The 57,671-nt window shown below is 71.9% G+C and carries 38 protein-coding genes and 1 riboswitch (2 of these 39 running past the window's edge); of the genes, 22 read left to right on the top strand and 16 right to left on the bottom strand.

What is annotated here, in order from left to right:
* The 10 genes from OWR29_RS16420 to OWR29_RS16375 all read left to right on the top strand — a co-directional run.
* Positions 1 to 479, top strand: partial view of an SRPBCC family protein gene (locus OWR29_RS16420; RefSeq protein ID WP_267563706.1) — the 3' portion only. Its footprint begins 46 nt before the window's first position; only the last 479 of its 525 coding nucleotides appear in the window; its start codon lies off the left edge, out of view; its stop codon occupies positions 477 to 479.
* Between the two features lie 39 nt (positions 480 to 518).
* Positions 519 to 1,010, top strand: a complete 492-nt coding sequence (locus OWR29_RS16415; RefSeq protein WP_267563705.1) for a SigE family RNA polymerase sigma factor — start codon at positions 519 to 521, stop codon at positions 1,008 to 1,010.
* Positions 1,007 to 2,245: a hypothetical protein gene (locus OWR29_RS16410; RefSeq protein ID WP_267563704.1), complete on the top strand. Its 1,239-nt coding sequence runs from the start codon at positions 1,007 to 1,009 to the stop codon at positions 2,243 to 2,245. Before OWR29_RS16415 ends, OWR29_RS16410 begins: the two co-directional genes overlap by 4 nt.
* A gap of 33 nt (positions 2,246 to 2,278) precedes the next feature.
* The gene (locus OWR29_RS16405; protein WP_267563702.1) at positions 2,279 to 3,844 is read left to right on the top strand and encodes a gluconokinase; all 1,566 of its coding nucleotides are present in this window, start codon (positions 2,279 to 2,281) and stop codon (positions 3,842 to 3,844) included.
* A 231-nt stretch (positions 3,845 to 4,075) separates the two neighbouring features.
* Positions 4,076 to 4,201: riboswitch (cobalamin riboswitch) on the top strand.
* Between the two features lie 58 nt (positions 4,202 to 4,259).
* Positions 4,260 to 6,629 carry a VWA domain-containing protein gene (locus tag OWR29_RS16400; protein ID WP_267563701.1) on the top strand — a complete coding sequence of 790 codons (2,370 nt, stop codon included), beginning with the start codon at positions 4,260 to 4,262 and terminating at the stop codon, positions 6,627 to 6,629.
* Positions 6,629 to 7,228: a cob(I)yrinic acid a,c-diamide adenosyltransferase gene (gene cobO, locus OWR29_RS16395; protein WP_267563700.1), complete on the top strand. Its 600-nt coding sequence runs from the start codon at positions 6,629 to 6,631 to the stop codon at positions 7,226 to 7,228. The genes OWR29_RS16400 and cobO overlap by 1 nt, the downstream gene beginning before the upstream one ends.
* Positions 7,222 to 8,571, top strand: coding sequence for a cobyrinic acid a,c-diamide synthase CobB (locus tag OWR29_RS16390; RefSeq protein WP_267563698.1), 1,350 nt, complete (start codon positions 7,222 to 7,224; stop codon positions 8,569 to 8,571). Before cobO ends, OWR29_RS16390 begins: the two co-directional genes overlap by 7 nt.
* Positions 8,568 to 8,987 (top strand): cobalamin biosynthesis protein, encoded by a 420-nt coding sequence (locus OWR29_RS16385; protein ID WP_267563697.1) that lies wholly within the window; start codon positions 8,568 to 8,570, stop codon positions 8,985 to 8,987. The genes OWR29_RS16390 and OWR29_RS16385 overlap by 4 nt, the downstream gene beginning before the upstream one ends.
* A gap of 82 nt (positions 8,988 to 9,069) precedes the next feature.
* Positions 9,070 to 9,867, top strand: a complete 798-nt coding sequence (locus OWR29_RS16380) for an alpha/beta fold hydrolase (RefSeq protein ID WP_267563696.1) — start codon at positions 9,070 to 9,072, stop codon at positions 9,865 to 9,867.
* Positions 9,868 to 9,932: 65 nt separating this feature from the next.
* Positions 9,933 to 11,036, top strand: coding sequence for a DUF6236 family protein (locus OWR29_RS16375; RefSeq protein WP_267563695.1), 1,104 nt, complete (start codon positions 9,933 to 9,935; stop codon positions 11,034 to 11,036).
* 36 nt (positions 11,037 to 11,072) lie between these two features.
* Here the strand turns inward: OWR29_RS16375 and OWR29_RS16370 are convergent, their stop codons facing one another.
* Positions 11,073 to 13,412, bottom strand: a complete 2,340-nt coding sequence (locus OWR29_RS16370) for a GH92 family glycosyl hydrolase (RefSeq protein WP_267563694.1) — start codon at positions 13,410 to 13,412, stop codon at positions 11,073 to 11,075.
* Positions 13,413 to 13,858: 446 nt separating this feature from the next.
* On the opposite strand from OWR29_RS16370, the gene OWR29_RS16365 reads away from it, so the two are divergent.
* Entirely contained in the window at positions 13,859 to 24,385 is a 10,527-nt protein-coding gene (locus OWR29_RS16365) for a beta strand repeat-containing protein (RefSeq protein WP_267563693.1), read from the top strand.
* Here the strand turns inward: OWR29_RS16365 and OWR29_RS16360 are convergent.
* Positions 24,373 to 25,851 (bottom strand): glutamate-cysteine ligase family protein, encoded by a 1,479-nt coding sequence (locus OWR29_RS16360; protein ID WP_267563692.1) that lies wholly within the window; start codon positions 25,849 to 25,851, stop codon positions 24,373 to 24,375. The two genes, OWR29_RS16365 and OWR29_RS16360, sit on opposite strands and share 13 nt — an antisense overlap.
* Positions 25,852 to 26,035: 184 nt before the next feature.
* Here OWR29_RS16360 and OWR29_RS16355 point away from each other — a divergent pair, with 184 nt between their 5' ends.
* A complete protein-coding gene (locus OWR29_RS16355; RefSeq protein WP_267563691.1) occupies positions 26,036 to 27,355 on the top strand; it encodes an SGNH/GDSL hydrolase family protein in 1,320 nt (439 codons plus the stop codon).
* Here OWR29_RS16355 and OWR29_RS16350 read toward each other — a convergent pair.
* Positions 27,352 to 27,873 carry a hypothetical protein gene (locus tag OWR29_RS16350; protein ID WP_267563690.1) on the bottom strand — a complete coding sequence of 174 codons (522 nt, stop codon included), beginning with the start codon at positions 27,871 to 27,873 and terminating at the stop codon, positions 27,352 to 27,354. The two genes, OWR29_RS16355 and OWR29_RS16350, sit on opposite strands and share 4 nt — an antisense overlap.
* 3,533 nt (positions 27,874 to 31,406) lie before the next feature.
* Between OWR29_RS16350 and OWR29_RS16345 the strand changes: the two genes are divergently transcribed.
* Together OWR29_RS16345 and OWR29_RS16340 are read left to right on the top strand one after the other, a co-directional pair.
* Positions 31,407 to 31,841, top strand: coding sequence for a hypothetical protein (locus tag OWR29_RS16345; RefSeq protein WP_267563689.1), 435 nt, complete (start codon positions 31,407 to 31,409; stop codon positions 31,839 to 31,841).
* Between the two features lie 172 nt (positions 31,842 to 32,013).
* On the top strand, positions 32,014 to 33,192 hold the full coding sequence (locus OWR29_RS16340; protein WP_267563688.1) for a SigB/SigF/SigG family RNA polymerase sigma factor: 1,179 nt from the start codon (positions 32,014 to 32,016) through the stop codon (positions 33,190 to 33,192).
* Positions 33,193 to 33,198: 6 nt separating this feature from the next.
* Here the strand turns inward: OWR29_RS16340 and OWR29_RS16335 are convergent, their stop codons facing one another.
* From OWR29_RS16335 to OWR29_RS16325, 3 genes are all read right to left on the bottom strand, one after another.
* The gene (locus OWR29_RS16335) at positions 33,199 to 33,927 is read right to left on the bottom strand and encodes an ATP-binding protein (protein ID WP_267563687.1); all 729 of its coding nucleotides are present in this window, start codon (positions 33,925 to 33,927) and stop codon (positions 33,199 to 33,201) included.
* A 70-nt stretch (positions 33,928 to 33,997) separates the two neighbouring features.
* A complete protein-coding gene (locus OWR29_RS16330; RefSeq protein ID WP_267563686.1) occupies positions 33,998 to 35,848 on the bottom strand; it encodes a CheR family methyltransferase in 1,851 nt (616 codons plus the stop codon).
* A 53-nt stretch (positions 35,849 to 35,901) separates the two neighbouring features.
* Positions 35,902 to 36,642, bottom strand: a complete 741-nt coding sequence (locus OWR29_RS16325) for an ATP-binding protein (RefSeq protein ID WP_267563685.1) — start codon at positions 36,640 to 36,642, stop codon at positions 35,902 to 35,904.
* A 121-nt stretch (positions 36,643 to 36,763) separates the two neighbouring features.
* On the opposite strand from OWR29_RS16325, the gene secA2 reads away from it, so the two are divergent.
* From secA2 to OWR29_RS16300, 5 genes are all read left to right on the top strand, one after another.
* Entirely contained in the window at positions 36,764 to 39,058 is a 2,295-nt protein-coding gene (gene secA2 / locus OWR29_RS16320) for an accessory Sec system translocase SecA2 (RefSeq protein WP_267563683.1), read from the top strand.
* Positions 39,059 to 39,433: 375 nt separating this feature from the next.
* Positions 39,434 to 40,006, top strand: a complete 573-nt coding sequence (locus OWR29_RS16315; protein WP_267563681.1) for a winged helix-turn-helix domain-containing protein — start codon at positions 39,434 to 39,436, stop codon at positions 40,004 to 40,006.
* Between the two features lie 9 nt (positions 40,007 to 40,015).
* Positions 40,016 to 40,648, top strand: coding sequence for a nucleoside/nucleotide kinase family protein (locus OWR29_RS16310; protein ID WP_267563680.1), 633 nt, complete (start codon positions 40,016 to 40,018; stop codon positions 40,646 to 40,648).
* A gap of 164 nt (positions 40,649 to 40,812) precedes the next feature.
* Entirely contained in the window at positions 40,813 to 41,229 is a 417-nt protein-coding gene (locus tag OWR29_RS16305; protein ID WP_267563679.1) for a TraR/DksA family transcriptional regulator, read from the top strand.
* Positions 41,230 to 41,312: 83 nt separating this feature from the next.
* On the top strand, positions 41,313 to 42,194 hold the full coding sequence (locus OWR29_RS16300) for a DUF72 domain-containing protein (RefSeq protein WP_267563677.1): 882 nt from the start codon (positions 41,313 to 41,315) through the stop codon (positions 42,192 to 42,194).
* Here OWR29_RS16300 and OWR29_RS16295 read toward each other — a convergent pair.
* Together OWR29_RS16295 and OWR29_RS16290 are read right to left on the bottom strand one after the other, a co-directional pair.
* Positions 42,171 to 42,962, bottom strand: a complete 792-nt coding sequence (locus OWR29_RS16295) for an aminotransferase class IV (RefSeq protein ID WP_267563676.1) — start codon at positions 42,960 to 42,962, stop codon at positions 42,171 to 42,173. The two genes, OWR29_RS16300 and OWR29_RS16295, sit on opposite strands and share 24 nt — an antisense overlap.
* Positions 42,944 to 43,759, bottom strand: a complete 816-nt coding sequence (locus OWR29_RS16290; RefSeq protein ID WP_267563675.1) for a DUF72 domain-containing protein — start codon at positions 43,757 to 43,759, stop codon at positions 42,944 to 42,946. Before OWR29_RS16290 ends, OWR29_RS16295 begins: the two co-directional genes overlap by 19 nt.
* 71 nt (positions 43,760 to 43,830) lie before the next feature.
* Between OWR29_RS16290 and OWR29_RS16285 the strand changes: the two genes are divergently transcribed.
* Positions 43,831 to 44,154, top strand: a complete 324-nt coding sequence (locus OWR29_RS16285; protein ID WP_267563674.1) for a hypothetical protein — start codon at positions 43,831 to 43,833, stop codon at positions 44,152 to 44,154.
* 2 nt (positions 44,155 to 44,156) lie between these two features.
* Positions 44,157 to 45,407: a cupin domain-containing protein gene (locus OWR29_RS16280; protein ID WP_267563673.1), complete on the top strand. Its 1,251-nt coding sequence runs from the start codon at positions 44,157 to 44,159 to the stop codon at positions 45,405 to 45,407.
* A gap of 2,056 nt (positions 45,408 to 47,463) precedes the next feature.
* On the opposite strand, the gene OWR29_RS16275 is transcribed toward OWR29_RS16280, so the two are convergent.
* From OWR29_RS16275 to OWR29_RS16245, 7 genes are all read right to left on the bottom strand, one after another.
* Positions 47,464 to 48,168: a hypothetical protein gene (locus OWR29_RS16275; protein WP_267563671.1), complete on the bottom strand. Its 705-nt coding sequence runs from the start codon at positions 48,166 to 48,168 to the stop codon at positions 47,464 to 47,466.
* Positions 48,168 to 50,795 (bottom strand): FtsK/SpoIIIE domain-containing protein, encoded by a 2,628-nt coding sequence (locus OWR29_RS16270; RefSeq protein WP_267563669.1) that lies wholly within the window; start codon positions 50,793 to 50,795, stop codon positions 48,168 to 48,170. The genes OWR29_RS16275 and OWR29_RS16270 overlap by 1 nt, the downstream gene beginning before the upstream one ends.
* A 33-nt stretch (positions 50,796 to 50,828) precedes the next feature.
* Entirely contained in the window at positions 50,829 to 51,716 is an 888-nt protein-coding gene (locus tag OWR29_RS16265; protein ID WP_267563668.1) for a hypothetical protein, read from the bottom strand.
* Between the two features lie 4 nt (positions 51,717 to 51,720).
* The gene (locus OWR29_RS16260; RefSeq protein ID WP_267563667.1) at positions 51,721 to 51,981 is read right to left on the bottom strand and encodes a hypothetical protein; all 261 of its coding nucleotides are present in this window, start codon (positions 51,979 to 51,981) and stop codon (positions 51,721 to 51,723) included.
* A 249-nt stretch (positions 51,982 to 52,230) separates the two neighbouring features.
* On the bottom strand, positions 52,231 to 53,427 hold the full coding sequence (locus OWR29_RS16255; protein WP_267563666.1) for an MFS transporter: 1,197 nt from the start codon (positions 53,425 to 53,427) through the stop codon (positions 52,231 to 52,233).
* A 53-nt stretch (positions 53,428 to 53,480) separates the two neighbouring features.
* Complete coding sequence (locus tag OWR29_RS16250; protein WP_267563665.1) at positions 53,481 to 53,651, bottom strand: hypothetical protein; 171 nt, start codon at positions 53,649 to 53,651, stop codon at positions 53,481 to 53,483.
* Between the two features lie 9 nt (positions 53,652 to 53,660).
* The gene (locus OWR29_RS16245) at positions 53,661 to 54,041 is read right to left on the bottom strand and encodes a PIN domain-containing protein (protein WP_267563664.1); all 381 of its coding nucleotides are present in this window, start codon (positions 54,039 to 54,041) and stop codon (positions 53,661 to 53,663) included.
* A 138-nt stretch (positions 54,042 to 54,179) separates the two neighbouring features.
* On the opposite strand from OWR29_RS16245, the gene OWR29_RS16240 reads away from it, so the two are divergent.
* On the top strand, positions 54,180 to 56,711 hold the full coding sequence (locus tag OWR29_RS16240) for an ATP-dependent Clp protease ATP-binding subunit (protein ID WP_267563663.1): 2,532 nt from the start codon (positions 54,180 to 54,182) through the stop codon (positions 56,709 to 56,711).
* 44 nt (positions 56,712 to 56,755) lie between these two features.
* On the opposite strand, the gene OWR29_RS16235 is transcribed toward OWR29_RS16240, so the two are convergent.
* Positions 56,756 to 57,671, bottom strand: partial view of a LysR family transcriptional regulator gene (locus tag OWR29_RS16235; protein WP_267563662.1) — the 3' portion only. It continues 74 nt past the right edge of the window; only the last 916 of its 990 coding nucleotides appear in the window; its start codon lies beyond the right edge, outside the window — the gene reads right to left on this strand; it ends in the stop codon at positions 56,756 to 56,758.

Here is a 57,671-nt window from a genome sequence, read left to right as displayed (position 1 = left end):
GCGGGGAACCGTGGACGCTCGTCTTCATCCGGGAACTGCGGCAGCCGCCGGCCGTGGTGTGGGCGGCTTTGACCGATCCGGCCGAGCTCGACCAGTGGGCGCCGTTCAGCGCGGCCCGCAACCTGGCTGAACCGGGGCCCACCACGCTGACCATGGTGGACGGGGACCAGAAGCTCGACCTGCCGGCCGTGATCCGGGTGGCCGAGCCGCCCCGGGTGCTCGAGTACTCGTGGGGTCAGGACCTGCTCCGGTGGGAGCTGGAGCCGGCGGGCGACGGCACGAGGCTGACGCTGCGGCACACGCTGGTCGAGCCGTCCGACCACGCCTCGGTCGCCACCGGCTGGCACGTCTGCGTCGTGGTCCTGCAGCACCTGCTCGACGGGGATCCGCACGGCGTGATCCGGGGGCAGGCGGCCAAGGAGTACGGCTTCGACGAGTTGCGCGAGGAGTACGCGAAACTGCTCGTGCAACCTTCCTGACTCCTGCGTTGTCCTCATGGGTGACGGGGGGAGACGCCGATGGGGTTCGACGACTTCGTGCGAAGTCGATCGACGGGGCTGCTGCGGGTCGCGTACCTGCTGACCGGGGACCGGCACGCCGCCGAGGACCTGCTGCAGGAAGTGCTGGAGCAGATGTACGTGCGCTGGCGGCGCATCGACGGCGCTCCCGAGGCGTACGCGCGGAAAGCCCTGGTCAATCGGGCCACCAACCGCTGGCGCGCGCGGGCGCGGCGCCCCGAGACCCCGCTCGGCGACCAGCACGAGCAGCCGGAACCCGACCACGGCGAGGACGTGGCGATCCGCTCGGCCGTGCTCGCCGCGCTGCGTGACCTGCCGGCCCGGCAGCGGGCCGCCGTGGTGCTGCGTTATCTCGACGACCTGCCCGTGCACGAGGTCGCTGCCGCGCTCGGGTGCAGCGAGGGGACGGTCAAGAGCAACGCCGCGCGCGGCCTCGACCGGCTCCGGCGTGAGCTCGGGCCGTCCCTGATCCCGGAAGGGGTGGAGCTGTGACCGACACCGAGATCCGGGACGTGCTGAACCGGGCCGCGGGCGACGTGAATCCGGCACCCGACCTGCTCGACCGGGTGCGCGCCGGAGGTCACCGCCGGGTGGTGCGCCGGCGCGTGGCCCTCGGCGGGGCGCTGGCCGTTGTGGCCGCCGGTGGGCTGGCCCCGCTGGCCCGGCGCCGGTCCGCTCCGGCGATGTTCGACGGGCGCATCAGGGGTGACCTGGCCGGGGACACCGAACTTGCCGGGCGGGTCAAGAACGCGTACGGGCCGGGCAGCCAGGTCCGGTGGATCGGCGACACGCCGTACGGGCCGGTTGCTGCCGTCACCAAACCGTCCGGCACGCCCGGATACGACTTCCAGAGCTTCGTCGAGACCGTCGGCGGGGAGCTGCGACCGGCCGACGGCGCCACGATGGTGCCCGAGGGCTCGGTTCAGCCGGCCGCCATGCTGGCCGGGCCCGACCGCGACGTGCTCGTCGTGATCACCGGGCCGAGCGGCGTCACGTACTCGGAGAAGTTCTCGATCGACGCCGCCGGCCGGATCGCGCGGACGTTCGAGCCGCTGATCGAGACGGACGGGGCCGTCGTCCTTCGCATCCCCGCCCCGGACAGCTTCCTGCCCATCGCCCTGCGGTCGGGCGAGGTGCCGGACACGGTCTGGCTGGCCAATCTCGAGACAGTGGTGGATGCCAGCGGCCGCGCCGACAACCAGCTTCCGCCGCGGATCGACTGGTCGCTGCCGGGCCGTGAGAAGGCCTGGCGGGACGAGCCGACCGGCTCCGAGAAGGACTGGTGGGACGTCGGGACGCAGCCGGCCTACCTCGACCCGTTCGGCTATCACACCTGGACCGGGCCCACCGAGTGGCATCTGAGCGGGGCGACCGCCGACGGACGCCGGCTGGTGGTGCAGACCCTGCAGCTGGACGGCCGGGCCCGCGCCTTCTGGATGACCGGCCGCGCCGGCGAGAAGCCGCGGGTCAACTATCTGGGCCGGCTCGAGGACGGCCTGTCGACCGACGCCACCGACGGCTTCGGCGAGACCTTTCCCATCCTGCACGCGCGCCTGCCGCAGCAACTCGGCGTGGCGGTGGCCGCCCTCAACTGCCAACTGCGTTTCCGCGTACGCGGTGAAGCCTGGCTGCCGATAGCCGGGCACGCCGCCGTCGTCCCGGCCGCCGCGACCGAACTGGAGGCACAGCCCCGCCAGGGCCGAGCGATCCGCGTCTCCCTGCCTTAGGTTGGGAAGCAAGGCGACAAACGGAGGCCGCGCATGGACGTCGTGATCGGGATCGACACCGGAACCACCGCCACCAAGGGGGTGGCCGCCGGGCCCGATGGCTCGATCCGCGCGCTGGCCAGCGTCCACTATCCGCTGTCGGTGCCGGGGTCGGGGCGGGCCGAGCTCGATCCCGTCGCGTTGCGTGACGCTGCGGTCAAAGCGCTGCGTGACGTCGCCGAGATATGCCGCACCAACGGTGACCGGGTGATCGGGATCGGGCTGAGCGCCTTCCTGCACGCGGTGGTCCCCATGGACGCCGACGGCCTGCCCCTCGGGCCGCTGGTTACCTGGGCGGACGGGCGCGCCGGCGAACAGAGCGAGCGGATCGTGGCGGAAGGCCGCGGCAAGCGCCTGCAGGGGCGTACGGGAACGCCGGTCCACCCCATGTCGCCGCTGACCAAGCTGGCCTGGTGGCACGACAACGACCCCGAGACCCTGCGCAAGACGCCGCGCTGGGGCGGGGTGAAAGAGCTGGTGCTGGCCGCCCTGGCCGAGGCGCCGTTCGCGGTCGACCTCTCGATTGCCAGCGGTACGGGTCTCTACGACATCCACGAACGCCGGTGGGACCCGGAGGCGCTCGACATCGCGGGCGTCACCACCGGGCAGCTGGCCGAGGTGCTGCCGACCACCACGATCCTGCGGCTGCGGCCGGAAGTGGCCCGCGCGGCCGGGCTCGATCCGGCCACCCCGCTGGTCATCGGCGCGGCGGATGGGCCCCTGGCGAATCTGGGCGTCGGCGCCACGCCGGCCGGGGTGGCGGCGGTCTCGCTCGGCACCAGCGGCGCGCTGCGGACGGTGGTCGACCGGCCCACGGCCGACCAGGCCGGGCGGCTGTTCTGCTACGCGCTCACCGAGGACCGCTGGGTGATCGGCGGCGCGGTCAACAACGCCGGTTCGGTCGTGCGCTGGGCCGGGCAGAGCTTCGCGTCCGGCTTCGAACGGCCGGGCGCCGAGGGTGAGGACGCCGACGAGCGCGATGCCGCCCTGCTGATGGAGGCCCAGGGGGTGGCGCCCGGCAGCGACGGGCTGCTCTGCCTGCCGTACCTGCTGGGCGAACGCGCCCCCTGGTGGAAGCCCGGCCTGCGCGGCGCCTATCTGGGTCTGCGGCGCGAGCACGGCCGCGCCCATCTGGTGCGGTCGGCCGTCGAGGGCGTCTGCCAGCAGCTGGCGCTGGTGCTCGACTCGTTCACGGCCGAAGGTCACGCGATTTCCGAGGTACGGGCCACCGGTGGCGCGGTCGCGTCGGAGCTCTGGGTCGGCGTGCTCGCAGCCGCGCTGAACGTGCCCGTCGCCGTGGCCGACACCCCCGAGGGCACGGCGCTGGGGGCCTGCCTGCTGGCCCGGCACGCGCTCGGCGAGCTGCCCGACCTCGACCACGCGGCCACGCTGGTGCCGATCGGCGAGCCGGCCCGGCCTGACCCCGACAACGCCGAGCTCTACGCGCGGATGCGGCCCCTGATCGAGTCGTCGGCGCTGGCCGTGCTCGACGTGGTCAAGGAACTCGACCGCCTCGCGCCCCAGCCCCTGCCCACGACGGAGAAAGCGGTGCAGTCGTAGGGTTTGTTTCGTGGCAGGGGCGGGGCTGCGGCGAGGCCCAGATCCCGCCTGGCGGCGTCCCGTGAAAGCCCGGTTCCAACACCGGGAGCCGGGCTTCCACGGGCCACCACCAGACGAAATCTGGACCGCGCCTCGCTCCCACCCCTGCCACGAAACAAACCCTGCGGCTCACATCACCCCGCGTTGACGCGCCGGGCGGCCGTGAGAAAGCATGGCGGACGAGCGGTAGCGGAGGAACCCGGTGCGTAATCCGGGACGGTCCCGCCACTGTGACCGGGGAGCGACCCGCCATCAGAGGCCACGGCATCACCAGCCGGAAGGCGCGCGGCAAGCGACGATCCGGGAGTCAGGAGACTCCGGCCGCTCGTGACAACCGCCGCGCGGGCGTGGACACCCGCGCAGAAGGGGAACCCACGTGACGCCGTACCCGTTCTCGGCCGTGGTCGGCCTGGCCGACCTGCGCCTCGCCCTGCTGCTGACCGCCGTCTCGCCCGCCGTGGGCGGGGTGCTGGTGCGTGGCGAGAAGGGCACCGCGAAAAGCACTGTCGTACGAGCCTTGGCCGCGCTGCTGCCGCCGGTGTCCGTGGTGCGCGGCTGCCGCTTCGCCTGCGACCCCGCTCGCCCCGATCCGCTCTGCCCGGACGGGCCGCACGCTGCGGATTCCCCGGCCCTGAGCCGGCCCGCGACACTGGTGGAACTACCGGTCGGCGCGACCGAGGACCGGGTGGTGGGCACGCTGGACATCCAGCGGGCCCTGGCCGACGGGGTCAAGGCGTACGAGCCGGGCCTGCTCGCGGCGGCGCACCGCGGGGTGCTCTACGTCGACGAGGTCAACCTGCTGCCCGACCACCTGGTCGACCTGCTGCTCGACGCGGCGGCGATGGGCCGCGCCCACGTCGAGCGGGACGGGGTGTCGGTCAAGCACGCGGCCCGGTTCCTGCTGGTCGGCACCATGAACCCGGAGGAGGGCGAGCCGCGGCCGCAGCTGGTCGACCGGTTCGGGCTGGTGGTCAACGTGGCGGCGCCCCGCGACGCTCGCGACCGGGCCGAGGTGGTGCGGCGGCGGCTGGCCTACGAGCTGGACCCGGACGGTTTCGCGGCGCGCTTCGACGCCGACGAGCAAGAGCTGGCCGGTCGGATCGTGGCCGCGCGGGATCTGCTGCCGGCCGTGGTGCTGCCGGACCGCGAGCTCGACCGGATCGCGCTGGTCAGCCTCGCGTACGGGGTGGACGGGATGCGCGCCGACATCGTGGTGGCCCGATGCGCGGTCGCCCTGGCGGCCTGGCACGGCCGGTCGCGGGTAACTCCCGATGACGTACGCGATGCCGCTCGGCTGGCCCTGCCGCACCGCCGCCGGAAGGATCCGCTGGACCCGCCGGGAACGGACGAGCAGCGCCTCGAGGAGGCCCTGAACGAGGCGGACGCCAAGCTCGGCGACGACCCCGACGACACACCCCCCGGCGACGGCGGCCCTGATGGCAACGGCCCCGACGACGGAGCGGATGGCAACGGCCCGGACGACAGCGCGGATGGTGGCCCCGACAGCGGCGGCGCAGATGGCGGCCCGGACGGCGGCGGAGCGGGCGAGAGCGGCTCGAACGACGGCCGGGCGAAGGGCGCCCGCGCGGACGGGAGCTCGGCGGACGGATCGGCCGGTCCGGATACCGGCGAGCGGCCGTATACGGGACCGCCACCTACAGCATCCAACTCTTCCTCACCCGACATTTCGGAAATGTCCGAAGAGGAAGGGAGGCAGAGGGGCAGGGCCGAAGCAGCCCCGGTGGCTCCGGGCGCGGCCTTCCGCACCAAGAACTTGAGCATTGCGCGCCGGGGAGAGGGCGGCCACGCGGGCCGTCGCTCGCCCTCGTTGTCGCGGCGTGGGCGGGTCGTGGGCTCACGCATCCCGACCGGCCGCCTGGCCGGGGCGCCGCATCTGCCGGCCACCCTGCGCGCCGCTCTGCACCGCGCCGGCGTCGAGCGAGCCGAAACAGGCTCGAACTTACAACGCGGGGGCAGCGAGCAGACCGGCGTTGGTTCCGGATCGATCGATCGGAGGGCCGACCGGGACAACGTTTCGCCCGGCTTCGACCGGGCCGGCCGGAACGCCGCGTCGCCGGGCCTGGAGCTGGGTGGGCAGGGCGCCATGTCGCCAGGGCTGACCGTCGAGCGGGCTGAAGATGCGTCTGCGGCAGGCCGTGCTGGGCTGGGGCTGGTGCGCGAAGTGGGGGCGCGGGCGGTTGTGCTTCCGCGGGATCTGCGGGAAGCGGTTCATGTCGGGCGGGAGTCGAACCTCGTTCTGTTCGTGGTGGATGCGTCGGGGTCCATGGCTGCCCGTAAGCGGATGACCGTGGTAAAGACGGCGGTCTTGTCGTTGCTGCGGGACGCGTATCAGCGGCGGGATCGGATCGGGATGATTACTTTTCGGGGGCATGACGCCGAGCAGGTGCTGCCGCCCACGTCGAGTCACGAGGTGGGTGTGCTCCGGCTCGCCAGTTTGCGCACCGGGGGACGTACGCCATTGGCCGCAGGCCTTCGGACCGCGGCCGCGACCATCGCGACCGAGCGGCGCCGGGACCCGCGCCGGAGGCCGTTGCTGATCGTCGTCACCGACGGGCGGGCCACGAGCGGACCCGACCCGGCCACCGTCGCGCCGGCCCTCGCGGGAGTGTCCACAGTGGTGGTCGATTGTGAGTCGGGGCCGATCCGGTTGCGGTTGGCGGCCCGGCTCGCCACCGTGCTCGGCGCCGACCTCATGCCGCTGGAGAGTCTGGGACGTGTTGCCTGATGCCACAAGGAAAAGTCACCTCCGTGCCCGATGACGGCCTGACCACCCGCCAGCGCCGCCGCCAAGCCGTCCTGGCCGTCCACACCGGACACGGCAAGGGCAAGTCGACCGCTGCCTTCGGGATGGCGTTGCGGGCGTGGAGCGCGGGCTGGCCGATCGGCGTCTTCCAGTTCGTGAAGTCCGAGAAGTGGCGCGTGGGCGAGGAATCCGCGCTGAAGGCACTCGGCACCACCGGGGGCGCGCCGGTCACCTGGCACAAGATGGGCGAGGGCTGGTCGTGGATCCAGCGCGCCGGCACCGAACGGGACCATGCCGCCGAGGCCGCCGAGGGGTGGGCCCAGATCAAGCGGGACCTGGCCGCCGAGACCTACCGCTTCTATGTGCTCGACGAGTTCACGTACCCGATGAAGTGGGGTTGGGTCGACGTCGACGACGTGGTGGCCACGCTGGCCGGGCGGCCCGGCACGCAGCACGTCGTGATCACCGGCCGGGACGCGGCGCCGGCCCTGCTCGAGGCGGCCGATCTGGTCACCGAGATGACGAAGGTGAAGCACCCGATGGACGCGGGTCGCAAGGGGCAGCAGGGCATCGAATGGTGAGCATGCCGCGCGTCGTGATCGGCGCGCCCGCCTCGGGGCACGGCAAGACGACGGTGGCGACCGGGCTGCTGGCCGCGTTCGCGCGCCGCGGGCTGCCGGTGGCGCCGTTCAAGGTCGGGCCGGACTACATCGACCCCGGCTATCACGCGCTGGCCGCCGGCCGGCCGGGCCGCAACCTCGACCCGGTGCTGGTGGGGGAGGAGCTGATCGGCCCGCTGTTCGCGCACGGCTCGCAGGGCGCCTCGCTCGCGGTCATCGAGGGCGTGATGGGCCTGTACGACGGGCGTACCGGCGCCGGCGAGACCGGGTCGACGGCCCAGGTCGCCGGGTTGCTGGATGCGCCAGTGATCCTGGTCGTCGACGCGGCCGCGCAGGGCCGGTCGATCGCCGCTCTGGTGCACGGTTTCCGCAGCTTCGGCAGCGTGCGGATGGCGGGCGTGATCCTCAACCGGGTCGGCTCGGACCGGCACGAGGCGATCCTGCGCGAGGCCTGCGAAGAGGTCGGCACGCCCGTGCTGGGCGCGTTGCGGCGGGCTGACGCGGTAGCCGCTCCCTCGCGCCATCTCGGGCTGGTGCCGGCGGCCGAGCGCCGGGCCGAGGCCCAGGCATCGGTGGACGCGCTGGCCGCGCTGATCGAGTCGTCGGTCGACCTGGCCGAGGTGATGGCGATCGCCCGGTCCGCCCCGCCGCTCGACGCCGAGCCGTGGTCGCCGGTCGCCGCCGAGCCGGTCGAGGGCCGTCCGGTGGTTGCGCTGGCCGGTGGGCCCGCGTTTTCCTTCGCGTACGCCGAGACCGCCGAGTTGCTGGCCGGTGCTGGCGCCTCGGTCGTCACGGTCGATCCGTTACGTGACGAGGTCCTGCCCGAAGGCACGCGCGCGCTCGTGGTCGGCGGCGGTTTCCCCGAGGTGTACGCGTCGGAGCTGTCCGCCAACGAGCCGTTGCGCCGCTCGGTGGCGGCCCTGGCCGCCTCGGGCGGGCGGATCGCGGCCGAATGCGCCGGCCTGCTCTGGCTGTGCCGGACGCTCGACGGCGCCCCGATGTGCGGCGTGATCGACGCCGAGGCAGCGATGACACCCACGCTGACTCTCGGCTACCGCGATGCCGTCGCACTCACGGACAGTCCGCTCGCCCCGGCCGGCACCCGGGTCACCGGCCACGAATTCCACCGGACGACCGTGCACCCGCGCTCGGGCCTGCTGCTATCACCGGCCGGCGGCGCGGCGTGGGCCTGGCGGGGCGCCGATCCGGAGGGCTTCGCCACGGATGCGGTCCACGCGTCCTACGTGCATCTGCATTGGGCGGGCAATCCGGGCTTCGCCACGCGGCTGCTCACCGGTCTGTGACCTCGCGCGCCGGGACCGGTCCGGTGCCGGCCGGTGCGACGGTCGCGGTCGGAGTCGGCGCACGGCCGGGAGTGGCGGGGGCTGACCTTCATGCGGCGGTTCGGGCGGCCCTGACGGTGGCCGGTCTGGCTCCCGGCGACGTGACCGTGCTGGCCACCGTCGATCGCCGGGCCGGCGAACCCGCCGTACGGGAAACCGCTCTTGGCCTTGGTTGGCGGTTGCTTGCCCTGCCGGCCGCCGAGCTGGCACGCCAGAACGTGCCCAACCCGAGCCGAACCGTCGACGGGGCGGTCGGCACCCCGAGCGTCGCCGAGGCAGCTGCGTTGGTCGCGGCCGGCCCGGGCGGCACCCTGCTGCTGCCGAAGCAGGTGTGCGGCTATGTCACCGTGGCGATCGCCCGCTCGGCCGCGGCCTGACCCGCTCGCCGGCGACCGTACCGAGCCGCGATGCTCGGATTGGCCCGTTCCGCGGCGCGACCCCCTGACTAACGTCGATCACATGAGCACAGCGGAGGTCAACGGCGTCACGATCGACTACGACGACACGGGCGAGGGACGGCCGATCGTCCTGGTGCACGGGCACCCGTTCGACCGCTCGATGTGGCGCCCCCAGGTCGAGGCGCTGGCCGGCTCCGGGTGGCGGGTGATCACCGCCGACCTTCGCGGCTACGGCAAGACGACCGTGGTGCCGGGCAAGACGCCGCTGTCGACGTTCGCCCAGGACGTGGCCGCGCTGGCCGACCACCTGGAAATCGACGACTTCGTGCTGGGCGGCCTGTCGATGGGCGGCCAGATCGTCATGGAGTGCTACCGCCAGTTCCCGCACCGCATTCGCGGCCTGATCCTGGCCGACACGTTCCCGCGTACCGACACCCCCGAGGGACAGGCCGCCCGCCGCGCGGCAGCCGACCGCTTCGAGGCCGAGGGCAACGCCTGGTACGCCAAAGACAACTTGGCCAAGATGCTGGCCGCCTACAACGTAGAAGCCATGCCCGCGGTCGCCGACCACGTCACGACGATGATGACCGGCGCCCCGCCCGCAGGCGCGGCCGCCGCCCTACGAGGCCGAGCCGAACGCCCCGACTACCGCGACCTGCTCACAACAATTACGGTCCCCACCCTCATCGCAGTAGGCCGCGACGACGAGTTCACCCCGGTCCCCGACGCCGAAGAGATGCACGCCCTCATCCCCGCCTCAACCCTGGCGATCATCGAAGGGGCCGGCCACCTCCCCAACCTGGAGCAGCCGGTCCCCTTCAACGAAGCCCTGCGGGAGCTACTGGCCGGTCTGAGCTGATCGGTCACCTCCGTGGCCCGATCGGCCAGGGTGGGTGCTTCGTCGGATTCGCTAGTGTCGCCGAGATGCAGGCAGCGCTCTACTACCCGCTGATCAACGTTCCACAGACGGCTTGGTGGACCCGGACCCTCTTGTACTGGGACGAGGTCGGAACCATCGTGCCGGAGGCCTACCTGAGGCGGCCGGACTTCTACGACGACTACACCCGTGCCTTGGTCCGCGCCGAATTGGTGGTGCAGCGGCTTCCGTACGAGGTGCGCTCGACCGGTCGAGAATTCGGCCGGTTCATTGCCGGGATCCCGCCGATGGAGATCGACCGTCGGCGTCAAGCGTTCGCGCGTGGCGAGATGACACGCATTCACTATGACAAGACGCTCTATTACGGCCTGGGTTTGGAGGACCTGCCGAGCGGGCTGGCCGGCAGCGAAGGCCGCGGCCAGTTCGGACGCGAGTGGGTGCTGATCGAGAAGACCACCGCCGCGGAGTTCATGGCAGGACTGGCGCTTGCCCTCTGTGAGCCCGGAAGCCGGCCGTCCTCCTCCCGCTCGACCTGGGTGCCGACGACCGATGACCCGGGCGCCTTGCGGGCTCTGATGTCCGGCTTGACGCCCGTTCCGGAGGGCGAGGAGGGCGACCCGACCGAAACTCGAGCCGAATCGGAGATCAGGTACGCCCGCTTTCGCACCCACCTGCTCGAAGGTCTTCTGCCGGTGCCGGCCGAACCGCTGCCGGTCGAGAAGATCGTCAAGTTCCGCCGGCAGCGTGGGGATCTCCTCCCGCGGCTACGCCGGCACATCGAGGACCGGGTCGAGGAGATCTACGCGATCGAGGACCGGTTGCTCAAGTTCCGCAAGCTCGACCGGATCCGCGAGGAGCTCGAGGAGCAGGTTCAGCGGGCCGAACGCTACCTGGGGGAGATCGGGTGTGAGCGCGTCTCCCGCTCGCCCCTCATCAAGCTCTTGAAATTCATACCCGGCTTGAAGGATCCCATCGAGGTCGGCCAGGATGTCGCCGAGAGTTTGCGTAAGCACGGAGACGTCACTGCGCATACTCTCGCCTATCTGGCTTTCGCCCGTGTCGAGCTGCTTGGTGAGCAGCGTTTTACATCAGCGCACGAACGCGGACTCCCGTTGATCGACGCGATCGCGGCCGACTCTCGTCAGGTGTGACGGCCGGGACCACGGCGGTGGTCCCGGCCGGAACGGTCAGTGGTCCTTCGGGAGGTCGGCCGTGGCGGTCGCCCAGGTGGTGTTCGGGGTGGTGCCGAGGGTGAAGTCGAGCGTGCCGCCGGTCAGGGTGAAGGACTCGGGTAGCCAGGACCTGGTGAGGCGGGCGCCGTTCAGGCGGGCGCTCTGCACGTACTTGTCGGTGGTGTTGGCGTTGATGGTGAGGCGGACGTTGGTGCTGCGCTCCACGATCGCCCTGGGGAAGACGGGGCTGCCGAGCAGCAGTTCGGCCCGGCCGGGGGTCTGGGGGAACAGGCCGATCGCGGCGAAGACGTACCAGGCGCTCATCGTGCCGAGGTCGTCGTTGCCGGGGAGGCCGCCGGGGCCTACGCCGTACGCGGTGTCGACGATCTGCCGGACCGTCTCCTGCGTCTTCCACGGTTGGCCGAGGCCGTTGTACAGCCAGGGCGCGTGGATGCCGGGCTCGTTCGTGGGGTCGTAGCGCAGCGCGTTGCCGCCCAGCACGGCCCAGTTGCCGTTCTCGTCGTGGAACAGCGTGTCGAGCCGGTCGGCCGCCTTGGCCCGGCCGCCCATCAGCGTGGCCAGGCCGGACACGTCCTGCGGGACCATCCAGGTGTACGTGGCGCTGGACCCCTGAGCGAAGCCGACATCCGTGCTCGGGATGAAGCCGGGCTGCCAGGCGCCGTCGGCCCGCCGCGCGGCCTGGTAGCCGACGGCCGGGTTGTACGTGTTCTTCCAGTAGTCGCCGCGGGGCAGCAACTCACGGCTCCGGGCGGCGAGGCCGAGCTTCTGCGACCACATCGCCAGCGAGAAGTCGGCCAGCGAATTCTCCAGGGTCTCGGCCGCTCCACCCCAGCAGTGGCAGATGTCGTTGGCGGCGTATTTCAAAGCCAAGTACGTGTCGAGAGTCGCCCGCTGGCCGGTGCACTGCCCGGGGCAGCCGGCGTCCGACAGGGCCTCCGGATTCTGGATCGTGGCCTGCCGGTAGAGGGAGTCGAAGGCGGCCCGGGCATCGAAGTTCCTGACGCCCATGGCGTACCAGGTGGCCAGGGTCGGCGCGGCCGGGTCGCCGGTCATCACGTGGGTCGGGGCGCCCAGGTGCAGCCACCGGTCCCAGATGCCGTTGTTCTGCGCGGCGAAGTCGGCCATCGATGTCGCCATGTCCCCGGCGACGTCGGGCCGCAGCAGTCCGAGCAGCTGGATCTGGGCCCGGTACTGGTCCCAGCCGGAGAAGGTGCCATAGACCGCCTTCTGTCCCGGCCGCATCCGGTGCACCTTCATGTCGGCCCCCAGATACTGGCCGTCGACATCGTTCATCGTCTGTGGCTGCATGAGCGCGTGGTACACCGCCGTATAGAAGGCCGTGGTCCGTGCCTCGGTGCCGCCGCCGACCCGGATGCGCTTCAGTTCGGTGTTCCAGGCGGCCCGGGTGGCATCCCCGACCGTCGATGGCGTGGCGCCGGCCGGAATCTCCGCCTCTCGATTGGCCGCGGCGCCCTCGGCGCTGACGTACGAGATCCCGAGCCGCATGCGGACATCACTGTCGGTAGCCGTGTCGAAGCCGACCCAACCGCCCGAGCCCTTGCCGGCCCGGTCGGCTCCGGTCAAGTAACCCTCACCGCCTTCGATGGCGGTTCCTCCCGGATTCAGGGCCGAGTTCTGCCAGGTGCCCGTGCTGGCGAAGTCGCGGTCGAAGACGGCATCGAAGAACACCTTGTAATAGGAGCGCCGGTTCGGGTTGGTGGCGCCCCCGCCGTTGCCCCGCCGGCCGCAGAATCCGCCGGTCAGGACCCAGCCCTTCACCGTACGGGTTTCCGGGTCGATGGTGATTCCGGCGTTCTCGCTGCCGTTGAGCGAATTCGATGTCCGGAACAGCAGATTGGCGGGCTGCCCGGCCGGGAAGGTGAAATCACCGACGCCCGCCCGGGTGCTTACCGCGAGGTCGGTGCGGACCCCCGAGTCGAGGGTCACCGCATACCGCCCGGGGGTAGCCGTCTCGTTGGCGTGGCTGAACGTCGCGGCGTACTTGGCGTCCTTGGTGTCGGCCGTGGGGGAGGAGTCGACCGGGCCCGCGTACGGGAGGATCGGCACGTCGCCGGCGGCGCCCGGGGCGCACCCGGCGCCATTGACGTGCGTCAGGCTGAAGCCCCGCAGCTTGGTGACGTTGTAGTCGTACCCGTTGGAGGCCGGCGCCCCGGTCTGGTCGCCCGTGGTGGCGGTCGGGCTCCAGGCGATCATGCCGAACGGGCGGGTCGCGCCGGGCCAGGTGTTGCCGCCCCGGGTGGTGCCGATGAAGGGGTCGACGTAGGCCGCCGGATCGGCCACCAGGGCCGGCGGGGCGGCCTGAGCCGGGACCACCGCGCCCCATCCTACGGCCATTAGCGCCGCCATACCGGCGGTTAAGGTCAGACGAATCTTTGGCATCGACGTGCGCCTTCCTTTAGTAAACACCGGAAAACGTACGCGAAAAGGCCGTTCTCCGCTGCCTCGGGCCGGTGAACGTCGGGTGGACGCCACGCATCGGATATGGTCGATCGCCGACGCCGGAGAGCGGAAACCGTTGCAGCGTAACGCTCGGAGGCGTTTTCCCGGCGGCTCGCGGCGTGCTCGCGGGCGCCCGGCGGGTTCCACTGAGGAACCGGCGGCCCGGCGGCCGTAATTTGATATTCCGGGGTCTCGGGAGGGGCCGGTGGGACGGGTGTTATCAGAGTTGAAACGCCATTGGCTGGCAGTTGGCTGAAAGAAATGGCGAGACATTCGGCGAACGAAGGACTTATGGCGCGGGACGCCGTGAAAATCGACTCGTGCTCTTCCATTGGCGTATTCCGGTCAAGCAGCTGGCTCTCCTGGTGGTCGCCGTTCTGGCGCTCACGCTGTTCTGGGGCCCCGGCGCCGCGTACGCGGCCACGTCCGTCACCACCACGTCGAACGCCCTGCGGGTGGGGCTGACCGTGCTGGGCCTGCCGGTCAACGTGACGTTGCCGGCCACCGCCAACTGGAACGGGGGCACCGCTGTCAGCAGCACCCTCGTCAACGCCAACATCCCGAACGTGGCCACCACCGGCACTGTCGCGGCGACCGGCGGGCCGTCGGGCGACGGTGGCACGGCGGAGGGCAAGGTCACCGGGCTCAACCTGCTCGGCGGCACGCTGACCGCGGACGCGGTCGGCGCAACCTGCCTGATGAACAGCACCGCGATCAGCCACACGGTGAACACCGCCAACTTGCGGCTGTCCGGCCTGCCGGTGTCGATCCAGGCCGACGGGACGATCTCGCTGCCCGGGGTCCTCACCGCCGCGATCGATTCCGAGGCCGCGACCTGGAACACCACCTCCGGCCAGTTTGTCTACACGGCCAAGGCCATCGATCTCAAGCTGCTGGCCGCGCTGGGCAGCGTCGCCGGCGGCACCGTCGTGATCGGCGAGGCGATCTGCCGCGGCAACGTCAAGCTGGGCACGGTCACGAGCACCGGCACCACGGTGGCGCCGGGTCAGTCCGGAACGCCGACCGTCACGGTGAGTAACACCGGGGACGTCGCCGCCCCGAACACGACGATTCGGATCCCGAAGCCGAGCGCGACCTACTACCCGCTCGGCACCCCGACCGTGACCGGCGGCGGCACATGCGACAAGGACGGCAACGCGACCTATATCGTATGTACGGGCGTGACTGTCCCCGGCGGTGGCACGGCCAAGGTCTCGATGCCGGTGACATTGAAGGCGACGGCTACCGGCACCGCCCCCGCGTGGTCGCCCGCAGCGAACTCCATCACTGCGACGAGCACCCCGGTCGCGGCGGCCACCGACGCCACCATGACCATCAACGGTGGCGGCTCGGCCCTCGCCACGGCACTGCCCCGCACCACCACCGGCGGCACGATCACAGTGACGCCGGCCGCTCTGGCCGCCGGCAAGACCGCGCCGGCCACAGTCAAGATCACCAATGCCGGGCCGTCGGACGCGGACAGCGCGACAGTCACCATCCCGATCGGGAACGCCCCCTCCGGCGTACGCGTCACCTCGGCCACCTCGACCAGCGGAACCTGCGTCACCGACACGTCGAACGTCGTCTGCAGCAACGTCGCCATCGGCGCCGGCCAGGACGCGACGATCACCCTCAACACCGCCGCCACCCTGGCCACGCCGCCCGGCACGACATGGGACCTGGCCAATATCACGACCACCCTGAACAACAAGACGATCACCGGGTACGGCCGGGTGGCGGCCGTCAGCGACCCCGACGTCAACATCGACAACGGTGTCTCGATCACCCCGGTCGCCGGCACCCCGGGCGGCGCGAAGGTCAACGCCACCGTCAAGATCAACAACGTCGGCATCCAGCCCGGCACGGCCACCGTCACGTTCCCGGCCGCCCCGGCCGGCTACACGATCGACACGGCCGGCGCCAGCGCCGGCGGCGGCACCTGCGCCCTCGTCAGCGGCGCGCTGAAGTGCACCGGCGTCACCGTCCCGAAGATGACCGGCGGCACCCCGGGCAGCCTCACCCTGACGGTGCCGGTCACCCTCGGCTCCGGCGTCACCGCCGACTGGACCGGCACGGTCACGGCCACGACCACCGACTCGACCGGCACCGCCACCGGCACCCTGATCAACGCCGTGACCCGGGCCAACCTGGCCGCCGCGGCCCGCGGCCCGGCCGCCCGCACGGTCAGCCCGGGCCAGCCCACGACGATGACGGTCGACATCGACAATCAGGGCCCGTCCGACGCCGTGGCCACGCCGTTCGTGGTGGTGGCACCGCAGAACACGACCTTCGGGCCGCTCACCGGCGCGGTCGGCACTGCCTGCCAGACGCTGACCCCGACCACCGTGCGCTGCTCGGTGACCCAGAAGCCGGACGATCCGATCCTCTCGCTCGACCTGCCGCTGCTGGTCTCGGCCACCGCTGACGCCTCCACCCCGCTCGCCGGCGGCTGCGTCAGCCTCGACAACGACGCCATCTGCGGGGGAGCGGCCGACACGGCCCTGCCCACCATCACCCTGCGGCCCAAGCTGGCCGACCGGCTCACCGTGCTGGGCACCCCGGCCACGATCACCCCGGGCAGCAGCGGCACCGGCACGCTCACCCTGACCTCGATCCAGGCCGAGACCGGCGTCAAGATCACCGTGCCCAAGGCGGCGCTGCCGTCCGGCTTCACGGTGAGCGCGGCGACCGTCAACGGCGGCACCTGTGACATCACCGGCGCCACGGCGATCGTGTGCACCGGAATCCCGCTGGCCGCCAACACGCCCAAGGACGTGCAGCTCACCGTCCAGGTGCCGGCCACGGCGACCTCCACCCAGACGTGGACGGCGACCGGCATCACGGTCGAGACCGGCAACGAGAGCATGACCGCCACCGGCGCCCTGGCCACCACCGGCACCCCGGCCTACCGGCTCGAGGCCACCGTGGGCGTGCCCACGGCCGGCTCGGTCGAGCCCGGCGGCACCGCCAACGTCCAGGTCACGGTGACCAACAAGGGCCCGTCGACCGCCACCGGCGCCTCGTTCACGGTCGCCGCGCCGACCGGCACCACGTTCGGCACCCTGAGCTCGCCGGCCTCCGACATCTGCACGGCCAACGCGGACCGGAACCTGCTCACCTGTACGACGACGCTGGCTCTCAACGCGGCCACCGCCCAGCTGACCCTGCCCCTGGTGGTCGCGGCCAACGCCGACCCCGACAAGGCGATCAGCGGCAGCTGCGTCAACCTCGACGGCTACCCGGGCTGCGGCGCCGGCGACGCCACGATCCCGCCGATCACGCTCAAGGTGCCCGCCGCGGCCCAGGTCGGTTTCGCCTCGGACACGGTCACCGTCACCCCGGGCGACACCGCCACGACGGCCAAGCTGCGCGTCTCGGCCACCCGGGCCCAGCTCACGAACACCGTCGTCGCGATCCCGCTGACCCCGCGCCCGGCCGGCCTCAACGCGCCGACCGTGACGCTGGCCGGCGGCGGCGCCTGCCCGGTCAGCGCCAACATCGCCACCTGCACCATCCCGACCATCGACCCCGGTACGCCGCAGGAGATCAACCTCGGCCTGACCGCTACGGCCGGCGCGGGCACCGGCACGTGGACCGTGCCCGGCATCACCGCCACCATCCCGGCCGGCACGGTCACCGCGGCCGACCAGACCCTGGCCCGCATCGGCGACCCGCGCAACGTGGTGACCGCGACGGTCAACGTGCCCAGCACGCCGATCCTGCCCGGCGGCACCGGCTCGGTGAGCGTCGACGTCAACAACACCGGCCCGTCCGACGCGCTGGGAGCCAAGGTCAGCGTCATCGCCCCGGCCGGGGCCACCTTCACCGCCCTCACCCCGGGCAGCCCGACCGCCAACGCGTGCCAGCTGGCCGCCGACGGCAAGTCCGCGGGCTGCACCTTCGATCAGACCGTGGCCGCCAGCGCCACCACCTTCACCTTCCCGATCGCAGTCGCCGCCAACGTCCAGGCCGGGGCCGACCTCACCGGCGGCTGCGTCGACCTCGACGCCAACGGCATCTGCACCACGGCCGACGGCAACTTCCCGCCGATCCCGGTCGACGTGCCCCTGCAGGGCCGGCTCACCGTCTCCGCCACGCCGGCGACCGTCGTGCCCGGCGACCCGACGGCCAAGACCGCGACGCTGACCCTGAAGTCCGGCGCGAACATCAACGACCTCGTCGTCGCCACCTCGACCGCCGCGCCGACCGGCCTGCAGGTCACCGCGGTGACCGCGCCCGGCAACCTCGACTGCGCCCCGACCGCCACCGGCACCTTCAACTGCGGCGACGTGGACCTGACCGGCGTCAACCACAGCGCCGACATCACGCTGACGCTCAAGGCGGCGGCCAACGCCGACCCGGCCACCTGGACGCCGGTCCTCGCCATCAGCGGAGGCGGTCAGAACGCCACGGCGGCCGCCGCGGTCGCTGTGATCGGCGCGGCCCAGCCCACCCTGTCGGCCACGGCCACGGTCCCGTCGGCCGGCACGCTCAACCCCGGCGATACGGCAACGGTGAACGTGACTGTCGCCAACACCGGCTTCTCGGACGCCAAGAACCGCGTTGTCACCGTCACCGCGCCGGCCGGAACCACGTTCGACGCGGCCAACCTGCCCGCGGCGTGCCAGTCGCTCGTGGCCACCCGTGTCCAGTGCACCGTGACCGCCCCGGCCGGCCAGAACGCCGCGCTCGCCCTGCCGGTCGTCATCCCGGCCAACGCCGACCTGTTCACCAGCATCGGCGGCGGCTGCGTCGACTACGACGGCACGCCCGGCTGCGACGCGAGCATCCCGACCATCACGCTGCGGGCCCCGGTCGACCGCCGGGCCGCGGTCAGCGTCACCCCGGTCACGGTCACGCCCGGCACCACCGGCAACGCGTCCGTGCGGGTGACCGCCGAGAACGGCGACCTGACCGGCTTCTCGATCGAGGTGCCGCTGACCCTGGGCGCCGGCCTCACGATCGGCTCGGTGACGCCGGCCGGCCCCACCTGCACGGTCACCGGCAGCACGGTCAACTGCTCGCTGGGCAACCTGGCCAAGGGCGCCTCCCGCGACATCACCATCCCGGTGGTCGCCGCGGCCAACCTCGCGGCCGGGGTCACCGCCACCGCGGCCAACATCAAGATCCAGGACAGCACCGGTCCGGTCACGCTGACCGGAACTCGTCCGGTCGCCGTCACCGGTGCCCCGCAGGTCACTCTCACGCCCACCTTCGGCACTGTCAGCGCCGTCGAGCCGGGCGCCACCGGGACCATCCCGGTCACCCTCAAGAACGAGGGCACCTCCGACGCCACCAACGCCCGGTTCAGCGTCGTCGCGCCGGCCGGGGTCACCTTCGGCACGCCGCTGCCCGCCGGCTGCACGGCCGACGCGACCAGCACCCGGCTCAGCTGCACGGCCACCATCGCGGCCGGGGCCACCGCGCCGGCCTTCTCGGTGCCGGTGACCGTGGACCCGACGGCCGACCCGAGCGGCACGATCACCGGCGGGTGCTTCGACCGCAACGACAACGGCGTCTGCACCTCGCCGCCCGACGTCACCCTGCCCGCCATCCCGCTCACCACCCGCTTCGACCAGGAGGTGACGGTCCGCGTCAACCGGGCCCAGCTGGCTCCCGGCACGGCCGACACCGCCACGGCCCAGGTCGTCATCACCTCGACCAAGGCGCAGAACGTCGACGTCTCGATCCCGATCCCGGCCGCCGTCTCCGGTTGGACCATCAGCGCCGACAACGGCTGCACGAAGGGCGCCAGCGACATCACCTGCACCGGCCTGGCGCTGCCGGCCGGCGCCAAGACGGTCACCTTGACCATCACCACGCCGAACACCACCAGCACCGGCGACCTGTGGGACGCCGGGGTCAAGCTGACCGGCCGGGGCGCCGCCACCACGACCACCGCCAGCCAGATCGCGCTGGTCGGCACGTCGCCGTACGACCTGAGCGTCGCCGTCAGCGGCGTCCCGGGCAACAACAGCGTCCTGCCGGGCGACACCGTGCCGCTGACCGTCCAGGTCACCAACAGCGCGAGCTCCAACCTCACGTCGGCCACGATCAAGGCGCCGGTCGTCATCACGGCCCCGGCCGGCACGACGTTCGGCACCCCGCCGGCCGACTGCACGCGCACCACCCCGACGACGCTCAACTGCCGGGTGGACGTGTCCGACGTCGGCACCCGGGCCAACTGGACGGTCCCGATCGTCATCCCCGGCAACGCCAACCCGGCCACGCCCATCGCCGGCGGCTGCGTCGACCTCGACTCGACCCCGGCCTGCGACGCCACGATCGGCTCCTTCTCGCTGCGCAAGCCGCTGGCCACGGTCGTCTCGACCGGCACGGTCACGGCGGCGAGCCCGGCGCCGGGCCAGACCGGCACCGCCACCGTGAGCCTGGCTGCCGCCGAGGTGCGGCCCAACCTGGGTGTGACCGTCAGCCTGGCCGGGCTCCCGGCCGGGGTGGACGTCACCGCCGTACGGCTGGGTGGGCGCACTTGCACGATCGCGGCGGGCACGGCGACCTGCCCGGGAACCAACTTCCCGGACACCGGGACCACCCCGCTCGCCATCGACTTCACCACCGGCTCGTCGACCGCGCCCGACAGCACCTGGCGGCCCACGATCACGGTGACCGACCCCGGCAAGGACTCGGTCGTGCTGCGCCCGCAGGTGCTGGCGGTCGGCTCGCCCACCTCGGACGTCTCGGTCGCGCTGGTGCTGCCCCCGGCGGGCACGGTGCTGCCCGGCGGCACCGCCGACGTCCAGGTGACGATGACCAACAACAGCGTCTCGGACGACCCGGCCGCGCTGGCCACGTTCACCGCCCCGGCCGGCACCACGTTCGACCTGACCGGCACGACCGCGGCCGACTACTGCACCACCAGCTCGGCCACGCAGATCAGCTGCCGCACGGCCCTCGCCGCGGGCGCCAAGGCCCAGTTCCGCCTCAACCTGAAGGTGGCGAGCACGGCCGCCTCGGGCGCCTCCGTGGCCGGCGGCTGCGTCGACGTGCCCGGCGGCACCGACTGCGACACGGCCATCGCTCTCACCCTGGGCAAGCCGTTCTCGGACCAGGCCCAGCTCGGCTTCACCCGGGCCACGGTCGCGCCGGGCGCCATCGACAGCGGCTTCATCACCGTCACCACCGACCGTCCGCTGAGCGGCCTGACCATCACCGTCCCGCTGGCCGGCAAGCCGTCCGACCTCGAGATCGCCGGCGCCAGCAGCCCGACCGGCGCGCCCTGCACGGTCAACAACACCGAGATCACCTGCAGCGGCATCAGCCTGGCCTCCGACGGACCCGACCAGCGGCTGGTCGACGTCCGCCTGCACCCGGCGTCGCGGATGCCGGCCAACGCCACCTGGTCGCCCACGGCCACGCTGAGCAACGGCGCCGGCGGCACCAGCCAGGCCAACGGCGAGTTGCTGCGCACGTCGGCCCCGGCGCCGGACGTGAAGTACACGATGAGCGCGCCGACCACGCCGGTCGCGCCGGGCACGACGGCCGTTATCACCGGAACGCTCGACAACAAGGGCTTCTCGGACCTGACCAACGCGTCCGTACGGGTCAAGGCCCCCACCGGCACCACGTTCGGCACTCCGCTGCCCGCCGGCTGCACCGCGGCGGCCGGCAGCTCCCTGATGGACTGTGTCGTCAACCTGCCCGCCGGGGCGGCGGCGCCGGTCTCGTGGTCGCTGCCGATCCAGATCCCGGCCAACGCCAACCCGAACACGCCGGTCACCGGCGGGTGCGTCGACTTCGACCGGGACAACGTCTGCGAGCCGGGCGAGCCCGTGCTGCCGGCCGTCGCGCTGACCGCCACCCTGGACCAGGCCCTGACCGTCCGCACGCCGACCGGCGGCGGCGCGACCCTCACGCCGGGTGTCACCGGCACGGTCACCGTCACGGTCGCCTCGACCCAGAGCAAGAGCGGCCTGACCGTCACCATCCCGACCGACACCCTGCCCACCGGCATGCAGGTCGTGCAGGTGCGCAGCGACGCCGGCTCCTGCACCATCGGCGACAAGGCGGTCACGTGCACCAACGTCTCGGTCACGGGCGGCGGCACGGCCGACGTCGTGCTCACCACCCTGGTCGCGGGCAACGCCCCGGCCGGTGACTGGTCGCCCGCCGTGCTCGTGTCGCAGGGCTCGCAGTCGAAGGAGCAGACGGTCACCGCGGCCGCGACGATCGGCGCCCCGCGCACCGATCCCAAGCTGACGGTCAGCGTGCCCGTCTCGGGCACCGTGATGCCCGGCGGCACCGGCACCCTGACGCTGCTCGTCACCAACGACGGCCCGTCGCAGGCCACCGGTCTCACGTACACCGTGCTGGCCCCGACCGGCACCACCTTCCCGACTCTGACCGGCCCGGCCGCCAGCGCCTGCCAGCGGGTGTCGGACCGGCAGCTCAACTGCACGGTCAACGTGGCCGGTAACGGCCGCACCTCGGTCGCCATCCCGATCGCGGTCGACCCGACGGTCAGCGCGGCCAACCCGGTGACCGGCGGCTGCGTCCGCAACACGGTCGGCTCCACCTGCTCGCCGAGCGACTACCAGATCCAGTCGATCACCCTGGCCACCCCGCTCAGCGGCAAGCTGCAGATCGCCGGCGCGCCCGTGACGGTCGTGCCCGGCCGCACCGGCTCGGGTGTCCTGCGGATCACCGCCACCGGCGCGGTCAGCAACGCCACCGTCACCATCCCGCTGGCGGGCAAGCCGGCCGGGTTCACCGTCACCGGCGTGAGCGGGCCGCAGGGCTCGACCTGCACCAACGGCGCCACCGAGATCCGGTGCACCGGGGTCAACCTGGTCACCGGGGCCAACACGGCCGTCACGGTGACGACCAAGGTGGACGCGGGCGCCGCCGGCTCGCTGAGCTGGCAGGCCACCGGCATCACGGTCGCGGCGGCCGGCGAGACCGTCACCGGGGGCACGGCCCAACTGATCACCTCGGGCGACCCGGTGGCGGCGGTGACCTACAAGCCGACCACGCCCAGCCGCACGGTGAAGCCGGGCGAGACCACGTCGCTGACCGTCGCGGTGAGCAACGCCGGCCCGTCCGACGCCGCCCGCCGGACGGCCACGCTGATCGCGCCCAACAACACGAGCTTCGGCAACCTGTCCGGCCCGGCCGCCACCGCCTGCACGGTCACCAGCGCCAGCGTGCTGACCTGCACCTACGACCTGGCCGCGGGCGCCTCGACCTCGTGGACGGTGCCGCTGCAGGTGTCGGCCGGCGTCAAGGACGGCGACAAGCTCACCGGCGGCTGCGTCTCGGCCGACGGCAACCGCACCTGCGGCGACGACCTGGACGTCTCCATCGACGAGACGCCGGTCAACTCGTCGATCAGCGACACCGGCACCCTGACCCTGGACGGCGCCGTGGTCCCGGCCGGTGAGTCCGGCACCGCCCTGGTCCGGTTCTCGGCCACGGCCGCCTTCACCGGACTGACCCTGACCGTGCCGCTGGGCGGCCTGCCCACCGGGTTCAGCGTCTCGGCGGCCTCGATCGACGGCGCGACCTGCACCGTCGGCGAGTCGGCGATCACCTGCACGGGCATCGACCTGGCGGCCGGCGAGCCGAAGGCGCTGTCGCTCAGCGTCGACGTGGCGGCGGGTGCAGCGGCCACCGCGGCCTGGCGGGCCACCGGGATCACCCTCTCCGACCCGGACGACGCCGACGACAAGCTGACCGCCTCGGGTCTGCTGGTGAGCACCACGGCCGCCGCCTACTCGGTCGCGGTGACGGTCGGCAGCCCGTCGGTCACGGCGCCCGCGCCCGGCCAGACGACCGTCCTGCCGATCACGCTGTCCAACGCCGGGCCGGGCGACGCCGACCCGTACGTGGCCACGATCCGGCTCCCGGACGGCGCCGTGGCGGGCGCGCTGCCCAGCGGCTGCGTGGCCGGGACCGACACCCGCACCGTGGTCTGCACGGTCAAGCTGGCGGCCGGGGCCTCGCGCACCATCCAGCTGCCGCTGGTGGTGAGCCTCGACCTCAAGGGCGGCGAGACGCTCACCGGCGGCTGCGTCGACCAGGCGCTCAGCACCGACCCCGAGGCCGACGGCGAGTGCGGCGGCGACACCGACGTCGCGCTGCCGAGCATCCCGGTCGCGCGGCACAAGGTGAACCTGGCCGTCGAGTACGGCAAGCCGGCCGTGACGCTGACGCCGGGCGCGGCGGTGGTGATCCGGGTGCCCTACACCAACGACGGCACCGAGACCGCCGACGAGGTGCGGTTCACCGTGCGGCCGCCGGCCGGTGTGGTGGTCCGATCGGCCGCGATCCTGCTCGACGCCGCCTCGGCCGAATCGATCTCGGCCGCCGCCACGGCCAACACGGTCGCGGCCGCGTGCCAGCCGGCCGGCGGCAGCGAGGCCGCCAACGCGGTGGTCTGTGAGGCGCCGGACCAGGCCGGCCTGGACGGCAGCGAGCTCTGGCTGACGATCGACGCCTCGAACAGCGCCAAGTCCGGCACCCAGCCGATGCGGGTGACCGTCAGCACCAGCAGCGCCGACGGCAATTCGACCGACAACACCGTCGAGGTCATGCTCAAGCTCAAGGCCAAGGCGAGCAGCGGCAACGGCGGCGACGACGGCGACAACGGCAACGGGGGCGGCGGGAACGACGGCGGCGGCGACCTGCCCAGGACCGGCCCGCAGATCTTCGGGGCCCTGCTCACCTCGCTGATGCTCATCATCGCGGGTTCGCTGATGCTCGTGACGATGCGCCGACCGGGCGCCGCCGCCGTGGCCGGCCGGGTGCCCACGTCCTACCCTGCCCGCCACGTGCGGCCGGCGGCCCGGCCGTGGACCCGCCGCCGGCGCGACGACCGTCAGTCCGGATAGGGCCACTCGTGCACGGGGAGGTTCTCGTGCATGAGCGGCAGGTACCGCCGCAGCATCTCGTGCAGGGCGTCCTGGCGGTCGACACCGTCGGCCTCCAGGGCGTGCAGGGTCTGCACCTGCCAGGCGGCGCCGTTGCGGTGGGTCAGGCAGCGCTGCTCGATGATGCCGAGCAGGCGGTCGCGCTCGCCCTGCGAGACGCCCCACCGCTCGAGACCCTGGCGGGCCATCGGCAGCAGGCGGCGCAGCACCAGCTCGGTGACCTGGATGTAGCCCAGTCCGGGCCAGAACACGGTGGCGTCGATGCCGTGCCGGGCGCAGGTGTGGAAGTTCTCCTCGGCCGCGCTGAAGCTCATCTGCGTCCACAGCGGACGCTCGGCCTCGGCCAGGGTGCGGATCAGCCCGTAGTAGAAGGCGGCGTTGGCCATCGTGTCCACAACGGTCGGTCCGGCCGGCAGCACGCGGTTCTCGACCCGCAGGTGCGGGCGGCCCTTGACGACGTCGTAGATCGGCCGGTTCCAGCGGTAGACGGTGCCGTTGTGCAGGCGGAGCTCGCTCAGCTCGGGCACCTCGCCCCGCTCCAGGATCTCGGCCGGGTCGTGCTCGTCGCAGATCGGCAGCAGGGCGGGGAAGTAGCGCACGTTCTCCTCGAACAGGTCGAAGACGCTGGTGATCCAGCGTTCCCCGAACCACACCCGCGGTCGTACGCCCTGCGCCCTTATCTCTTCCGACCGGGTGTCGGTGGCCTGCTCGAACAGCGGGATACGGGTCTCGCGCCACAGCTCGCGGCCGAACAGCAGCGGCGAGTTGGCGCCCAGGGCCACCTGAATGCCGGCGATCACCTGGGCCGCGTTCCAGTACGCGGCGAACTGGGCCGGGCTGACCTGCAGGTGGAACTGGGTGCTGGTGCAGGCCGACTCGGGCGCGATCGTGTCGGTGGTGACGGCCAGCCGGTCGATCCCGTCGATCCGGATGTCCAGGTCTTCACCGCGGGCCGCGAAGATCTGCTCGTTCAGCAGTTTGTAGCGGGGGTTGGCCGACAGCGCGTCGTCGGTCATGTGCTCCCGGCGCAACGTCGGCAGGATCCCGATCATCACCGTGTGCGCGCCGACCGTACGGGAATGCTTCTCGGCGTTGTTGAGACTGGCCCGCAGGGAGCGTTCGAGATCGGCGTTTTCGTCCCCGGCCAGGCGTCGCGGCGGCACATTTATCTCGATGTTGAACTGGCCGAGCTCGGTCTGGAAATCCGGGTCGGCGATCGCGTTCAGCACCTCGGAGTTGCGCATGGCCGGATCGCAGTTCTCGTCGACCAGGTTGAGCTCGATCTCCATGCCGGTCAGCGGCCGCTCGAAGTCGAAGCGGGACTCGCGCAGCATCGCCGCGAACACATCCAGGCTGCGGCGAATCTTGTGCCTGTACTTCGCGCGGTCCTCCCGGGTGAAGTTGGCCTGATCGACGTCCTCGCCCACGGCACACCACCTCTCTGGACTTCCCTCACATTCACACACCGCAGGCAGGCGCGCCAGGCGACACCAAAGCATGAGATCGCACGCCCTGTCCTTCTCCCGCGGCACATACCCGGTGGAAGGTGAGAACAAGCGGGCCCTGCCTTTTCCTCCAGATCCGCACCCCTGGGGAGGCATGATCTTGAACGTGCGGCGGTTGCTGATCGGTGTCCTGGTGGCCTCGGTGCTGACCACGGTCCTGACGGTCTCGTGGGCGGTGCTCGGGCCACTGCGGTCCGGTACGTCGTCCCCGCAGGCGCCGGCCCAGGCCGCAGTGGCTCTCCCTGCTCCGTCCGGCCCGTCGTGGTCCACCGCCTGGGCGGCCGCGCCCTCGTCGGCCGGGCTGGACAAGCCGCTCGGGCACACGGTTCGCAATGTTGTGCACACGACCATCGGCGGTCCCCGGGTACGCGTACGGCTCAGCAATCGATTCGGCCTCGAGCCGCTGCGCTTCGGGCACGTGACGGTGGCGCTCTCGGCCCACGCCGGCGGCCGCCGCGACGGCTTCCTCGACCCGAGCGACGGCACAGCGGTCCCGGGCACCCTGCTCGACGCGACGTTCGGCGGGCGGGGGCAGGTGACCGTGCCGCCCGGCGGCGACGTGCTCAGCGACGCCGTGCCACTGGCCGTCCCGGCCGACGCCGACCTGCTGGTGAGCGTCTGGACCCCGCGCAAGCCGGCCGCGGGCACCATGCACGCCGAGCCCAAGCAGCGCTCCCTGGTCAGCCCGGACTCGCTGGACCGGGCGGGCGACGAGACGGCGACGGCGTTCAAGCGAGGTGTGTGGGCCTGGTTCTACGTGACCGCGGTCGAGGTGACCGGCGCCCCCGGCACGATAGTGGCGTTCGGCGACTCGATCACCAACGGCGCCGCCTCGACGCCGGGACGCAACCGGCGCTGGACCGACCTGCTGGCGGCCCGGCTGGCCGACGGGCCCGAACCCGACTACGGCGTGGCCAACGCGGGGATCAGCGGCAACCGGATCCTGCTGGACGCGCGCTACCCCCGCTACCGGACCACCGCGGTGGCCGGGCCGTCGGGCAAGTCGCGCTTCACCGAGGACGCGCTGGAACGCTCGGGCGCCCGCACGGTGATCCTGCTGGCCGGGATCAACGACATCATGCAGGCGCCCCGGCAGACCGACCCGGCCCGGATAGCGGACGGGCTGGCCGGGCTGGCGGCACGCGCCCAGGCGCAAGGGTTGCGAGTGGTCGCGGGCACCATCACGCCGTGGCAGGGCTATCACTCGTACACGAAAGCGGCCGACAAGGTGCGGCTGCGGGTCAACGCCTGGATCCGGGCCGGTGGCGACGGCGCGTTCGACGGGGTGGCGGACTTCGACCGTACGCTGCGAGACCCGTTCCAGCCGCTGCGGCTGAACCCGCGGTACGACGGGGGCGATCACCTGCATCCGAACGACGCCGGCATGGCGGCGCTGGCCGGTGCTGTGCCGCTCGATCTGCTCTAGACCATCACGAAGGCGGCCACCGCGGCCACCAGGGCGAAGCCGAAGGCGGCCTGCAGGAGCAGGGCCGGGCCGAGGTGCGACCACATCGTGGGGATGCGCGGGGTCAACGGCTGCATCGTCGTCAGGTTGACCACCCGGACCAGCCGTACGGGCAGGAAAGGGTCTTTCTGCGGGGTGGTGGTGACCTGCACGAGGTCGCCGCGGCGCAGGGCCGACTGGGGTAGCTGACCGTGCATCTCGACCTCGTAGGTCTGGCCCAGGTCGTCGCGCAGCCGCACGGGGGTCACCAGGAACTCCGGGCCCTTCTTGAGCTCCTTGAAACTGCGGCGGCCGGCCTTCATGCGCAGCAGCGAGCCGATCAGGTGGAAGACGCCGGAGGCCAGAAAAACGGCCGTGACCAGCGGTTGGCCGATGCGGACCTGACGGGTGTACGAGGCTCGGAAGCCGGCGAACCGGCCGGTGATGATGGGACCGACATGCCGGAGGATCTGCTCGCGGTGCAGGTCGAGGTCGTCCATGGGGGCACCTCCTGAGGGGTTCTCATATTGTACGGAGAGTTAAATTACAAGCACCGTGAGTGAATGCGTGAACGACGGTAAGCGGCGCGGATGCCCTCGTTGCTCATTCGTCACCCCGGTCGCCGAAATGCTGAAAACCCGGCGAATCCCCACCAATCGGCGGTGAACTGGTTCCGTGTCGGAGAGGCGCACGCCTCGCAGCGGAACGGGGGGCGGCTGACGTGGCACCGACGAAGGCCTACGTGGATCCGGACAGCCTGCTGGCCCGCACCGCTCGACAGGTGCTCGAGGCGCACGCCGGAGGCCTCGGGCCCTCGGGCGGCACGAGCATCTGCCCCTCCTGCGGCGAGCGTCTGCCCTGCGCCACCGGCCAGGCGGCGGCCGAAGTGGTGACGGCGGCCGGGCTGGCCGAGGAGTCGGGGCTGGTCGCCGCGTCCCGGCGCGGGCTGGGGGAGCCGTACGGCGATGGGGTGGCGCCTCTGGCCGGGGCGCTGGGGCTGGGTGCGGGCGGCGTGTCGCGGCCGCTGACGGCTTTCGGGTCACCGGACGCGGTCGATCAGTTGGCGGCGCTGGGTTCCGCCGACGTCTCCCGATGGTCCGACGCTGCCTCGCAGCCCGGCGACGTTTCCTCGCGACCCGGCGATGCGTCGCTGCGGTCCGGCGATATTTTCTCGCGGTCCGGTGATGCTTCGCTGGGGCCGGGCGATGTTTCCTCGCGGTCAGGTGATGCTTCGCTGCGGCCGGGCGATGTTTCCTCGCGGCCCGGCGATGCTGAGCCGCTGACGGCCTTTGGCTCAGCGGATGTGCTCGATCCGCTGACGGCCCTCGGATCAGCTGACGGGCCGGAGCCGGCGACGGCCTTCGGCTCGGCGGCGGACTCGGGGGAACCGCTGACGTCCTTTGGCTCAGGGGATGCGTCGGAATCACTGACAACGTTTGGCTCTGCGGATGCGTCGGAGTCGCTGACGGCGTTCGGGTCGGCGGATGCTGCTGCGCGGCCGACGGGACTCGGGGCCGCTGGCCTGGCCGAGCCGCTGCCGGGATTCGGGTCCGCGGACGGCCTCGGGCCGGCGACAGCGTTCGGGTCCGCCGATGGTCCGGGGCCTGCGACGGCGTTCGGGTCCGCCTCCGGGATGCCGTTCGCCTCGCCGACCAGCTTTGGGTCGCCGCTGGCCTTCGGGTCGCCGATCGACATGCCGGCCGAGGACGAGCCCGTCCGGTCCGAATACGCGGCGCGACGCCGGGCACCGGAGGACGACAGTCCGTCGGCCGGTCCGGGTTACCGCCAGGCTCGGCACGAGTCCCCGATCGGCCTCGCCTTCGTTTCCCCGGAACCCATGCCGCCCGAGCATGAATCGCCGTCTGCGATGCCGCTGCGGCATGGCTCGGCAACGGCGACTTCGGCCGACTCAGGGCGGGCGTCGGTTCTGCCGCCGGTCGAACTGGCCCATGACCTCGAGCACCGCGACGCAGAGGACGAACCGAGCGGGCCGCGCCTCGCGTTCAGCTTCCGCGACGGCTCGGACGAGCTGCAGGGCGCCGACCCGGCTCCTGCCCAGGGCGATGCGCGTGCCCCACTCGCCGAGGGGCGAGCCACAGTCCCACCCCTCGCCTCTTCCGAAGAAGGACGGGTCGCCGGCTCGTCTTTCGTTTCGCCTGCTGATGGGCCGTCCGGCTTGTCTGTTGCTTCGCCTCACGCCGGGCCGGTGGCGGGCCCGTCTTTTGTCAGGCCCGCTGATGGGCCGACCGGTTTGTCCGTTGCTTTGCCTGACGCTGGAGCGATGGCTGGCTCGGCCTTTGTTTCGCCCGCTAATGGGCCTACCGGTTTGTCCGTTGCTCCACCTGACGCTGGGCCGGCAGCGGGCCTGTCTTCTATTTCGCCGGCTGAGGGGCCGACCGGTTTGTCTGTTGCTTCGCCTGACGCCGGGCCGGTGCCGGGCTCGACCTTCGTTTCGGCCCCTGAAGGGCGACCTGGTTCGGCTGTTGCTTCGTCTGATGAGGGGCGGGTGTCGCTCCGACCGCACGATCAAGCTTCGGGCGGCCAACAGCCAGGCGGCGCGCTGAGTGACGGGGGGATCGGCGGCGCTCCGGCCGGTCGGGCAGCCGATGGTTCGGTCGCGAGGAACGCGGACGCTCCCGTTGACGGCGAGAACGCTGGAGCGGCCGGCGCCGGGAATTCGGCGGGAAGTCCGGCCGCCGAGGAGCCGCCGACGCAGCGCAAGCCGGCGCCGGTCCTGCCGCCGAACTGGCATCAGAACCGGCCGCTCGATGCTCCTAAGTTCGTCCCGTCCCGTCCGGTCGCGCCCCGTGCGCCAGGTGGCCAGGTTACCCCGACCGCCTCCACGCCGGGCGGCGCCGCAACACCAACTGCCGGCGCGCCGGGCGGCCCGGCAACGCCGGTCAATGGGATGGCGGGCGGCCCCGCAGCGCCGGGTGCCGGCATGGCGGGAGGTCCGGCAGCGCCGGGTGCCGGCATGGCGGGAGGTCCGGCAGCGCCGGGTGCCGGCATGGCGGGAGGTCCGGCAACGCCGGCTGGCGGCATCCCGGGTGGGCTCGGAGCGCCGGCTGGTGGCTTGCCGGGCGTGCCGGCAGCGCCGGGGGCCGGGATGCCGGGCGGTCCGGCAACGCCGGCCGGGGGGATGCCAGGCGGGCCCGCGTCGCCGCCGGTTGAAGTGGCGGGCCGGCCGCACGCGCCTGCTTCGCCGGCTGCCGCCCCGCCGGAGCGCACGCCGATCGCCGGTCCGATGACGCCTCAGCCGGTCGGCGAGATGGCGCATCCGCAGCCGATGCACCAGCCGGGAACGCCGCCCGCCGCGACTAACCAGCCGGGAATGTCCACCGCTGGACCTCTTCAGCCCGGAATGCTCAACTCCGGAACAATCCAGTCCGGAATGCCCAACGCCGGAACCCACCAGCCGGCCGTTCCGACAGGCTCCGAGCCCTCGGGCCTCGGTCTGCGTCCCGCCGGCGCACCGACTGAGATGCCTTCGTCAGCGCCCGAGCTTTCCGGTCTGTCCGGCGGATCATCGGGCCAGGAGCCGTCCGGCCTTCCCGGGCGGGCGCCCGCCGGTCAGCCGGTCAACGGGGCACTTGGCGGCCAAGGACTCGCGGGTGGTCTCGGTCTGGCTGCATCAGGTGGGCTGGCGGCACCGGGCGGTTCGGCCGGGCAGGGCGGTTCCTTCGCTCCGAACGGTCAGGCGCCGCAGGTGAACCAACACGGCGCACCTGGCCAGTCGACAGCGCCGGGCCAGTCGGTCGGGCCGGGGCAAGCGGGTGAACTGGGCCAGTCGACGACGCCGGGCCAGTTCGGCGCAGAGGGCCAGTCGAACACGCCGGGTCAGTTCGGCGCACCGGGGCAGTTCTCCGCGCAAGGCCAGTCGGCCGGGCCAGGCCAAACGGGTGGACCGGGACAGTCGGCCGCACCGGGTCATTCAGCCGCACCGAGCCAGTCGGGCGCGGCGGGTCAATCGGGCGCGGCGGGTCAGTCGGGTGGTGGGGCGGCGGGAGCTTTCGGGCCTGGAGCGCCGGGTGGTATGTCCGGTTCCGCCCAGGAGCCGTCGGGGCTGGGGCAGGCTCCCGGCTACTCCGGGCCGGTCAGCGCCGGTCAAGCCGGGCCGGCCGCGACGGAGGGGGAGGAGCCGTCCGGCCTGCCGGGCCGCCCCGCCGGGCCGGGGCCGTCTGCGCTGCCTGGGCTGGGCAACAGCTCCGCTCACTTCGGCGGGGCCACACCGGAGCAGAACGCCGCCCCGCGCGCCGCGCTGGCCAATCCGGGCCGGGCGCCGCTCGAGGCTCCGAACCCGGGCCAGGCCAACCGGCCTCCGGCGGCCGCCCATCAGCCCGCCACGCCGCCGACCGCCAACGCCGGTCGGGCCGATGCCGGCCCGCGCCCGGCCCGGCCCAAGCTGGAGGCGCCCAACATGGGTCAACTCAACAAGCCGCTGACCGAGAAGGACCAACCCGAACGGTGAATTCTGAGTATCGCCGACCCGGATGTTTGAGCGTTGATTGAACAGGGCAGTAGGGTCGGCGATGGGCGACTCGGGTCACAACCCGGTCGCCCCCATTGATATGCGGCGTCAGCTCGAGCAGCCGGTCGACACATGCCGGTTCTGCAGGGTGAGCCCGCCGATTGGAGAGCCGATGTCTCAGAGTGACGCCAACCGGCCTGCGGCCGACAGTCGTTTGCTCGAGCGCCTGGCCACGCCCGCTACCGATGACGGTTTGGAAGACCTGGACGCGGCCGCTCTGGCCTACTCCGAGCGCGCCGCCGAGGCCGGCGCCGCCGAGCGCGCCGCGCTTCGCGAGAGCCTGACCCGCCTGTGCCTGCCCTTCGCCGGCCGGCTGGCCCGGCGCTACCGGGGCCGGGGCGAGACTTTTGAGGACATCGAGCAGGTGGCCCGGCTCGGCTTGGTGAAGGCGATCGACCGGTACGACCCCGAGCGGGGCTCCTTCACCGCGTACGCCGTCATCACGATCTCGGGCGAGATCAAGCGGCACTTCCGCGACAAGACCTGGGGCGTCCACGTGCCCCGCCGCGTGCAAGACCTCAGCCTCGAGGTCGGGCACGCCACCATGGTTCTGACCAGCATGCTTTCCCGCACGCCGACTGCCGCCGAGATCGCCGAGCGGCTCGGCGCGCCCCTGCCGGCCGTGCTCGAGGCGCAGGAGTCGGCGGCCGGCTATTCGCCCTCCTCGCTGAACGCGCCGGTCGGCGGTGGTGACGGCGCCGTCGAGTTCGGCGACCTGCTGGGCGGCGTCGACAGCGACCTCGAGCTGGTCGACGACAAGGTGACCGTGGCCGACCTGCTGCTGCGCCTGCCGGCGCGGGAGCGCCGCATGCTGGCGATGCGCTTCTACGGCAACCGCACCCAGGCCGAGATCGCGGCCGAGCTGAACATCTCCCAGATGCACGTGTCGCGTCTGCTCAGCCGGGCGCTGACCTGGCTGCGCGAGGCGATGCTGAGCGACACCCCGCCGCGCTGGGAAGGCGCCGAGAGCCGTTACGAGCGGCACCCGATGCAGGTCGAGGCCGTGCGCGAGGGTTCCGTGGTGGTGGCCCGGGTGCGTGGCGAGGTCGACCGGGACACGGCCGAGCGCATGCGGATCGGCCTGCGGCACGCGATCGGCCTGGCCGGACGTGACGCCGTGGTGGTCGACCTCTCCGGGGTGCCGCTGCTGGACGCGGCCGGTGTCGCCGTGCTGGTCGACGCCGCTTCGGCGGCCGCGGTGGCTGAGGTCCCGCTGACATTGGCGGGCGCCCAGCCGTACGTCGCCAGCATTTTGTCGGTGACGGGCCTGTCCCGCCTGCTGCAGGACTGACGCGGGTCAGCGCCGCAGCGACGCCCAGACCACCTTGCCGTCGGCCGACGGCACGCAACCCCAGGCGTGCGCGGTCGCGTCGACCAGCAGCAGGCCACGGCCCCGGCGGGCGTCGATCGGCACGTGGCCCGGCGGCCGCACCTCGGTCGCCGAGCCGTCGCGGACGGCGATCGTGAGGTAGCGCGGCCGCAGCGACAGCCGCAGGGTCATCATCGTGTGGGCGTGGTCGACCACGTTGCTGACCAGCTCGTTGGCGATCAGGGTGGCCGGGCCGGCCAGCTGCGGCAGGTCCCAGCGCAGGCAGGCGTCGGTGGCCAGGTCACGGGCGTGCCGGGCGGCCCCGCTGACCGGCAGCAGGTCGTCGGAGACGGTGGCCCGGCCCGCTTCCGGGTCGGCCACCAGCCGGGCGCGGGCCGCGTCCAGGCTGTCGAGGACACTCAGCCGCCGGTAGGCATGCCCGGACAGCAGCTCCCGCGTCGGCGTTGGGGGACCGAAGAGCAGAACCGGGGTTCCGGGCCAGCGCGCCGCCTGCCGGGCCGCCGCGCTGAAGACCGCCAGGGCCAGTGGATCGGTCACGTACATCTCGGACAGGTCGAGCAGCAGTGCCGAAGGCTGCTCGGCGAGCGATTTGAGCAGGTTCGTGTGCAGCGTCGTCACGTCGACGAGGCCCAGGGAGCCGGATATCGACCCGATCAGGCCCGCGTCGTCGCCACGGGCTTGGTACGCGATGGCCATTTCTCCCCGCCTTTCGAGTCCTGACCAACCGCTGCCGCATACCCACTGGCCGGAACGGCAAACGGAACGATCAGACCGGCTCGACCGCGCCGGTCTCCATCACGATGATGGCTCCCTCGGGCTGGATGCCGCCTTCACGCCGGCGCAGGGGTGTGCACGCCACCCGTACCGAAATGGCCCGGCCCCGCCGGTTGACCGCGTCGACCTGCAGCTCGGTGCCGGTTGCGTCGGCGCCCAGCGCGGCCCGCAGGATCGGCCGCAGCCGCTCGATGGGCAGGCCGATGTCGAGGTTGAGGAAGTGCTGGCCGATCACCTCGCCCGAGCGCAGGCCCCACAGGTCTTCGGCCCGGCGGTTCCACATGCGGATGCGCAGGTCCGGGTCGACCACCGCGACGCCGGCCTCCATGCTGGTCAGCACCGTCTCGAGGAAGTCGTTGGCCTCGTCGAGCTGGGTGCTCGAGATCCGCAGCTGGTCGTTGATGCTCTGGAGCTCGTCGTTGGTGGACTGCAGCTCCTCGTTCATCGTCTCCAGCTCTTCATTGGTCGACTGCAGTTCCTCGTTCGTCGTCTCGAGCTCTTCGACGGTCGATTGGAGCTCTTCGTTCGTGGTCTCCAGCTCTTCGTTGGTCGACTGCAGTTCCTCGTACGCGGCCTCGAGCTGCTGATTGGCATGCTCCAGCTCGTCCTTGAGCCGGCGGGCCGCAGTGACGTCGTGGAAAATGATGTTGACGCCGAGCAGGCTGCCGTCCGCCCCCACCAGCGGGCTGATCTGCACCTCGACGTTGACCTGGTCGCCCCCGCGGGGGAAGTCGACGTCCGAGATGCGCAGCGTGCGCCTTTCCAGCTGCACCTGCTCGATGTAGCGGCGCAGCTCGACCGGGCGGTACGACAGCTCGAGGTCGCGGAACGGCCGGCCGATGTCGCGCGAGGACACCCCGAACAGCTTCTCGAGCTGGCGGTTGGACAGCGCGACCAGGCCGTCCGAGGTGAGCGAGAGCTGGGCCAGCGGGCTGGCCGCGAAGGCCTCGTTGCGCAGCTCGTCGAGCCCGGTGACGGCCAGCTCGGCCGGGGGCGGCGCGTCGGCGAAGGCGACACCGGGCCGCGCGTACAACCGGGGAACCCGCCGGAAGACCCGCCGCTTGAGGTCTATCGGCGTGAACAGGCTGGTGTGGCTGAGCAGCATCTCGGCCTTGCCGAGGAAGAGCACGCCGTCGTCGCGCAGGGCGAAGTGGAAGCGTCCGAGAATCTTGGCCTGGGTCTCGGCGTTGAAGTACATCAGCGTGTTGCGGCAGGTCAGCAGGTCGATCCGGGAGATCGGGGCGTCCTGCACGAGGTCGTTGCGGCCGAAGATGACCGAGCGGCGCATGTCCTTGCGGAACGCGTACCGCCCGTTCGTGTGCTCGAAGTAGCGCTCGGCCAGCTCGGGCGGCACGTTCTCCATCTCACGGTCGCCATAGGTCGCCTGGCGCGCCTCGTTCAGCTGCTCCTCGTCGACGTCGGTGGCGTAGATCTTCACGCGGTCTTTGAAGGCCTCGAGGCCGAGCAGTTCGGCCAGGGCCATGGCCAGGGTGTACGCCTCTTCGCCGGACGCGCAGCCGGCGCACCACACCCGGATGGGGGAGTCGGCCGGCTTGGCCGCGATCATCGGCCCGAGCACGTCCTTGCTCAGGTAGTCCCATGCCTCGGGGTCGCGGAAGAAGCCGGTCACGTTGATCAGGATGGTGTTGAACAGGGCGGTGAACTCGTCCGGATGGACCTGAAGATAGTCGACGTACTCCAGATAGTCAGCCGCCCCGACCTGGCTCATCCGGCGATTGACCCGCCGCACCAGGCTGGAGCGTTTGTAACCGGTGAAGTCGAAGCCGCGCGACTCCTTCAGATAGATGAGGAGCGCTTCAAAATGCGGGTCGGTCGGCTGCACAGAGAGACGCTATCGCACCTCAGGACGCTCGCGTGCCGACGGTGCGGCGCGGGTCAGAACGTGTCCGGGTGCATCCTCGTCCAGACGACCTTCCCGTCGGTCACCGGCAGCACGCCCCAAGCGTCGGTCAGGTCCCGTACGAGCCGCAGCCCGCGCCCGCCCGGGTCGGAGAGCCTGGCGTCCTTCGGCTTGGGCATGCGCCGGCTGTGATCGCGCACCGTCATGCCGAGCCGGCCACCGTGCAGCGGCCGCACCGTGAAGTCCATGGTCGTCCGCGCGTGCCGCACGACGTTGGCCACCAGTTCGGTGGCGATGAGCGTCGCCGTCGCGGCCAGGTCGGAGCGTTGCCAGGCCGTGCAGGCCTGAGTCACCAGGTGGCGCACCTGCCGGCAGGCGTCGGGCACGGGGCGCATCCGCACCCGGATGTGCGGCGGGGTCGTCTCGGCCCGGGCCGAGGCCACGGCGGCCGCGAAGTCGTCGGCGTACCGGAGCTGCTCGCAGTCGGGCGTCGCCGTGATCATCGCCAGCGTGCGGGGGTCGGCGCCGCACAGCACGACCGGCACGTCGGGCCACTCGTGGGCCGCGCAGACGGTGGCGCTCAGCGCCGACAGCCCCATTGGGTCGCCGATGCGCAGCCCGGCCACGTCGAGCAGCAGCACCGTGGGCTGGTCGGCCAGCCGCAGCCGCACCGCCTGCTGGAGAGCGTCCCCGGTGACCTGATCCAAGGTGCCGCTGACACGCAGCGCGGCGACCGGGAATCCGCGTTCCGGCCGGCACACGAGCTGACTCGGCACCCTGCCTCCTTGTTAAGACTTTTCCGCCCGCCCAACGTGCCCGGCCGCAGCCCGACACAAACGCGGTGGGACGAGACAGTCGTCACCAACCGCTCAGGTAAATGAAGTACCGTTGCCCGCCATGGGTGTGTCGCAGCGGCTGAAGAGCCGGTTCCGCAAGTTTTTGCAGCGTCCGGGCACGACGGTCGACCTCGCGCCGTTCACCAAGCGCCTGCCGGCCATCGACGCGCGTGAGGAAGCGCTGCGCGAGCTCGACGACGAGGCGCTGACCGCGGCGGCCGGCGAGGCGTCCGACTTCACCGAGATCTGCGCCATCGGCCGTGAGGCGGCCCGCCGCGCCCTCGAGCAGCGGCCGTACGACGTCCAGCTGCTCGGCGCGATGGCCCTGCTCTCGGGCAAGGTGGCCGAGATGGCCACCGGTGAGGGCAAGACCCTCACCGCCGTCGTCGCCGCGTACGGGCACGTCCGCCTGGGCCACGGCCCGGTTCACGTGCTCACCGTCAACGACTACCTGGCCCGCCGCGACGCCGAGTGGATGCAGCCGGTCTACAAGCTGCTCGGCCTGAGCGTCGGCTGGGTCACCGAGGCCTCCACCCATGAGGAGCGGCGCGAGGCCTACCTGGCCGACGTCACGTACGTCTCGGTCAGCGAGGCCGGCTTCGACTACCTGCGCGACCAGCTGGTCACCGACGTGGAGGACCGGGTGCAGCGCGAGCTCGCCACGGCCATCGTCGACGAGGCCGACTCGATCCTGATCGACGAGGCCCGCGTGCCGATGGTGCTGGCCGGCAGCCTCGCCACCGAGGCCGACCCGGTGCACGGCGCGGCCGAGCTGGTGCGCGAGCTGCGGGCGGGCAAGGACTACGAGGTGGCCGAGGACGGCCGCAGCGTGGCCTTCACCGAGGCCGGGCTCAAGAAGATGGAGGAGCAGCTCGGCGGCATCGACCTCTACGCCGACGACCAGGTGCAGCAGCTGTCCGCGGTCAACGTGGCCCTGCACGCCGAGGCCCTGCTGCGCCGCGACGTCGACTACATCGTGCGCGACGGCTCGGTCGAGCTGATCGACGAGATGCGCGGCCGCGTCGCCCAGCGCCGCCGCTGGCCCGACGGCCTGCAGGCCGCGGTCGAGGCGAAGGAGGGGCTGAGCGCCACCGCCGAGGGCGAGGTGCTCGACACGATCACCGTGCAGGCCTACATCGCTCTTTACAAGACGGTGTGCGGCATGACCGCCACCGCCGTGCACGTCGGCGAGCAGCTGCGCGAGTACTTCAAGCTCGAGGTCGCGGTCATCCCGTCGAACGCCGAAAACATCCGCGACGACGAGCCCGACCGCATCTACTCGGCCCACGACACTCGCGACGAGGCCCTGGTCGAGGAAATCAAGATCGCCCACGAGAAGGGCCGCCCGGTGCTGGTGGGCACCCTCGACGTGAAGGCCTCCGAGCTGCTGGCCAAGCAACTGGCCGCGGTGGGCGTGCCATCGAACGTGCTGAACGCCAAGAACGACGCCGAAGAGGCCCGGATCATCGCCGAGGCCGGCGCCAAGGGCGCGGTCACCGTCTCGACCCAGATGGCCGGCCGCGGCGTCGACATCCGCCTCGGTGGCAGCGACGAGGCCGACCGCGACGAGGTCGTCGAGCTGGGCGGCCTGTACGTGATCGGCGCCGGCCGGCACGACAGCCGCCGCGTGGACGACCAGCTGCGCGGCCGGGCCGGCCGCCAGGGCGACCCGGGCGGTTCGGTCTTCTTCGTCAGCCTCGAGGACGAGCTGGTCACCCGGCACGCCGGCGACATCCTGCCGGCCTCGCCGCGGATGGACATGGACGGCGTCGTCCACGACGAGCAGGTCGACTACGCCGTCGAGCACGCCCAGCGGGTCGCCGAGGGCGTCAACCACGAGATCCACCGCAACACCTGGCGCTACAGCGTCGTCATCGAGCAGCAGCGGGTGGCCCTGGCCGAGCGCCGCGAGCGGCTGCTCACCTCCGAGGTGGCCGCGATCATGCTGCTCGAGCGCTCGCCCGAGAAGGCCAAGGAGCTCGACGAGGACGTGCTGTCCGACGCGGCCCGGGCGATCGCCCTGTTCCACCTCGACCGGCTCTGGGTCGAGCACCTGGCCGAGCTGTCCGAGGTGCGCGAGGGCGTGCACCTGCGCGCGCTGGGCAAGCTCGACCCGCTCGACGAGTTCCACCGGGCCGCCGTCCCGGCTTTCCAGAAGGTGCTGCTCGAGATCGAGAAGCGCACGATCGAGACGTTCGAGGAAACGGACTTCAGCGAGGGCTGGGAGCCCGACCGCGCCAAGATCGTGCGGCCGAGCGCCACCTGGACCTACCTGGTGCACGACAACCCGTTCGGTTCCGAACTCGACCGGCTCATCGCGGCCGTCGGCCGGCGTTTGGTCGGACGCGGCGAGTAAAAGAGGCAACGATCGATCCGGGCGTTCCTTCAGGAACGCCCGGATTCTTTTTGCACCGGCAACGAAGAATCGTGTGGCGCTCGTCTCAGAATGCTGCCGTGATCCGGTCGTGATACGTGCTCTCAGCTGCGAAAACGCTCGTCAGACCACATATGAGCAGCGAGCCATGCGTTCGGCAACGCGTAATCAGTCTGACAGACTTCGTTACCGGAATGCATTTTCCGCGGTGGAACGCTTTTCCCACATCGTGGTTGACGGGTTGACCCCGTTACTGCGCGGGCGGAAACATCATCCGCGGCTTTACGGAGGGTGATCGGACGTATTCGATTGCCGACACGCCTATTAGGTGCACCAGCTTTCAGGGGGATCAACTAAATGCCGGCCAGTGCGCTTTCACCACGGCTCGCCCGACATGCCACCGGGCCCGGCCGCGGCACCACCGCCACCCGTCGCCCGTCGGAACCCGCCCTGACCGTCACGGTCGCCATCCCGCTCACCGGTGACTCCATCTCTCCGCAGGCCCACAAGCTCATCGAGGCCGTCCGCGAGCTGGTCGAGGTCAGCCAGGGCACGGTCATGGTCGAGCCGGCCGCCGCGGCGGCCGAGCTGCCGGCGCCCGAGCCCGAGGCCGCCCCGGCCGACGGTCCCGAGGTGCGGCTGCTCACCGGCACCCGTCAGGTGATCGTCGGCGGCGCGCCGCTGCCGCTGACCCGGCTCGAGTTCGACCTGCTGCTCTTCCTGGCCGAGCGCCCGCGGCGCGTCTTCACCCGCGCGCAGCTTCTGACCGGTGTGTGGGGCTACGACCACACCGGCGAGCGCACGGTCGACGTGCACGTGCGGCGGCTGCGCCTCAAGCTCGGCGGCACGGCGCCGCTGATCACCACCGTCTACGGCGTCGGCTACCGGCTCTCCGACGACGCCCACGTGGTGATCAAGCCGAACGAGTAGCGTCGACGGGTGCGTGTCCGCCCCATCTCCACCGACGTCCTCGTCGAGGAGCTCGCCGATCTGCTGACAAGTCGGGAATCCGACAGTTACCTGCGGGTCGCCCTCGACGGCGCCCCGGCGGCCGGTCCGGGAGCGCTGGCCGACGCGTTGACCGGCCCCTTGCGGGCCCGCGGCCGTCCCGCCATGCGGATCGACACCGCCGACTTCCTGCGACCCGCGTCACTGCGCCTCGAGTTCGGCCGGCGCGATCCGGACTCGTACTACCAGGGCTGGTTCGACGAGGCCGGGCTGGCCCGCGAGGTGCTCGATCCGGCCGGTCCCGGCGGCTCCGGGCGGGTGCTGCGGCGGCTCTGGGACGCCACCGCCGACCGGGCGGCCCGCGAGCCCTACACGGACCTCGCACCGGGCACGATCCTGCTGGTCAGCGGTCCTCTGCTGCTCGGCGGCGGGCTCGGGTTCGACGTCACCGTGCACCTCGAGATGTCGGCCGCCGCACTCGCCCGCCGCACCCCGGCCGAGGACGCCTGGACGCTGCCCGCTTTCGGCCGGTACGCCGACGAGGTCGCACCCGCCTCCTTCGCCGACGTGGTCCTGCGCGTCGATGATCCGCGCCGTCCCGCGATGGTCCTCGAACGTTCATGAAGCGAGTCAGTAGCGCGACCGACCACTGACAGTTATGCTCCGGTTACTTTTTCAGCGGAGGCCCCGTTTGGGATCTTCGGCGGTGGGTATCAGGCGGCACCACGGTGCGATGGCGTCGGCTTCGGGGGCACCACCGGCAGGGGCAGAGGAAGGCAGGGGAGCGCATGCTCGTCAATCAAGCGGTCATCACGGGCAAGAGTGCCGCGAAGGGGCGTACGCCGGAAGAGATCGAGCAGATCCGTACGGTCCTGCGCACCCGGTTCGACGACCTGAACAGCGAGTACGAGGCGGCTGTGGTCGAGAACCAGAAGCTCCGGCTGGTCGAGATCGGCGACTCGGCCGGCGACGACCAGGCCGACAGCGGCTCCAAGACGGCCGAGCGCGACGCGGCGACCTCGCTGCTGCGCACTCTGCTCGATCGGCGCACCCAGGCCGAGCACGCGATGGCGCGGCTCGACGACGGCACGTACGGCAACTGCGAGGGCTGCCACAACCCGATCCCGTGGGAGCGGCTGGAGATCTTCCCCTCGGCCACGACGTGCGTCAACTGCAAGCAGAACCGCGAGCGCCGGGCCGGCTAGCTCGCCCCACACCCCCTTCAGAGACGTCCGGGTCCGCCGCGACTGCGCGGCGGACCCGCCGTATCCGGGCTAGCGTGCTCATCATGGGCACGATCGACGTGGGTACGGCGTCCTGGACGGACAAGACGCTGCTGGCCTCGGGGTGGTACCCGGCGAGTGCCGACACTCCCGAGAAACGCCTGGCCTACTACGCGAAGCAGTACCGGGTGGTCGAGGTCGACTCGACCTACTACGGCCCGCCTGCCGAGCAGACCAGCAAACTGTGGGCGCAGCGCACGCCGGACGGCTTCACCTTCAACATCAAGGCGTTCAGCCTGCTGACCGGCCACCCGACCAAGGTCTCGGCGATCTACAAAGACCTGCGCCCCGAGACGGACAAGAAGAACATCTATCCCGGCGACCTGCCCGCTCAGGCGTACGAGGAGGTCTGGAGCCGCTTCCTGGCGGCGCTGGACCCGCTGGCCGAGGCCGGGAAGCTCGGGGCCGTGCTCTTCCAGTTCCCGCCGTGGTTCGGCATCCGCCGCTCCAACAAGGAGTACATCCTCGAGGTGGCCGCCCGGTGCAAGCCGATCGTCCCGGTGTTCGAGTTCCGCAACGCCGCCTGGTTCGAGGGCGCCAACCAGAACGAGACGCTGGACTTCCTGCGCGCGCACAAGCTGAGCTTCGTCGGCGTCGACATGCCGCAGGGTCACAAGTCGTCGGTGCCGCCGGTGCTGGCCGCCACCTCGGGCCTGGCCGTCGTGCGCTTCCACGGCCACAGTGCCAAGTGGACCAGCAAAGACATTCACGAGAAGTTCGGGTACGAGTATTCGCGCCAGGAGTTGTCGGAGTGGGCGCCGCGATTGCGCGCCCTGGCCGACGACGCCGACACGACACACGCACTGTTCAACAATTGCTACAGCGACTACGCCCAGCGCAACGCGACCGAGATGCTCGAGTTGTTAGAGGGCGTCGAAGGGGACTGAGTCCCAGGCTTCGCCCAGCAACTCGGCCAGCTTGTCGCCGGCCGAATAGCTCAGGTCGTCGATCGACGCGATCTCTTGCCGGGCCGTGCGCGAATTGACCGCGACCGCCGCCGTGAAGTCCAGCAGCTCCGACATCGGCACCGGCCGCATCGTCCACGGCACGCCCCGCATGGTCAGCGCGATCTGCAGCAGCACCATCGTGACCCCGCGCAGCATCGGCGCCTGCGGCCAGATCACCTGGTCGCCGGTGTAGAACGCGACGTTCCAGGTGGTGCCCTCGCGCACCAGCCTGTCCGGGCCGACCGACAGCGCGTCGTCGTAGCCGGCCGCCCGGGCCAGCCGCTGCGCGCGGAACAGACCCATCGTGGCCGAGTGCTTGTGCTCGGGCCACTCGCGCCGGAAGTCGGGATCGATGCGCACCCGCAGCGGGCTGCCCGGCTCGTCCGGGGCCGGGTCGGCCACGGCGACCACCACGTCGGGCGGGCCGTCCGGGTCGGCCCCGGGCACGTAGGACACCCGTACCGAAGCATCTTGCTCGTCGCCCAGCGCGTGCAGGATCAGCTCGCGCAGGCGGTGCTCGTCGTCGAGCTCGGCCCGCCAGCCGAAGAACTCCTCGTTGCCGTCGGCCAGCCGGGCGAAATGCAGACCCAGGCCGCGTACGCCGCGCTCGCGCACCTGCATCGAGGTGAAGTGGCCGTAGTTGACCGTGGCGAGCCGATGGGTCTCGGCGAGGTCAGGGGTCCGGCCGTTCAGCTCGAGGTTGCGCACGGTCTCACCTTAAGGCGGGGCACCCGGGTGATCGCCAGACCCTGTCGCTCGGCTGCGGCCGCCATCACCCCCGCGTCGATCACCGCCGCGCCGCCGGGATCGTTGTTGAAATACACAAAAGCTTCCCGTACGCCGGTCAGACGCTGGACCCACGCCCGGAGCGCAGCCTGGCCGTAGCGCGGCCACGGCGTCGCCCGCCCCTCGTGCAGTCGCAGGTAAACAAAATCGGCGGTTTCCCACTGAGGAGTGATGGGACGGCTCTTCCGGTCGGCCCAGCACAGCGCGGCGCCGTGCTTCTCCAGCAGTCGCCGGCAGTCGTCGGTGAACCAGGTGTCGTGCCGCGGCTCCACGGCCACGCGCACCCCGGACGGGATGAGGCTCAACGTCTCGTCCAGCGCCCCGAGGTCGGCCTTCAGGGTGGGCGGCAGCTGCAGCAGCACCGGGCCCAGCTTGTCCTTCAGGGCCTCCGCGCGTTCGAAGAACCGGGCCACCGGCTCCTGCGGGTCCTTCAGCCGCTTGATGTGGGTCAGGTAGCGGCTCATCTTCACGGCCACGCAGAAGTCGTCCGGTGTCCGCTCCCGCCACTGCTCGAACGTCGACCGCTCGGGCAGCCGGTAGAACGCGTTGTTGACCTCGACGGTGGCGAACCGCTCGGCGTAGTGCTCCAGCCAGAGCCGTTGCGGCAGCCCACCGGGGTAGAGGTAGCCCGTCTCGTCCGCCCCGCGGGCCGGTCGCCAGTCCCGGTACTGCCAGCCCGACGTCCCGATGCGCAGCATCCGGGCTGGATACCCGGTCACAGCGTGATTAGACCAGATGATCACGGGGTAGCTAGCGGTCGCTGTCACCTCCACCGATGAAGGAGAATCTCATGTCTCTCAGCGACGACGACATCACCTCGACCTCGGGTCCCGGCGCGGGCGAGGGCCCGGCCGACGGTGGCGCGAACCCGGGTGGCCACGACGGCGGCGCGGACGGTTCGGCCGGCGGCGAGGGCCCGGCGGACGGTGGCGCCAACCCGGGTGGTCACGACGGCGGCGCGGACGGCTCGGCCGGCGGCGAGGGCCCGGCGGACGGCGGCGCGAACCCCGGTGGCCACGACGGCGGCGCCGACGGTTCGGCGGGCGAGGGCCCGGCCGACGGTGGCGCGAACCCCGGCGGTCACGACGGTGGCGCCGACGGCACCGCGTCCTGACAATGCCCGGATTCACTGACGAAGCGCCGGGCGGCTCCCGCCCGGCGCTGTCCCGTGCGGTATCCGTCGAGCCGGGCAAGTTCGCCGCCGCGTACTGGGGCAAGGCGCCGCTGCTGTCCCGCGCCGGCGAGCTCGCGGGCGCCGGCGGCTTCACCGACCTGCTCTCACCCGACGCCGTGGATGAGCTGCTGAGCCGCCGCGGCCTGCGCACCCCGTTCCTGCGGGTAGCCCAGCAGGGCAAGGTGCTGCCCCCGTCCCGCTTCACCGGCGGCGGCGGCGCGGGCGCCGAGATCAGCGACCAGGTGCAGGACGACCAGGTCATGTCCCTGTACGCCGGCGGAGCCACCCTGGTGCTGCAGGGCCTGCACCGCCTGTGGCCCCCGCTCATCGACTACACCCGCCAACTCGGCGCCGAACTCCGCCGCCCGCTGCAGGTCAACGCCTACCTGACGCCGCCCGGTAGCCAGGGCTTCAGCACTCACTACGACACCCACGACGTGTTCGTGCTGCAGGTGGACGGCACCAAACGCTGGCGCCTGCACGCCCCCGTGCTGCAGGATCCACTGGAGAAGCAGGCCTGGGGCGGCCGAGCCGACGAGGTCTCGGCCACCGCCCAGGGCGAGCCGGACATGGACGTGGTCCTGGCACCTGGCGACGCCCTCTACCTGCCGCGAGGCTGGCTCCACTCAGCCGAGGCGCAAGGCACGCGGTCCCTGCACCTGACCATCGGGGTACGGGCCCTGACCCGCTACGCCGTGGTCGAGGAACTGCTGGCCCTGGCCGCGTCCGACGCCCGCCTGCGAGCCACCCTGCCGTACGCGGTGGACGTGTCCGACCCCGAAGCGATCGAACCCGAACTGACCGAGACCGTTGAGGCCTTGCGCGACTGGCTCACGAGCGTCGACCCGGCCTCGGTGGCCGCCCGGCTACGAGCCCGCGACTGGCCGTCCGCCCGGCCGGAGCCGGTGAGCCCGTTGGCCCAGCTGGATTTCGCTTCGGGCCTGCAGGTCGACGACCACATTCGCGTACGCGAAGGGCTGCGCTGGCAGCTCGAGGACGATGGGCCGGACCATGTGTCGTTGCGGTTGGTGGGGCGGTCGATGCGCTTCCCGGGGTATTGCTCGGCGGCTTTGCGGCTTGCCTTGAGCGGGGAAGCGGTTCGGGTGGGGGATCTGCCGCTGGATGACGATGGTGACCGGGTTGTGCTGGGGCGTCGGTTGTTGAAGGAGGCGCTGGTCGTTCCGGGGCGCTGAGAATGTCGTAGGTCGGCCGTACTCTTCGGATTGCCGGAGGGTGCGGCCGGCTGCTGTCTGGGGTCGGCCTGGTGCCAGTCGGAAGTATGCGGCCGGTTGCGGCTGGTGGGTGGCTGGGGTTGGTTGCCAGGCCAGCGGCGTCGTGGTTTCGCTGATGTGCGGCCGTTTGGGGCTGGTGGGTGGCTGGGGTTGGTTGCCAGGCCAGCGGCGTCGTGGTTGCGCTGATGTGCGGCCAGTTGCGGCCGGTGGGTGGGTGGGTTGGACGCCAAGCCTGCGGCGTCGTGGCTGAGGTGGGCGTCGCTGCCTCCTCTGAGCGTGCCTCCTGCTTATGTTCATAATCGTTGGCGGGGCCGAATATTTGGATTAAGCGCCTTCATCATCGCTCGTGCCATTCAAAGGCCTTGAGCCGTCCGAAATATGGCGAGTAAAGCGTTCCTTACTGCTGCTCTGACGTCAGGTGGAGTGCGGGCCGTCGCGCCCGTTCGCCTTCTTCTTGGCGCTCGGGCTGTCCATGGCTTACTGCGGGGCAGGTGCGAAGATCCGGGCGCGCTGAGCTGCGAAAACGTTCTCCTGGCTGAGTTGATCCAGTTGTGCCGCGTCTCTCCGCTCGGAGCTCAGCCGTCCGTCCAATACGCTAGCCATAGAATTGTCGCGCCGTTATATTGGCATGATCGACTTGCTGTCGAATGAGCCCTTCTGCGAGACAATGTATGCATGCGGCAGCTACAGTTCTTCACCTCGGCAGAGTTGGCGAAAATGCGTGACCGAACCCGCCGCCGAAACTATTCTCCCGCAGGCGAAGAGTTCCGCCGCGAACACGAACGCCACCGCGCTTGGGGCCTCCAACAACGACACGCCGCCAAACTCGCCCACCTACGCCGAGCCGCAGCCACCCTCGAGGCAGCCAACAGCCCCCCGTCGGCGAGCCCACCCCGCGTCCCACCCGAGCGGCGACCCTCGCCACCACCAGCAGCACCCTCGCCCGCTCGAGTCGCCGACATCGTTCGTCCAGCCACACCAGCCGCCGCGCCCGCGCCGAGCGACAGGCCCACCGCTCCGCCCGCGAGCCACCTGGCCGTTCCAGCCACACCCGCCGCCGTGCCCGCGCCGAAGGGCAGGCTTAACGCACCTTCCGCCAGCCGCCTAGGCGTTGCCGCCACACCCGCCGCCGCGCCCGGGCCGGAAGACAGGCCCACCGCCCCGCCAGCTAGTCACCCGGCTGTCCCAGCCGTGCGGCGAAATGCGTACCTGCAGCAGCAACGCGACGCTTCCGCCGTGACTCAGCCGCCGGAAGCCGTTGTCGCACACCAAACCGCAGACCGCGTCGCGCCCAAGCCGGAAGCCGTGTCGCCGCCACGCCCGTCGACACCTCGTCCGAACGCCCAGCCGCGCTCGCGCCGCAGCCGCGCAATAGCGCCGCCCCGCCACTCGAATAGCCGCGCCCTGCTTCCGTTCTCCGCCACCGAGCGCCGAAGAAGCCACCCACCGGGTGCGTGCGGCCGTTCTCGAGGAAGCGTTGCCGCCAACCCCGGCAGCACGTCCGAGGCGCCACCGAACCGCACGCCGACCCACGGCCCAACGCCATTCCACGCAACGTCGCAGCCCGTCAACCAAGCCGCCGGCATCCGGAAAGCCCGCCTCGGCCGTCCTCGGGCCGCCACCCAGGCAGTCCGAGCACGCCGCTATCACCAGGGACGCCCGGCCGGATCGCACTCGCCAGGCCCGTCCGAGTGGAGTGCCGCCATCCCTGACCAGCCGAGAAAGCCGCCACCAATCCAGGCCGCCGAGCAAGCCGCCACCAACCCAGGCCGCCCGGCAAGCCGCCACGAACCCGGGCCGCCCGCAAGCCGCCACCAATTCGAGCGGCCCCGGCAAGCCGTCACCAACCCGAGTGGCCCCGGCAAGCCGTCACCAACCCGAGCGGCCCCGGCGAGCCGCCACCGTAAGAACACCCCGCAGCCCGGCCACCGGGGGAGCCCTCGCCGGTAATTATCGCGGAAATGGGCCGGGCCGCCTGGAGGGCTGTGGATAACCGACGACTGTGGACGAAGCTCGGTCAGGCGGTGCGTAGGGCGGCAACCAGCACCCCAGCAGTAACCAGCCCAGTGATCAAGACCGTAGCCACAGTGGTGGCGTCCAGGCCGGTTCCTCGGCGGTCGGCTACCCGCTTGGCGCCGACCACCGCGAGCACCGGGCAGGCCAGCAAGGCGAGCAGAGCCAGCACCGGCAAGGCGTCCTGCCAGGTGCCGTCCGTGGTGGTGTCGCCGGCCTGGCGTAGCACCTGATTAAGTACCGCGCCGGCCACGCCGCCCAGGAAGCCGAACACGGCGAACAGCATCTTCACGCCGCCGGTGATGGGGCGGGCCGGGGCCGTGTATTTGACCTTCGTGGCTACCTCGTCCAGGTAGTCGGTGGCGTCGCGGTCGGTTCGCTGGCGGGGGATGGCTGCGGGGGGCACCATGCGGCCGTAGCGTTCGGCGACCGGGCCTACCTTGTGCACGTACTCGGACCACAGGCCGGCGGCTCGGGCGTCCACCTCTTCGACCGTTCGCTGGGCGGCGGCGACGGCCCGTTTCGCGTCCTCTACCGCGTCGGTCGCGTTCTGCACTGCCTCGTCGGCGGCGGCCAGGCGGCCGTCGTGCCAGTGCTGGGCCTCGGCCCGCTGGGTGGCGGCCTCGTCGTCCAGCGTGGTCAGGCGGCGCAGGACGCTGCGGTAGGTGGCGGTGGCGAAGTCGGCCGGCTGCAGTCCGCTCTCGTTCATCAGCTGACTCCGTACGGGATGATCACCTCGGCGCCGCGGTGCACCGAGCGGTCGAAGTGCAGGGCGCGCCACGGGCGGGGATACCAGGCGGGCGTCGTCGTGCCGGGATAGAACGGGGCCAGTTCGCTGCCGTGCACGTCCAGCGCCACCCACGAGCCGATCGGGTCGGTGCGTGACGCGGGGCCGCCCAGCGCCTCCCGCAGCAGGGCCGCGCCGCGCCACCAACCCAGCACGTGGATACGCCTTTCCGGGCCTTGGCGCAGGATCGTCCGCAGCTGGTCGGCCGCGCTCTTGCCGCCCGGCAACGCGTCGGCCGCGTAGATCAGCAGGAAGTGGGGGCGGTCGGCCGGCCAGGACGCCTCCGACTCGGCCGCCGCGTCCTCCAGCACCCAGTCGGCGTTGTCGTGCTCGTACCAGCCGCAGTCGGGCAGTTGGGCGCAGAGTGCGGCCGCGGCTGGCCGGGCGTCCGGGTCGAGGCACAGGATCGAATAGCGGGCGCCGTCGGGCGGGAACTGCGCGGCCAACGACAGGGCGGCCGTGGCTATCACCGCGCACGCCTCTTCGGTCCGGGTTCCCAGTACGGCTAGATTCCGCCCGGGTGCGCGGCGTAACACCGTACGGGCGGAACGGGCCTCGACGTCGATGGTCTCACCCAGCAGAACCACCGGAGCCGGCATCTGCTCGGCCGGGGTCAGGCGCCGGAAGTCGGGGCTGTCGGCCAGGCGCGGCACCACATCACCGTCGAACAGCCGCGGCGGGATGTCGTCCGGACGGCGCCGCCACAACCGGTGCTGCAGCGCGTTCCAGCGTTCCCGGTCGCCCGCCGCCGGCACCCGCACCACCCGGTTCGCCTCGACCGCGCCCGAATCGGCGTTGACCACCGCGTGGTAGCGGGGCAGCGACTCGGCCGCCGTGTTCTGCTCGGCCAGCACCCGGCGGGCCCGGGGCAGGGCGATACGCAGCGAGAACTGGGCGACCAGGGCCGGCCGCCCCCACAGTGCCTCGATGCCGGACACGTCCTGGCTGGCCAGGATCATGTGGATGCCCTGCGAGCGACCCCGCCGGGCCAGGTCTTCGAGCAGGTCGACGGCCTCTTTCTCGACCGCGTCGCGCCCGGACAGCAGCACCTGGAACTCGTCGATGACGGCGACGATCCGCGGCCACGAGCCCTCCGGGTCCTCGGCCCGCAGCTCGGCCAGGTTGGTCACCTCGTACCGCTTGGCCGCGTCGGCCCGGCGGCGCAGCTCCTCGCCCAGGAAGCGCAGCAGCGCCAGCCCGAACTCGCGGTCGGTGTTGACGTTGACCCCGACCAGGCGCACGTGCGGCAGCCAGGTCTGGTCGCGGCGGCCCGGCGCGAACCGGGCGAACGACACGCCCTCCTTGAAGTCGAGCAGGTAGAAGGCCAGCTCGGCGGGGGAGTAGCGGGCGGCCAGCGAACCCATCCAGGCGTAGATGAGGTTGGTCTTGCCGGTGCCGGACGGGCCGGCGATCAGCGCGTGCGGCGGATAGTCGGACAGCGTCACCTGCACCGGCACCCCCTGCGGGCTGTCGCCGAGGGGCGCGGTCAGGCCGGCGGCCGACTTCTCTTGCCACTCTTCCTGCGGCAGCAGGCTGTCGAGGGCGACGGGGGCCGGTCCGGCGGCGACGGCTTCGGCGATGCGGCGGCAGGTCGCGGCCACGACCGCCTGCGGCGGGCCACTGTCCAGCCGTACGGGTAACGCCCCCGCACTGCTCATACTGGCCCGGTCGCCCGGCGCCGCGGTGATGAACTCGATGCCCTCGGCGGCAGCCACCGGCAGCCCCTGAATGATCAGATGCACGCCGCAGGCCGCCCCGGTGCGCAGCAGCCGCTGCAGCTGCGCCTGCTCGGCCCGGCTCAGCTCGCCCACGCCGAGCAGCACGGCGATCCGCCACGGCTCGGGCCGCCGGTGGGTGGCCGCGTTCAGCTCGCGCAGCGACGTGTACTCGCCGGCCAGCACAGTCTCGTTGATCCGGCGTACCTGGTCGGTCAGGTCGTCCAGCAGCGCGCCCAGCCCGCCCGGACCGACGAAGGTGAGCACATTGACCGGGGCCAGCGGCGCGAACCGGGCCAGGCCGCCGCCCAGGTGCTCCGGGTCGTATCCGATGATCTGCACCCCGCCCGGCGGAGCGGTGCCGAGCGCCCGCAGCAGCAGGCCGGCCACCACCTCGTCGCCCAGCGTCCGGTCGCCCCGCACCACCACGTGACCGCGGTCGAGCAGCGGCACCAGGGCCGGCACGTCCTCGGGGTGAGGTAGCAGCAGCCGGCCGATCCGCAGCTCGGCGGCCCGGTCGAGCGGGGTCGGCTGCCAGTCGTCCCAGGGGTCGCCGGCCGCGCCCGGGGCGGCCCGATCGGCCGCGGCCGCGGCGGCCTCGGCGTACGCGGCCAGGTCGGTCTTGTGCTGCTGGTCGATCTCGGCCAGCCGGGTGTCGCGGGCCGCGGCCACCTTGTGCCGGCGGGCCTCGGCCGCCTCGGTGACCCGGCGGCGGCGGTCGACCGCGCGGGCGTACTGCTCGCGGGCGGCCTGCAGGGCGGTCGACGCCGCGCCGAGCGCGTGCGACAGGCCGGCCCGGATCACCATCACCTGCTGTGCGGTCGAGTCAGGCATGGTTCGGCCCGTTCCCGGTCGTCGTCTCGTGCGTCATCGCTGGTCGGTGGCCTCGGTGGGGCGGCGCACCGGGTCGGGTGCGGACGCGTCGAGCGTGCCCGCGTCGCGGCCCAGGCGAGCCAGCAGGACGCCGGTGAGCACGCCGGCGGTGACGGCGCTGTCGGCCGGGTGGGTGGCCGGGCTGCCCGACGACCCCTGGGCCGGCACGCGGCAGATGCGGGCGATCAACGTTTCCAGTACGGCCGGGGAGGTGCCCGGCAGCAGCGATCGGACCCGGCCCTCGGCCGCCGAACGCAGCCGGGGCACGTCCTCGGGCCGGGGCTCGTGCCCGAGCAGGTCACCGGCCAGGCGGCTCAGCACCGGCGAACTGACCGCCGACAGGGCCAGACCGGTCGAGGCGTTCACCCCGTGCAACTCGCGGCCGAGGCGGGCGCGGTCGCCGGCCCGGACCCCCGAGGCGACCCGCCGCAGCAGCTCGGCCGTGTCCGGCCCCTTCTCGCCCTCACGCTTCTCGGGCGCCGGCTCGCCGGTCAGCTGGGTCACCCGCTGCTGCCACCACGGGCCGAGCTGCTCGGGCGGGGGAGCGGCCTCCGCCTCTTGCGGCTGCACCTTCTCGGGCTGTTCGAGGCCGGCCTTCCAATCGCGGTCGGGCGGAGCGGCGGCATCGCCGGACAGTCCGATGCTCGCGAGGTAGCGGGCGATCGAGTCCTGCGCGAGGCGGATCGCGGCCGCGGCCCGTTCGGCGTGCTCGGTGGCGTTGCCCAGCTGCGGCACGCCGACCGGGTCGACCGACGTCTCGCGCACCCACATCAGCAGTTCGGTGGCGCTGCGCAGCTTCTCGAGCGCGACGGTGATCTGACCGGTGGGCAGCTCCTCCGAGGTCGCGCGGAGCTGGGCGCCGAGGTCCTGGATCAGCGACATCTCGTCAGAGCTGCGCCGTGTAGGTCTGTGCCTGCTCGACGGCCTGCAGCGTCGCGCTCAGGCAGTCCTCGAGCGACTGGTCGGCCTGCGACAGCGAGGCGTGCGCGGTGCCGACCGCGTCGCTGCCGCTGCCTTCGAGCGCGGCGGCCAGGCTCTGCTGAGCCTCGCCCAGCTTCTCCCGGGCGGCCTGTATGGCCTGCTGCCCCTCGGTGACCTGCTGCAGTGCAGCATCCACAGCCGCTTTGACTTCAGCGACACTCGCCACCGCGTTGTGCCTCCTGCTAAGGGGAACTCGACTCTTCACGCCAGACTACTGCCACGCCCTTTCCCGGCTGCCCGGGCCGCCCCCCATCCGAGCGGCCCGATCGTCCCTATTGGAAAGGGTCATACCCGTACGCATCACCGGCGCCGCCCGAGTCCGAGATCCGACCGCTGACTGAACAGGAATGAATCCTGAGAGTTACTGCCCACCGGCCCCGCACGGAACCATCAGTGCAGCTCACGGGCGATCTTTTCACCCCCGCGAGCGCGGCTCCCGGGCGCGGTGGCGGGTGTGGACGGTGGCGGCCATGGCGGCGATGCAGAACAGGGCAGCCACGGGGGCGAAGGCGAAGCCGACGCGTACGCCGGTGTCGGTCAGCGGGCCGGCCGCGGCTGCGCCCAGGGCGCTGCCCACGCTGAACGCGGTCATGATCCAGGCGAACGCCTCCACGGCGGTGCCGGGCGGGGCCAGCCGATCGGCGTTGAGGAAGACGGCGGTCAGCAGCGGCGGGAGCATGACACCACTGAGGACCAGCAGGACGGTCATGGCGGCAGTGCCCGGCGCGATCAGCAGGGGCAGGTACCCGACGGCGAACAGGGCGGCCAGCAACGGCAGCCGGCGCGGGCCGCCGGGAGTCGCGCGGGTGTAGAGCAGGCCACCGACCAGCGCGCCACCGGCCTGCGCGGCCAGCAGCCAGCCGGTCAGCGAGCGGTCGCCGGCCGCCTCGGCGTACCCGGTCAGCACCACCGGGATGCTGCCGACCGCGGCCCCGGCGAACGCGATGCCGGTCACCATCACGGCCAGTCGCCGAGCCCGCAACGGACCCAGCCAGTGGCGGTGAGTGCTGGTCCCGCGCCATTCACGTACGGCCGGGGCGCGCACAAAGGCGACGACGCCCACCAGCTGGAAGATCGCCGCCGCGTAGAGCCCCGCCGTGGGGCCGCCGATCGCCACGGCGGCCAGGGTCACCAGCGGCCCGGCCACGAAGATGACCTCTTGCAGGGCGATGTCCAGGGCGTACGCGGCGTGCACGGTGTTCGCCGGCACCAGGGCCGGCCACAGCGCGCGCAGGCACGCCTCCAGCGGCGGGGTGCCCAGCCCGGCCAGCGCGGCGCCGAGCCCGATCACCAGCGGGCGTCCCGGGGCGAGCGAGACGATGACGTAGCCGACCGCCGACAGGGCAGCCGACCCGTACAGAATCGGGGGTTGCCGCCAGCGGTCGACCGCGCGGGCCAGCACGGGCGCGCCCACGGCCATCCCGGCGGTGAAGACGGCCACCAGCGCCCCGGCGACGACGAGGCTGACCGACTCGCGCGCGAACAGCAGCAGGGCCAGCGGCGCCGCGCCCAGCGGCAGGCGCCCGATCTGGCTGGCGGTGAGGACGAGGGGCACGAAGGGCTGGCGCAGCACGGCACGGGCGCCGGCCCGCTCGGCGGGCAGGGCAGACATGGGGGTTCACTCCGAGGATCGCGGACCGCGAGAAGAAAGAGAAAGGAGGCGGCTCAGGCCGGCCACGGGGGCCAGAGCGGCGGAGGCGCCCAGAGGGGCAGATCGCGGAGTGAACGTGCGGGCGCGAAGTCGCGGCGCTCGTGATCGTCGCCGTAGAGCGGCAGCGCGGGGGTGATCCAGCTCCCAGCGGGAGCCCAGACGCGGGTCACCGGGCGTGCGATCACGCTCACATCCTAGCGGCGCGGGACGCTTGTGGGGCCCCTCACCTCGGCGCCGAAGGCGGTGACCCGGTCGCGCAGCCCGCGGTCGGCGGTGATCACCACGACCCGCCGCGTGGGCGCCGAGACGCGTACCAAATCGGCGATCGCATCGTCGCCCGAGCCGGACGCCCGTACGACGGAAATGCCGTTGTCAGTGGCGCCGACTTCACGCGCCTTACCCTCGACGACCAGCGCGATCTCGATCGGGGCGGGAAGATCGGGGAGACCGGTGGCGAGCACCGGAGCCAGCGCGTCGCGCAACCGTTCGGCGGCCCCGGCGCGGTCGCGCCACCATCCGTCGGGGACGGAACCGACGACGTTGGCCCCGTCGACGACCACCAGAGGTACGGTCATGAAGTTGAGCCTACCCGAGTCAACTTTTCCCGGAAATCGGGAATGGAGGGCTGGCACACAGCGCTGATACGGGGCGTGCGCGGCGGGGTACCGACCCGTCACGGACGGAAGTTACGAGAAGAAGAGAAGAGAAGACGTATGAGCATCGGACCGATCGGACCGACTGGTCCCGGCCAGTGGGACGACTTCTTCGCGCGCTTCTTCGGTGCGGCGGACCCGCGCCGTTCGGCGCGCATCGACATCACGAAGTACATGAGTGGCGACGCCCGTGAGGTTCTCTCCGGGGCCGCCCGTCGCGCGGCCGAGCTCGCCGATCCCGACCGGCCGGTCGCCGACCTCGACACCGACCACCTGCTGTGGTCGGTGCTGCAGCAGGAGCCGATGAAGCAGACCGTGCGCCGCGCCGGCGCCGACCCCGACTCGTTGTTGGCGGCCCTCGGTCGTCCGGCTGGGGTCCGCGAGGACCTGCCCGCCCAGGTGGCGCTGACCCCCGCGGCCAAGCGCGCGCTGCTCGACAGCTTGCAGATCTCTCGGGCGCTGGGTTCCTCGTACGTCGGTCCCGAGCACATTCTGATGGCGCTCGGCCTCAACGCCGACTCGGCCGCCGGGCGTCTGCTCGCCGGCAAGCTCGACCCCCAGGCGCTGCAGCAGCAGGGCGGCTCCGAGCCCAAGGCGCCGCAGAGCCGGGGCGGCGCTCCCAGCAACCCCAACACCCCGACGCTGGAGCAGTACGGCGTCGACCTCACCGAGCTGGCCCGCCGGGGCGAGATCGACCCGGTGATCGGCCGCGCCGACGAGATCGAGCAGGCCGTCGAGATCCTGTCCCGGCGCACCAAGAACAACCCGGTGCTGATCGGCGAGGCCGGCGTGGGCAAGACCGCCATCGTCGAGGGCCTGGCCCAGCGCATCGTGGACGGTGACGTGCCGCTGACCCTGGAGGGCAAGCGGGTCATCCAGCTCGACCTGGCCGGCCTGGTCGCGGGCACCCGCTACCGGGGCGACTTCGAGGAGCGCCTGCGCAAGGTCATCGACGAGATCCAGAACGAGGGCGAGGGTCTGATCGTCTTCCTGGACGAGATCCACACCCTGGTCGGCGCCGGTGGCGGCGGTGGCGACGGCGGCGGCATGGACGCGAGCAACATGCTCAAGCCGGCCCTGGCCCGCGGTCAGCTGCGGGTGGTCGGCGCGACCACGCTCGACGAGTACCGCAAGTACATCGAGAAGGACGCGGCCCTGGCCCGTCGCTTCCAGCCGGTGCTGGTGGGCGAGCCGTCGGTCGAGGACACCGTGCAGATCCTGCGCGGGCTGCGCGACAACTACGAGGCGCACCACCAGGTGCGGATCACCGACGAGGCGCTCGACGCCGCGGCGGAGCTGTCCGACCGCTACATCACCGACCGGTTCCTGCCGGACAAGGCGATCGACCTGATCGACCAGGCCGGCGCCCGGGTGCGCCTGCGGGTCAAGACCCCCGACGCCGGTGTGCGCGAGCGTGAGCGCAGGCTCGACGAGCTCTCCCGCGACCGCGACCAGGCCGTCGCGGCCGAGAACTACGAGAAGGCGTCGGCCCTGCGCGACGAGATCAACCAGCTCAAGGCCGAGATCGAGAAGGGCGGCGCCGGTTCCGACGCGGTTCCGCACGTCACCGAGGCCGACATCGCCGAGGTCGTCTCGCGGGCCACGGGCATCCCGGTCGCGCAGTTGACCGAGGAGGAGCGCGAACGTCTGCTGCGTCTCGAGGCGCACCTGCACGAGCGGGTGGTCGGCCAGGACGACGCGGTGGCCGCCGTGGCCGAGTCGGTGCGCCGGTCGCGTGCCGGGCTGGGCGACCCGGACCGGCCCGTGGGCAGCTTCCTGTTCCTGGGCCCGACCGGTGTCGGCAAGACCGAGCTGGCCCGTTCGCTGGCCGAGGCGCTGTTCGGCGACTCGGACCGGATGATCCGGCTCGACATGAGCGAGTTCCAGGAGCGGCACACCGTGTCGCGGCTGGTCGGGGCGCCTCCCGGCTACGTCGGCTACGACGAGGCGGGGCAGCTGACCGAGGCGGTCCGCCGCCGGCCGTACAGCGTGGTGCTGCTGGACGAGATCGAGAAGGCCCACCCCGACGTGTTCAACATCCTGCTGCAGGTGCTGGACGACGGGCGGCTGACCGACAGCCAGGGCCGCACGGTGAGCTTCAAGAACACCGTGCTGATCATGACCAGCAACATCGGCTCCGATCTGATCAACGGCACGCGCCGCAGCGTCGGTTTCGGTGCGGCCGGCGGCGCCTCGCCCGACGAGGAGCTGCGTGACCGGCTCGACCGGCGGCTCAAGGAGCAGCTGCGGCCCGAGTTCATCAACCGGATCGACGAGATCATCGTCTTCCGGCAGCTGGAGCAGGAGCAGGTCCGCCAGATCACCGAGCTGATGCTCGACGAGACGCGGCGCCGGCTGCACAACCAGGACGTCACCCTGGAGATCACCACGGCGGCGGTCGACTGGCTGGCCGAGAAGGGCTTCCAGCCCGAGTTCGGCGCCCGCCCGCTGCGCCGGGTCATCCAGCGTGAGCTGGACAACCGGCTGTCGACCATGCTGCTCGGGGCCGACCTGGCGCCCGGTCAGACGGTCAAGGTGGACGCGGCCGACGGCAAGCTGACCTTCGAGGTCGCCTCGCCCGTCAGCGCCTGATCCACGTACGAGAAAGGGGCCCGGCATCGCGCCGGGCCCCTTTTCTATTTCTCGTGCGCCGTGGTCAAGCCGCGGACCACGCCCAGTTGCGGGTGGTCGGCCATCCAGTCGACGAAGTCGGGGTTGCGCTCCACGACCTCTTGATAGGCCTCCTGGGCCATCTCCATCATCTTGTCGGCGCCCAAAGCGGCCGGCGAGTCGGGATGCCAGCCCAGCACCAGCCGCCAGCGCAGCGGGGCGCCGCGCAGCGGGCGCGAGGTGAGCCCCGGCGGCGGCCGGAACGTGCCCTGGCAGAGCGCGAGCGCCATGCCCGACTCGACCATGTCGACGCAGCCGCGGACGTCGCTCTCGAGCATGCGCCGCGGGGTGAAGCCGGCCCGGGCGCAGGCCGCCGCGAAGCAGTCGCCGAAGCAGCCGTCCCCGGTGGCCGCCACCCACGACTCCGAGGCCAGTTCGGCCAGGTCGACGTCGACCTCTTTGGCGCCCGGATGGTCCTCGGGCATCAGCGCGCAGATGCCGTCGATGGCGATCGTCTGCCAGACTAGCCCGTAGTCGGCCGACGGGAAGGCGTCGCCGCACACGCCGACCTGGGCGTAGTCGAGCTTGCCGGCCAGCACCATGTTGGCCAGGTCGTCGACGTAGTAGGAGGCGTGGGTGGTGATCTGGGCCTCGGGCTGGGCCTGGGAGAGCCGGGACACCATGCCGCCGATGATCGGGCCGCCCAGCGCCCCGATGCGGTAGCGGCTCATGGTGTCGGCCCCGGACGCGCCGGCCAGGCGGGCCGCCTCGTCCTGCAGACCTTTCATGGCCGGCAGCAGCACCCGGGCCCGGGCCAGCACCAGCTCGCCCAGCGCCGTGGGCCGGGCGCCGCGACGGTCCCGCTCGAACAGCGGGCCGCCCAGAGTGCGTTCGATGCGCTGCAGCTGCGCGGTCAGGGCCGGCTGGGCCAGCCCGAGCTGC

Source organism: Paractinoplanes pyxinae (assembly GCF_026626335.1).
In the GTDB taxonomy this organism is placed as follows: domain Bacteria; phylum Actinomycetota; class Actinomycetes; order Mycobacteriales; family Micromonosporaceae; genus Actinoplanes; species Actinoplanes pyxinae.
Note: the sequence above shows the minus strand (reverse complement) of the source record. Positions and strands in the feature narration are given on the sequence as shown.

Excerpts from the sequence above, each read along its gene's own strand:
- OWR29_RS16415 (WP_267563705.1), top strand. The coding sequence starts at position 519 with ATGGGGTTCGACGACTTCGTGCGAAGTCGATCGACGGGGCTGCTGCGG.
- OWR29_RS16405 (WP_267563702.1), top strand. The coding sequence starts at position 2,279 with ATGGACGTCGTGATCGGGATCGACACCGGAACCACCGCCACCAAGGGG.
- cobO (WP_267563700.1), top strand. The coding sequence starts at position 6,629 with ATGCCACAAGGAAAAGTCACCTCCGTGCCCGATGACGGCCTGACCACC.
- OWR29_RS16390 (WP_267563698.1), top strand. The coding sequence starts at position 7,222 with ATGGTGAGCATGCCGCGCGTCGTGATCGGCGCGCCCGCCTCGGGGCAC.
- OWR29_RS16380 (WP_267563696.1), top strand. The coding sequence starts at position 9,070 with ATGAGCACAGCGGAGGTCAACGGCGTCACGATCGACTACGACGACACG.
- OWR29_RS16375 (WP_267563695.1), top strand. The coding sequence starts at position 9,933 with ATGCAGGCAGCGCTCTACTACCCGCTGATCAACGTTCCACAGACGGCT.
- OWR29_RS16350 (WP_267563690.1), bottom strand. The coding sequence starts at position 27,873 with ATGGACGACCTCGACCTGCACCGCGAGCAGATCCTCCGGCATGTCGGT.
- OWR29_RS16345 (WP_267563689.1), top strand. The coding sequence starts at position 31,407 with ATGTCCGGTTCCGCCCAGGAGCCGTCGGGGCTGGGGCAGGCTCCCGGC.
- OWR29_RS16340 (WP_267563688.1), top strand. The coding sequence starts at position 32,014 with ATGTCTCAGAGTGACGCCAACCGGCCTGCGGCCGACAGTCGTTTGCTC.
- OWR29_RS16335 (WP_267563687.1), bottom strand. The coding sequence starts at position 33,927 with ATGGCCATCGCGTACCAAGCCCGTGGCGACGACGCGGGCCTGATCGGG.
- secA2 (WP_267563683.1), top strand. The coding sequence starts at position 36,764 with ATGGGTGTGTCGCAGCGGCTGAAGAGCCGGTTCCGCAAGTTTTTGCAG.
- OWR29_RS16315 (WP_267563681.1), top strand. The coding sequence starts at position 39,434 with ATGCCGGCCAGTGCGCTTTCACCACGGCTCGCCCGACATGCCACCGGG.
- OWR29_RS16305 (WP_267563679.1), top strand. The coding sequence starts at position 40,813 with ATGCTCGTCAATCAAGCGGTCATCACGGGCAAGAGTGCCGCGAAGGGG.
- OWR29_RS16300 (WP_267563677.1), top strand. The coding sequence starts at position 41,313 with ATGGGCACGATCGACGTGGGTACGGCGTCCTGGACGGACAAGACGCTG.
- OWR29_RS16285 (WP_267563674.1), top strand. The coding sequence starts at position 43,831 with ATGTCTCTCAGCGACGACGACATCACCTCGACCTCGGGTCCCGGCGCG.
- OWR29_RS16280 (WP_267563673.1), top strand. The coding sequence starts at position 44,157 with ATGCCCGGATTCACTGACGAAGCGCCGGGCGGCTCCCGCCCGGCGCTG.
- OWR29_RS16275 (WP_267563671.1), bottom strand. The coding sequence starts at position 48,168 with ATGAACGAGAGCGGACTGCAGCCGGCCGACTTCGCCACCGCCACCTAC.
- OWR29_RS16270 (WP_267563669.1), bottom strand. The coding sequence starts at position 50,795 with ATGCCTGACTCGACCGCACAGCAGGTGATGGTGATCCGGGCCGGCCTG.
- OWR29_RS16265 (WP_267563668.1), bottom strand. The coding sequence starts at position 51,716 with ATGTCGCTGATCCAGGACCTCGGCGCCCAGCTCCGCGCGACCTCGGAG.
- OWR29_RS16255 (WP_267563666.1), bottom strand. The coding sequence starts at position 53,427 with ATGTCTGCCCTGCCCGCCGAGCGGGCCGGCGCCCGTGCCGTGCTGCGC.
- OWR29_RS16245 (WP_267563664.1), bottom strand. The coding sequence starts at position 54,041 with ATGACCGTACCTCTGGTGGTCGTCGACGGGGCCAACGTCGTCGGTTCC.
- OWR29_RS16240 (WP_267563663.1), top strand. The coding sequence starts at position 54,180 with ATGAGCATCGGACCGATCGGACCGACTGGTCCCGGCCAGTGGGACGAC.